The organism is Micromonospora sp. NPDC050397, from assembly GCF_044901685.1.
Taxonomy (GTDB): Bacteria; Actinomycetota; Actinomycetes; order Mycobacteriales; family Micromonosporaceae; genus Micromonospora_G.
The window spans coordinates 170430-223713 of the sequence record NZ_JBJDPS010000010.1 but is presented as its reverse complement, the minus strand read 5'-3'; the positions used below and the strand labels follow the sequence as shown (position 1 = coordinate 223713).

The window sequence follows — 53284 nt, the reverse complement described above, 5'->3', positions numbered from 1 at the left end:
ATGGTACTGCACTCGGGAGGGTGTGGGAGAGTAGGACGCCGCCGGACAACTTTCTGATGTGGGCCACCCCAAAAGGGGTGGCCCACATTTGTTTTACCCGATCGGAAAGGCCGTCGGCTCACTCGGGTGCGCCGGTCACGACTCGGCGCACCCGAGTGAGCGGATCAGTCGCGGGTCTGCATCTCGTTTCGGATCGACAGCATCAGCGGCGCCGCCTCGTCGACCCCTCGACCGGGAAACATCGCCATGGCGACGCTGCCGTGATCGGCCCAGCCGCAGACCGTCAACGCGTCGTCCTGCTGGCTGGTGCCGCACTTGAGCACCCCGCCCAGGTCGCCCGCAGGCTGCTCGCGTAGGCCGGCAAGCTGGCCGGAATCGTCGGCGACAAGCTTGAACAGCCGGTCCAGGTCCTGCTCCGGTTGCCAGATCAGGGTCGTGCCGCCGAAGAGCAGGACGGACCGTTCGGGCTGGGCCGGGTCGGCGTACACCGCCCCGAGGCTCTGTTCGAGCTGGATGTCGGCGGCGAGGCCGCTGCGCAAGTAGTCCGCCGTTTCCCTGGCCCGGGCACTCTCGTCCAGGGTGAGGCCGGCGACCTTCGGCGGTGTGGCGAGGGTGGTGTCCTTCTGCTCGGCGATCCGCCAACCGAAGGTGCCCAGCACGGCGGCTCCGGCGAGGCCGACAAGAAGCGCCGCCCCCAGCACGACCAGCCGCCGACGCGACGGCGGACCGGACGGACGTCCTTCGGAGTCGTCCTCGAAACGGAATCCCGGGGTGATGTCCACCGGTTCCGGGGTGATGTCGACCGGTGCCGGTGTGACGTCGACCGGTGCCGGATCGGCGACCGAGGGGCGATCGGAGAGGTTCGCGTCGGACATGACCGTCACCGTAGTCCAACCGGTGGTGCTGCACGCCGGGCCCGCTGGGGGGCTCCGTAGACTTTCAGGGTGACCGAGACACTGGATACCCAACGTACGGCCGTCCCGTCCCTGCCCGCGCAGTATCAGCCGGGTGAGGTAGAGCAGCGGCGGTACGAGCAGTGGGTAGCCGCCGGCCACTTCAGGGCCTCGGCGGAGAGTGACAAGCCGCCGTTCACGATCGTCATCCCGCCGCCGAACGTCACCGGTTCGCTGCACATGGGGCACGCGCTCGACCACACGGTGCAGGACGCCCTGATCCGGCGGAAGCGGATGCAGGGCTTCGAGGCGCTCTGGCTGCCCGGTATGGACCATGCCGGCATCGCCACCCAGAACGTGGTGGAGCGGCAGCTTGCCGCCCAGGGGTTGTCCCGGCACGACCTCGGTCGGGAGAAGTTCGTCGAGCGGGTCTGGCAGTGGAAGGCCGAGTCGGGCGGGGCGATTCTCGGCCAGATGCGCCGGCTCGGTGACTCGGTCGACTGGGACCGTGAGCGCTTCACCATGGACGAGGGGCTCTCCCGGGCCGTACAGACCATGTTCAAGCGGCTCTACGACGACGGCCTGATCTACCGGGCCGAGCGCATCATCAACTGGTGTCCGCGCTGCCTCACCGCCCTTTCGGACATCGAGGTCGAGCACACCGACGACGACGGCGAGCTGGTCTCGATCCGGTACAGCGACGACGTGGTGGTCGCCACCACCCGGGCCGAGACGATGCTCGGTGACACCGCCGTTGCGGTGCACCCGGACGACGAGCGCTACCGGCACCTGATCGGGACCGAGGTGGAGGTGCCGCTCACCGGCCGCCTGATTCCGATCGTGGGGGACGAGCACGTCGACCCGACGTTCGGCACCGGGATGGTCAAGGTGACCCCGGCACACGACCCGAACGACTTCGAGATCGGCCAGCGGCACAACCTGCCCTCCTTGACGATCATGGACGAGCGCGGCGTGATCACCGCGCCGGGGCCGTTCGAGGGGCTGGACCGGTTCGAGGCCCGTCCGGCGATCGTCGCCGCGCTCCGCGAGGGCGGCCGGATCGTGGCGGAGAAGCGGCCGTACGTGCACGCGGTGGGTCACTGCTCGCGGTGCCGTACGACGGTGGAGCCCCGGCTCTCCTTGCAGTGGTTCGTCAACACCGCCCCGCTGGCCCAGGCCGCCGGAGACGCGGTGCGGGACGGGCGGGTCCGGATCGAGCCGGCCGAGTTGGCCAAGCGTTACTTCGCCTGGGTCGACAACATGCACGACTGGTGCATCTCCCGGCAGCTCTGGTGGGGCCACCGGATCCCGGTCTGGTACGGCCCGGACGGCGAGGTCGTCTGCGTCGGCCCGGACGAGCAGCCCCCGACCGGGCCGGGTTGGCGACAGGACGAGGACGTCCTCGACACCTGGTTCTCCAGCGGCCAGTGGCCGTTCTCCACCCTGGGCTGGCCGGAGCGGACCGCCGACCTGGAGAAGTTCTATCCGACCAGTGTCCTGGTGACCGGGTACGACATCCTCTTCTTCTGGGTCGCCCGGATGATGATGTTCGGCCTGTACGTGATGGACGGCCGCCCGCCGTTCGACGTGATCGCGCTGCACGGCATGGTCCGGGACCAGTACGGCAAGAAGATGTCCAAGTCGTTCGGGAACGTGATCGACCCGCTCGACTGGATCGAGCGGTTCGGCGCCGACGCGACCCGGTTCACCCTGGCCCGGGGCGCGAATCCCGGTGCCGACGTGCCGGTCAGCGAGGACTGGTGCCAGGGCTCCCGCAACTTCTGCAACAAGCTTTGGAACGCCACCCGGTTCGCGCTGATCAACGGCGCGAACGTGACCGGACCGCTGCCCGAGCCGGCCCGGCTGTCGCCGGTGGACCGCTGGATCCTGTCCCGGCTCCAGCACGTGGTGGCCGAGGTCGACGAGCAGTTCGAGACGTACGAGTTCGCCAAGGTCTGTGACACGCTGTACCACTTCGCCTGGGACGACGTCTGCGACTGGTACGTGGAGCTGGCGAAGCCGGTGCTCGCCGCCGGTGGCGAGCCGGCCGAGACCACCCGTCGGGTGCTCGGGCACGTTCTCGACCAGGTGTTGCGCCTGTTGCACCCGATCGCGCCGTTTGTCACCGACGAGCTGTGGAGCGCGTTGACCGGGCGGGAGACGGTGCAGACGGCGAGCTGGCCGGTGGCCGACGCGGGCCTGGTGGACGACGGTGCCGAGGCCGAACTGGCCATGTTGCAGCGGGTGGTGACCGAGATCCGCCGGTTCCGCTCCGACCAGGGACTCCGGCCGGCGCAGCGGGTCGCGGCCCGGCTCGACGGGCTGGACGGTGCCGGTATCGCCGGGCACGAGCCGCTGATCCGTTCGCTGGTCCGGCTGGAGGACGGGGGTGCGGACTTCTCCGCCACCGCGACCCTGGCCGTCGCCGGTGGGGTGAACGTGGCCCTGGACACCCGGGGTTCGATCGACGTCGCGGCGGAACGCGCGCGGTTGGAGAAGGACCGGGCGGCGGCGGAGAAGGAGGCCGCCCAGGCCCGGGCGAAGCTCGGCAATCCGGCCTTCGTCGACAAGGCACCGGAACCGGTGGTCAACAAAATCAAGGATCGGCTGGCGGTCGCCGAGGCGGACCTGGCCCGGATCGCCGCCGCGCTGGAGGCACTCGCGTGACCGACCGTGAGGAGTTCGCCCAGGTCGACGCGGAGCTCAACGCGCGCGGCTTCACCCGGATGGTGTTTGACCTGGGGCGGATCGAGCAGTTGCTCGACCTGCTGGGCAGCCCGCAGCGGGCGTACCCGTCGATCCATTTGACCGGGACCAACGGCAAGACCTCCACCGCGCGCATGATCGATTCGGTGCTGCGGGCGTTCGGGCTGCACACCGGCCGTTACACCAGCCCGCACCTGGAGACGGTGCGGGAGCGGATCAGCCTGGACGGCGAACCGGTCAGCGAGGCGCGCTTCGTCGCCACGTACCGCGAGGTGCAGCCGTTGGCGGAGTTGGTCGACCAGCGGGCGGCCGAACCGTTGACGTACTTCGACGTGACGACGGCGCTGGCGTTCGCGACCTTCGCCGACGCCCCGGTGGACGTGGCGGTGATCGAGGTCGGCCTCGGTGGCGCGGACGACTCCACCAACGTGCTCGGTGCCGGCGTCGCGGTGATCACCCCGATCGGGCTCGACCACACCGAGTTCCTCGGTGACACGATCGAGGACATCGCACTGGCCAAGTCCGGGATCATCCACAAGGGCGCCACGGTGATCTCGGCGGCCCAGACCGAGGAGGCCGCCCGGCCGTTGCTGGAGCGGGTGGCCGAGGTCGGCGCGACCATCGCCCGGGAGGGCAGCGAGTTCGGTGTGGTGCGGCGGGCCGTCGCGGTGGGTGGGCAGGTGTTGACCATCCAGGGGCTCGGCGGGATCTACGACGAGATTTTCATTCCGTTGCACGGCGCCCACCAGGCGCAGAACGCGGCGGTCGCGCTCGCCGCCGTCGAGGCGTTCCTCGGCGCCGGGGCCAACCGGCAGCTCGACATCGAGGCGGTCCGTGAGGGCTTTGCCGGCGCGAGTTCGCCCGGCCGGCTGGAGCGGGTCCGTTCGGCACCGACCATCCTGCTCGACGGCGCGCACAACCCGCACGGCATGGCCGCCACGGTCAACGCGCTCCAGGAGGAGTTCGCGTTCAGCCGGCTGGTCGCGGTGGTCGCCGTACTCGGGGACAAGGACGTGGCGGGGCTGCTGGAGCTGCTGGAGCCGGTGGTCGACCAGGTGGTGGTCACCAGGAACACCTCTCCCCGGGCGATGCCGGTCGCGGAGCTGGCGGCGCTGGCCGAGGAGTTCTTCGGCCCGGAGCGGGTCGAGACGGCGGAGGACATGCCCGACGCGATCGAGGCTGCGGTGGCGCTCGCCGAGTCGGACAGCGACGCGGAGCTGAGCGGGGTCGGCGTCCTGGTCACCGGCTCGGTGGTGACCGTCGCGGACGCCCGCCGGTTGCTGAAGCGATGACACCGGAACGGTTGCTGAAGCGATGACAGCCGAGCAGGGACCGGACCCGTCGGCGGGACGTCCGTCGGGACTGCGCGACCCGGTCCGGGCGGTACGCGGTCTCGGCGCCGGCACCCTGGTCATCGAGATGTTGGTGCTGCTCCTGGCGATCCAACCGATCCGGCTGATCGGCGGGGACCTGAGCGGCGGCGCGATCGGCGTCATCGTCGCGCTGGCGGTGCTCGCACTCCTGCTCTGCGGCCTGCTGTCGCGGCCCTGGGCCTGGCACGCCGCGACGGCACTGCAGGGGCTGCTCCTGCTCGCCAGCTTCCTGCACTGGTCGCTCGGCGTGCTCGGGGTCATCTTCGCGCTCGTCTGGGCCTACGTGTTGCACGTACGCCGGGCGATCCTGGGTTGAGGTCGGCCCGGCGGCCGGCGGATCAGCCGGCCGTGCGGGGACGCCACTGGGTGAGTGCGATGCCGTGCCCGTCCGGGTCGCGGAACGCCGCCGCCCAGAGTTCCAGCTTGGAGCCCCGGTTCACCGCCCTCGGAGCGTAGGTGAAGCGGACGCCCTTGCCGCGCAGCTCCTCGTAGACCGCCTCGACGTCGCCGACCTCGAGATTGAGGTGGACCAGACGGCGGTTGATCGGCGCGACGTCGGCGATGGCCCGCAGCACGATCCGGGTGGCGCCGGAGGCCAGTACGGCGTTGCCGTCCCCGCCGTCGATTTCGAAGAAGCCGAGCATGTCCCGGTAGAACGTCACCGAGCGGTCGAGGTTGGTGACGAGCAGGGTGATACCGACGCCGTGGATCGGGCCCGAGCCGCCGACCTCGGCGCTCGGCGGGGTGGTGACGAGCCCGGCGATCAGGTCCTCGTCGTCCTCGTCCGGTCGGCCGGACACCGGATCGGTCGTCGCCGGTCGGTTGTCGCCCGTGGCGCGGTCGCGGTCGGCCGCCGGTTCGTCGAAGTCGATCAGGAGGTCGATGGGGCCCGGGGAGGGGGCGGGTTCGTCGAGCCGGTCCTCGACCGGGTCCGGCACCCGGTCGTCAAACCGGTCGGTCCGGTCGGTCCGGTCTTCGGTCCGGTCGGTGACCTGGTCCTCGACGCGGTCGCCGTTCCGATCTTCGATCCGGTCATCGATCCGGTCATCGACCCGGTCGGTGTCGTAGCGGTCCGGGTCGGGGCGGTCGGTGTCGGTCCGCAGCGGCGGGGCGTCCGGGTACGGGTCACCGGCGGCCGGCACCCGCGCGCCCCGGGTCGGCCCGGGAGACGGCTTGGCCCGGCGCGGCAGTGGAACCGTGGTCGGCGGTTCGACCAGGGTGCCTTCGAGCACCACCGTCCCGCCCGGGGTGTGGTGTACCACCACGGGTTCCTCGCGCAGGCCGCGCAGGTCGTCGTCGAGGTCCGCGGTGACCGGTTCGGCCGGGGACGGGGTCCGGTAGCCCTCGTCCGAGCCCCGGCGCACCCACGGTGGCACGTCCTCCTCGATCAGCACGTCGTCGCGGAGCCGGTCGAGCTCCTCGTCGAACTCGGGCGGCAGGTCGCCGCGCTCGGCGGCCTCGGCGTGGGTGGGCACCTCGTCCCAGAGGATCCGTACGTGCCGGGGGTCGTCGATCGCCACCATGATCGGCAGCGCGGTGCCGGGGGACGGCCACTTGGTCACCGGCACCCTCGGGTCGCGTACCCGGATCGACCGGGGTGGCAGGCCCGGCGCGTCCAGCACGATCTGCAGCTCGCACCGGCCGAAGACCGACGAGGCGGGGGGCTCGGAAACGCTGTGTACGTGGGCGATGCCGGCGACCCAGGCACGGGCGCCACTGCGTACGGTGGTGACCAGCCCGAGCCCGATGGAGAGCACCAGCAGTGCCACCCCGAGCGCGACGATCGCCCAACTGGGCATGCCGCAGCCGAACAGGATGACAAAGGTGGCGAAGGTGCCCAGCACCCCCGCGACGAGTTTGCGCACGGGTGCGACCGATCGACGGATGCCGTCTGCCACAGTGGACCTCCCTGGTTAAGGCCAGGCTAGGCCCGATCCGCCAGGAATGGAAAGAGCGCAGCCGCCAGACATGGGTGGCGTCGGGGGTCGTGGGCCGGCTCGCTAGGCTGATCCTGCCCAGCCGTACCCACCCCGCCAGGAGGAAACAGCGTGTCCACCAGCAGCCAGGAGGAGCGTACGCTCGTCCTGATCAAGCCCGATGCGGTCCGCCGCCGCCTGGTCGGCGAGATCGTCTCGCGGTTCGAGCGCAAGGGACTCGGCATCGACGCGCTGGAGCTGCGCACGATCGACGGCGAGTTCGCCGACCAGCACTACGCCGAGCACGTCGAGAAGCCGTTCTACCCGCCGCTCAAGGACTTCATGACCGGTGGCCCGCTGGTCGCGCTGGTGCTCTCCGGCGACCAGGTGATCGAGGTGGTCCGGGGGCTGGTCGGGGCGACCGACGGCCGGCGGGCGGTGGCCGGCACGATCCGTGGCGACCTCTCCCTGTCGAACCGGGAGAACCTGGTGCACGCCTCGGACTCGGTGGACAGCGCCAAGCGCGAAATCGGGCTCTGGTTCCCCGAACTGGGCTGATCCGCGTACCGAGCCGGTCGGTCGGACAATCGGCGTGGCGGACACCTCCGGTTGTCATACCGGACGGCTAGCTTCTCCGCCATGGCCACGCTGGCGACGTACTCATATCTGCGCCCGTCCGGACTGACCCCCGAGGACCGGCGACTGACACTGCAGACCTCGGGTGGGCCGACGGCCCACCCGAGGTTCTTCACCGGTTTCCTCACCGCGCCCGAGGCGGCGGCGGTCGGGTTGCTCGCGGTCGCCGAGGTGGCCCGGACCCGTTACTACCAGCCGGTCAGCCCGGCCAGCCTCGACCCGGTGGTCACCGGCGGGCTGGACCGGCTGCGGTTCGAGTCGTTCTCCGGCTGCTGCGGCGTCTACGCCCGCCTCGACGTGCTCCCGGACGGGCTGGACGGTGAGATCACCGCGCACGGGACCACGAACGTGGACGTCAACCCGCCGTTGCGCCAGGCGCTGGCCGGCATCGGTGACACCGACCCGATGCACGTGGCGGTGGGGCCGGACGACCTGACCGTCACCACGGTCGACGACGGTCCGCTGGTCGAACGGAAGGTGCCGCTGCCCGGACGCTGGCTGCGCGGCTTCGCCGAGGCCCAGGTCATCACCGCCCCGTTCGAGCCCCGGATCCAGGTCACCGGGACCGAGGCGACGGCATTCCTGCGACGGCTGCCGAGTGGCTCGGACCGTTCCGTGCTCTGGGCGGTGCCCGCCGGACGTTCGCTGCGGCTGACCTCACGACCGGTGCCGGGCGCGGTCTGCCTGCCGGGTGCCGGCCGGTTGGTCGCGTTGCGGCCGTTCCTGCGCTTCGCCACCGCGCTGCGGGCGTACGGGCCGCCGGTCCGTCCGGGCAGCGGGCCGGTGGCCAGCACCTGGGAGCTGAGCACGCCGTCGCTGCGGCTGTCGCTGACCCTGTCACCCGAACCGCACCGGGGTTTCTCCGGCGAGGGTGCGGTGCTCGCCGCGCTCGTCGGCGACGAGGTCTGCGACGACGCGGACCTGGTCAGCGCGCTGCTCTCCTGGGACCCGACGATCGACGTCGGCGCGCTGGCCGACGACGCCGGGCTGCCCGCCGACCGGGTGCGGGCCGCGCTGGTGCAACTCGGCACCGCCGGACGGGTCGGTTACGACGTGGCCGAGGCGGGTTACTTCCACCGGGTGCTGCCGTACGACGCGGCGGCTGCCGAGCGGATGAATCCTCGGTTGGTCGGGGCGCGGGCGCTGGCCGAGGGTGGCGCGGTCCGCGTCGACGGCGACCTGGCGACCGTACGCAGCGGCGAGGAGAGCTACCAGGTGCGCCGGAGCGGGGACGCCGCCTCCTGCACCTGTCCCTGGTGGGCGAAGTACCGGGGCGGGCGGGGGCCGTGCAAGCACGTACTGGCGGTGCGGCTGGTGACCGGCCGTGACCCGGCCGATCGTGACCCGGCGAGCCATCAGCCGGCCGACGCCGGGCACGGGCAGTCCGAGCCCCTCGGGACGTCGGCATGAGCGCCATCCACCGCGAACCGGAGCTGAACTGGCCCGACCTGCTCCACGCGATCCAACTGGGCAAGGCCGACGTGGTCGGCAAGCTGCTCCGGGGCGGTACCGAGGAGCAGCGCCTGCCGTTCGGCCCGCAACTGGAGGCGTACGTCAAGGGCCGACCCGCCGAACGCGGCTGGACCTGGCAGCCGGTTGTGGCGCTGGCGGTCGCCGCGCTCGGTTGCCTGCCCTCCGCGGCCCGGACCGCCGCGCTGCTCGGTCGACGGGAGGTCCGAGGTTGGTGGGGTGCGATCCCGGTCGACGAGCTGACCGAGATGGCCCGCGCCCGGGAACTGCCCTGGCTGGGTGACCTGGCCCGACGGCTCGCCGGCAAGCTCCGCCAGGACGGCGACGCGGGTGAGTGGGAGCTGGTCGCCGGCCTGCTCGCCGAGGCCGGGGTCGACCCGCCCGCCGACGACGCGTTCGTCCGGGGGTGGCTGGCCCACCGGCAGGGGTGGCGCCGCGACGACGGGCGCCCGCCGCTGCTCGACCGGCTGCGCGACGACCCCTACCTCGACGCCCTGTTGCCGAGACTGTTCGAGGTGGACGGGCTCGGCGTCGAGCTGGCCCGCCGGGACTGGGACCGGCAGGAGCGCCGCTGGAGCGAGCGTCCGGGGGTCCCGCTCGCGCTGGTGGCGCTCGCCGCCGAGGGGCGGGTCGACCGGGCGGTGCTGCTCGACGGCGTACTCGGGCGGTTCCTGCGGGGGGACCGGTTGGCGGCGCTGCGCGCGTACGCGGTGCTGCACGACGAGTTGGCGCCGACCGAGGCGGAGCTGACCGAGCGGGTCGGCCGCTACGTCCGGTTGCTGCCGGACGCGCACTCGACCATCGCCGGGCTCGCCCAGGCGGCCCTGCGCCGGCTGGACGAGGCCGGCGGGTTGGAGCTGGACACCCTGCTGCACGGCAGCTCCCAGCTCCTGGCCCGGCCGGAGAAAATGCTGGTCAAAGCACAGCTCGGCTGGCTCGACCGGGTCGCGAAGCGGGAGCGGGACCGGGCCGGGGAGGTGCTGGAGAGTGTTGCCGTCGCGTTCGGCCACGACGCGCTCGACGTGCAGGAGCGGGCACTGACGATCGTCCTGCGGCACGCCCGTCGGCTCGACCCGCCGACCCGGGGCCGGCTCGCCGAACTCGCCACCGGTCTCGCCGGTGACCTGCCGGCCCGGGCCGCCGCCGCGCTCGGCGTACCGGTGGTGCCCGTGCCGGTGGAGCTACCGGCGCTGGCGCCGCTGCTGCCGGTGCAGCCGGCGGCGTCCATGCCACTGCCGCTGACCGACATCGCCGAGCTGGCCGAGGAGATCAGCGCGCTGGTGCACGACCACGGTTCGATGATCGGTTGGGAGCGGGTCCTCGCCGGGCTGGTTACCTGCCACGGACGCGATCCGGCGTCGTTGCGCGACGCCCTCGTCCCGGTGCTGGAGCGGTACGACATCGCGTTCTCGACCGGGTACGTCTACGACCAGCCCCGGCTGCGCCAACTGCTCGGCGAGGCGATCCGGGCCGCCGTCCGGGTCGGTACCAGGACGTCCGGCTGGGAACGCGGCGTGGCGATGGTCCGGGCGGCCCTCGGCGGCTCGCCGGCCCCGCTGCCGACCATCGGGTACGGCCCGGGACCGCAGCGGGTGCTGGCCCTGCGGGTGGCGGAGATGGCGGTCTACACCCGGTTCCAGCCGGTGCCGGCGCTGGTCGCGACGCCCACCCGGGTGAACGGTCAACTCGAGGCGACGGTGCTGGTCGAGCGGCTCGCCGAGGCCGAGCGGGCGGGTTGGCAGCCGTGGCGGTTCGACCTGGAGCAGGCGTTGCTGCGGGTGCCGCGCGAGGTCGACGGTGACGCGCTGACCCGGGCCGCCGCGTTGCGTTCGCCGGCCGGCGTACGGCTGGCCCGGTGGCTCGCCGACGGTGGTGCCCCGCACCCGGTCTCGGTACGCGAGGAGCAGCGGCGGCCGGCTCGCAACCGGCTCGCCCGGTGGGAGCTGAACCGGCTGCCCGAGCGTCGGGTGGTGGTCGGGCTCCGGCCCGGGGCCGCGACGTACGACACCCTCGGCCAGGAGCTGTTCGAGATCGACCCGCCGGACCGGCCGGTGCTGGAGCAGAGCGACTCGGAACACAAGCTCTGGCCGGCGGTGCTGCCGAACCACCGGGAGGTGGTCGCCGCCTGGGCGTTGCCCGCCCTCGCCGGTCTGGCCGACTCCGACCAGCGCGGGGCCGAACTGTTGCCACTGCTCACCGAGACCGCCGGACCGGTCGGACCGGCGATGACCCTGGCGCTCGCGTACACCCTTGCCGCGCGGCACGAGGCGGACCGGGTTGCCGGGCTGGACACGTTCCTCGCCCTGGCCGGCACCGGGGATCTCGACAGCGCGGCGCTCGGTCGGGAGATCGGCGACCTGGCCGCCGCCGGCATTGTCAAGCTGACCCGGGTGGTGACCGGCTTGGCCGAGGCGGACCGGGCCGGTGCGCGGGCGAGCGTCTGGGCCACGATCGAGGCGGCGCTGCCGGCGGTGCTGGCCGCCGCGCCCCGGGGCGGGCCGGACCTGCTCGCCCTCGGCGCCCGCACGGCGACCGCGGACTCGTCCGCCACCCGGTCGGAGGCGGGGTCCGAGGTCGCGGGTGAGCGGGCCGCGTTGCTGGAGGCCCTGGCCGAGGTCTCCGCGCGGGGCGGCAGCGGCCGGCTGGTGACCGAGGCGCGCCGGCTGGACCGAGTGCTCGGCGGGTAGCGCAAAAGCGGGGCCGTGCAGGCGAACACGGTCGCCCCGTCGTTCACGTCGTCCAGGAGGTGGCACCGGTCGTCCCGTCCCCGTCCAGGAGGTGGCCCCGGTCGTCTCGTCGTCCCCGTCCAGGAGGTCACGCCGGTCATCCCGTCGTTCGCGTCCAGTTCCGGGCCCGGTCACCTGAACCCGGTGGCCGGGCCACGTCGGATCGATAGACAAACCGGGTCACACACCCGATTCGACCCGTGGAGGAACGGATGACCCCGCTCGATCGACGTACCCTGTTGCGCGCCGGACTGGTCAGTGGCGCTGGCGTCGCCGGCGGCGCGCTGCTCGGCGCGGCCGGCGCGAACGCCGCCGGATTCGCCGCACCGGCGTGGCGGCCCAGCGGGCGGCCGGTGCTCACCCACGGTGTGCAGAGCGGCGACGCCACCGCCGACTCGGCCGTGGTCTGGACCCGGGCGGACCGGGCCGGTCGGTTGCACGTCGAGGTCAGCCGCCGGCCCGACTTCCGGGGTGCGCGCCAGGTCCGGGGGCCGCTGCTGAGTCCGTCGGGGGACTTCACCGGCAAGGTACGTCTGCGTGACCTGCCCGCCGGGGAGCGGCTGCACTACCGGGTCCGGGTGGAGAGTCCGGACCGGCCGGGCCTGTTCAGCGAGCCGCTGGTCGGGTCGCTGAGTACCGCTCCCGGTGCCGACCGCCGGTCCGGCCACGGGCACGATTCGCACTCGGACCTGCGGTTCGTCTGGACCGGCGACATCGTCGGCCAGGGCTGGGGCATCTCGCCCGACTTCGGCGGGCTGAAGATCTTCGAGTCGATGCGGAAGGTGCGGCCGGACTTCTACCTGTGCAGCGGTGACACCGTCTACTCCGACGGCCCGTTGACCGAGACGGTGACGCTGCCGGACGGGCGGATCTGGCGCAACCTGGTCACCCCGGAGAAGAGCAAGGTCGCCGAGACGCTGGCCGAGTACCGGGGACAGTTCGCGTACAACCTGCTCGACGAGCACCTGCGGGCGTTCGCGGCGGAGGTGCCGCAGATCAACCAGTGGGACGACCACGAGGTGACCAACAACTGGTACCCGGGCGAGATCCTCGCCGACGACCGCTACACCGAGAAGCGGGTCGACGTGCTCGCCGGCCGGGCCCGGCAGGCGTTCCACGAGTGGCTGCCGACGCCGGGCGACGGGCGGCTCTACCGGCGACTGTCGTACGGGCCGCTGCTGGACGTGTTCGTGCTGGACATGCGGACGTACAAGGACACCAACGACGGCAACACGTACGCCGACCCGAACCGTGGACTGCTCGGCCGGGAACAGCGGGAGTGGCTGATCCGGGAGCTGAAGCGATCCCGGGCGACCTGGAAGGTGATCGCCAACGACCTGCCGATCGGGCTGGTGGTGCCGGACGGCGCGACCGCGCAGGAGGGGGTGGCGCAGGGCGACCACGGCCTGCCCGCCGGGCGGGAACTGGAGTTCGCCGAGGTGTTGCGGGCCGCGCACACCGGCGGCGTACGGGGCATCGTCTTCGTCACCGCCGACGTGCACTACACCGCCGCTCACCACTACGACCCGGCCCGGGCCGCCGTACGGGACTTCACCCCGTTCTGGGAGTTCGTCTCCGGCCCGGCGCACGCGGGCGCGTTCGGCCCCAACGCCCTGGACGGGACGTTCGGCCCGAAGGCGGTCTTCGTCAACGCCCCACCGGCCGCCAACACCTCACCCGCCGAGGGTTTCCAGCACTTCGGCGAGGTCGCCATCGACGGCCACTCCGGCGCCCTGACCGTCCACCTCCGCGACCGCGACGGCCACTCCCTCTGGTCCACCACCCTCCCCGCCCCCCACTAACCCCCCACTACCCCCGGGTAACCCGCCCCCTCCCCGCCCCTCTCCGCCCCGCCCTCTCCCCGCCCCCCGCCCCCGTTGATCTAGGGCAAATCCGCGTGATTGGAGATTAACTAGCGCTGATTTGCCCTAGATCGGCGAGGTGGGGGGAGGGGGTGGGGGTTAGAGGGTGTCTAGGGAGGCGTGGTGGCGGCTTTCGGATTCGAAGAATTTGAGCAGCGCGGCGGCGAGCAGGGCGTACCCGAGGCCAACGGTGAGCTCGGCGGCGAGTGGGCCGGCGGCGGCGCCCAACCCCTCGCCGGCGAGCAGCCGGCGGGCCGCCTCGGCGGCGTGGGTGATCGGCAGCGCGTCGCCGACCAGTCGCATCGCCACCGGCAGCTCGTCGCGGGGCACGTTCACCCCGGTGAGCAGGAGCAGCAACGCCACCGACACGTTCGACACCAGCCACACGTCGCGGAAGCGCAGACCGATCGCGCCCAGGGTCAGCCCGAAGAAGCCGCAGGCCAGCGAGCCGGCGGCGAGGGCCAGGAGCAGGCCGGGCAGCGCCGCCGGCGGCACCCGCAGGCCGAGCAGCACCGCGCCGCCGGTCAGCGTGAACGCCGCGATCAGCAGACCGTTGGCCGCGTACGGCAGCACCCGGCCGAGCCAGACCGCGGTCCGGCTGCGTGGCGAGAGCAGTACGTGGCCGAGCGTGCCGAAGCGCCGTTCGTTGGCCACCGCCATGGTGCCGCCGAAGACGCAGGCGAGCGAGGCGGCCAGGACGGCGTTGCCGACCAGGTAGAACCGGTCGTCGGCGACCCCCAACTGGCGCCCGAGGTAGGCGAAGAAGAGCAGTTGGAACAGCGGGCCGACCAGCAGGGTGCCGATGAACATCGGCGGTGTGGTCCAGTTGAACAGCGCCCGGTAGGAGATGACGCCGCCGACGCCGACGAGGCGGAACAGTGCGGTCACGGGATTCTCCTCGGTACGGTCATCGGTCACCTCAGGCCAGGGCCAGGGTGGCGGCGGTACGGGCCCGGCGCTCCACGTGGGTCATCGCGACGGCGCCCAGGAGCAGGCAGACGGTACTGATCGCCAGGCAGATGGCGAGCGCGGGCCAGACCGGACCGCTGCCGGTGGCCGCCTCGCGTACCGCCCTCGCACCCCAGGTGGTCGGCAGGACGGCGGCCAGCGGTGTGGTCCAGCCGGGCAGCACGGTGATCGGCACGAGCATGCCGGAGAGCAGCCAGATCGGGTATTCGAGCGTGTTGGCGAGCGCGTTGGCGTTGCGCATCAGCACGAACGTGGCGGCCAGCAGCAGCCCGAACATGCCCAGCGAGAGGATGCAGCCGGGGACCGCGACCGCGAACGCCAGTGGGTGGGCGAAGTCCAGCGGGATGCCGTACAGCAGACGGCCCCAGAGCAGGGTGGCGACCATGGCGTACGTGCCGGTGAGCGCGGTGGCGAGGGTGATCGGCAGGATGACCAGCGCGGGCGGACGGGGCGCGAGCATGATCATTTCGAGGGTGCCCTGCCAGCGCTGGTTCTGGATCGCGCCGCCGGAGCCGAACAGCACCGACGACCAGACCCCCATCAGGCCCGCGCCGACCGCCGCCTCCAGCAACCGGTGCGGTTCGCCGCCGGCCCGGAAGAGGTAGACGGCGAGCGTCGCCTGCACCAGCGGCACCAGCATCGCGATGGTGATCTCCAGCGAGGAGCGGCTGAGGTGTTTCGCGTGCAGCAACGAGCCGACCGCGATCATCCGGAGGGTGCTCACACCGGCACCGCCGAACTCTCGGCCGGCTCGTCGGCGACGGCGGCACGGTTGACGATCGTGACGTACGCGTCCTCCAGGGTGGGCTGCCGTGCGGTCACCCGGCCGAGCCGTACCCCCTCCAGCACGCGCAACACCTCGGCCTGCACGTCGTTCGACGCGTCCGACTGCACCGTGAGCACCTGCGCCGCGCCGACCACCGCCAGGCTGGCCTGCCGTACGCCGGGCAGGCGGTGGATCTCGGCGAGCCGGGCGTCGTCCACCCCGTACGCCTCCAGTTCCAGCACCCGGCGCCCGTCGGCGTGGTGCTTGAGCTCGGCGGGGGTGCCGAGCGCCTGAATCCGGCCCGCCGCGATCACCGCGATCCGGTCGCAGAGCTCGTCCGCCTCGGCCATGTAGTGCGTGGTCAGCAGGACGGTCGTGCCGGCCGAGGCGAGATCCGCCACGGTCTGCCGAAGCTCGCGGGCGGCGACCGGGTCGACCCCGATGGAGGGCTCGTCGAGGAAGAGCACCTCGGGCGAGTGCAGCAGGCCACGGGCGATGTGCAACCGCTGGCGCATGCCGCGCGAGTAGCCCTCGACCCGCTCACCCTCCCGTCCGGTGAGGCCGACCAGGTCGATCAGTTCGGCGATGCGACGCCGCTGGTCCCGCCCGGGTACGGCGTACAGTTCGGCGAAGTAGCGCAGGTTGTCCCGGGCGGAGAGCCGGTCGTAGAGTCCCCGGTCGCCGCCGAAGACGTAACCGATCCGGCGGCGTACCTCGCGGGTGTGACGTACCACGTCGTAGCCGCAGATCCGGGCCACCCCGGCGGTCGGGATCAGCAGCGTGTTCAGCAGCTTGATGGTGGTGGTCTTGCCCGCGCCGTTCGGGCCGAGCAGGCCGAACAGCTCGCCGGGACGGACGGTGAGATCCACTCCCCGGACCGCCTCCACCTCTCGGCGTTGTGGGCGCAGCCAGCCGGTACGGCTGCGGTAGGTACGGCGCAGCCCGACCGCCTCGATCGCGTACTCGTTCATGGGCGCAAACGGTAGGAGCCGTACCGGGATCGGGGAAACGAATTCGGTGGGTGCCGAATGTTCGCCGGTTGCCCGGTTGCCCGGTTGCCCGATTGGCAGGTTGGCAGGTTGGCAGGGTGGCAGGGTGCGTCGGTGGTGCCGGCTAGGCCGAGGTGGCGGTGCCGGTCTGTTCCGGGGCGAGCAGGCTGACCAACGCCAGTCCGGCCGGCTCCAGCGCGTACAGCACCCGCCGTCCGGCCCGGCGGCGGTTCACCACCCCGGCGCTGTGCAGCGCGGCCAGGTGCTCGGAGACCGTGCTCGGGGCCAGCCCCAACGAGGCGGCCAGCCCGGCCGTGCTGGCCGGGCGACTCAGCCCGCGCAACACGGTGGCCCGGCCCCGGCCGACCAGGATGGCCAGCCGGTCGGTCCCGCCGCCGGTCACCGACGGGCCGGGCGGGGCGGCCGGCTGGTCGGCCAGGACCGCCGCGCCCCGGGCCTGGTAGGAGACCGCGACCACCTCCGGATGGTCGCTGCTACAGGTCAGCGCCCCGCGCGAGAAGATCAACGGGATCAGCAGCAGCCGCTGGTCGACCGCGCTGAAGCTCTGCTCCAGCGGCTTGACCAGGGTGAGTACGGGCCGTTCCCAGCGCACCCGCTCGTGCAGGTCGGCCAGGAGCGCGTCCGGCCCGTCGGCGGCCAGGGCCCGCGCCCGGTGCAGCACCTCCTCGTCCAGCGCCGCCCGCATCGCCGGCCAGTACGGGGCGATCGCCGCCGACCAGTACGCCTCGATGCCGTCGGCGAGCCGGTTGCAGGCGCCGGCCGGGTCGTCGCGGAAGGGGCGCAGCCACGCCGGCAGGTCGCCGGTGAAGTAGCGGGGGATCTGCTCCTCGATCAACTCGCGCGGGGTGGCGCGGAGCACTTCCAACTCCTCCTCCAGGGAGGGGCAGGGGCTCGGCGGGATCGGGGAGAGGAAGTCCGGTGCCCGCGACCCGCGAACCATGAACAGGCTCACCGGCGCCGTCTCGGGCACCTCCGCCAGCACCCGCCTGGCCCGCCTGGCCCAGTCGGTGTACGGCCACGGCACCTCGCCCGGATTCCGCTGGAGCAGGTAGAGGCTGCAGGTCAGCTCCCAGAGCGGGCTGATCGCGATCCGGGTACGCGCCAGCGTCGGTTCGTCAAGCTCGATCCGGATCACGCCCACCAGGTTAGCCAGTCGAGCGCCGCGCCCGACGTACCGCGCCCCGCCCAAGGCGTTAGGAAGGGCCCCCTATACCTCAGAAAACGATAACAAGGGGCCCTTCCTTGCAGCCGGGGATTTACTCGGCGGCGGGCGGGGTGGCGGGTCGCGTAAGCTTGGTCGGGACAGGCGACGACCCGGCTATCACCGGTGAGCCTCCGGAAGAAACGCCGGCCGACCCGGAGACGGGCGACCGGCGGAGTAGAACCGGACGGGTCCGGCCCGTCACAGCCGGCCAACGAGCGGGCGGTCGATCCTGACCGTCAAGCGGGGTGGTACCGCGGGTCACGCGGCGCGCCGGCTGGCCGGTGTGTCGCCGGCTCGTCCTCGCAGTCCACTGACAGTGAGCTGCACGAGGAGAGCGACCCCCGATGGCGTATCCCAAGCACGCCCCCGACGGCACGGGCGTACCGGCGAGCCCCGACCTGCCCTCGGTCGAGCGCCGGGTGCTGGAGCACTGGACCGCCGACAAGACGTTCGAGGCGAGCGTCGAGCAGCGGCCGGCCGGCGAGAACGGCTCCAACGAGTACGTCTTCTACGACGGCCCGCCATTCGCCAACGGCCTGCCCCACTACGGCCACCTGTTCACCGGCTACGTCAAGGACGTGGTGCCGCGTTACCAGACCATGCGCGGGCGCCGGGTCGAACGGCGGTTCGGCTGGGACACCCACGGCCTGCCCGCCGAGGTGGTCGCCGAACGGCAACTCGGCATCACCACCAAGGCGGAGATCCTCGACCTCGGCGTGGCGAAGTTCAACGACGCCTGCCGTACGTCGGTGCTCCAGTACACCCAGGACTGGGAACGGTACGTCAACCGGCAGGCACGCTGGGTCGACTTCAACAACGACTACAAGACCCTCGACCTGGACTACATGGAAAGCGTCATGTGGGCCTTCCAGACCCTGCACAAGAAGGGCCTGATCTACGAGGGTTTCCGGGTGCTGGCGTACTGCATGCGCTGCGAGACGCCGCTGTCGAACACCGAGACCCGGATGGACGACGTCTACCGGGACCGTCACGACCCGACGCTGACCGTCTGGTTCCAGCTCGACCCGACCGAGGACGGGCAGCCGGGCGAGAAGATCGGTGTCTGGACCACCACCCCGTGGACGCTGCCGTCGAACCTGGCCCTCGCGGTCGGCCCGGACATCGAGTACGCGGTGCTGGAGCGGGACGGCGAGCGGTTCATCCTCGGCGCCGCCCGGCTGGGCGCGTACGCCAAGGAGTTGGAGGGGTTCACCCGGGTCGGCACGGTGTACGGCCGGGACCTGGTCGGACGTCGCTACACCCCGCTCTACGACTTCCTGGCCGAGGCCGGCGGGCCGAACGCCTTCCAGGTGCTCGGCGCGGACTTCGTCACCACCGAGGACGGCACCGGCGTGGTGCACCTCGCGCCCGCGTTCGGCGAGGACGACCAGAACACCTGCAACGCGGCCGGCATCCCGACCGTGGTGACGGTCGACGACCACGCCCGGTTCACCGCGCTCGTTCCGCGTTACCAGGGCGAGCAGGTCTTCGACGTGAACAAGCCGGTGATCCGCGAGCTGAAGGAGCGGGGGGTGGTGCTGCGGCAGGATACCTACACCCACTCCTACCCGCACTGCTGGCGCTGTGACACCCCGCTGATCTACAAGGCGGTGTCGTCCTGGTTCGTCGAGGTGACCCGGTTCCGGGACCGGATGGTCGAACTGAACCAGGAGATCAACTGGACGCCGGGGCACGTACGGGACGGTTCGTTCGGCAAGTGGCTGGCGAACGCCCGGGACTGGTCGATCAGCCGGAACCGGTTCTGGGGCTCGCCGATCCCGGTCTGGAAGTCCGACGACCCGAACTACCCCCGGGTCGACGTGTACGGCTCGCTCGACGAGATCGAGCGCGACTTCGGCGTACGCCCGGCCGACCTGCACCGGCCGGTGGTGGACGACCTGGTCCGGCCGAACCCGGACGACCCGACTGGCCGGTCCGTGATGCGCCGGGTGCCGGAGGTGCTGGACTGCTGGTTCGAGTCCGGTTCGATGCCGTTCGCCCAGGTGCACTACCCGTTCGAGAACCGGGACTGGTTCGAGGACCACTACCCGGGCGACTTCATCGTCGAGTACATCGGGCAGACCCGGGGCTGGTTCTACACCATGCACGTGCTCGCCACGGCGCTGTTCGACCGGCCCGCGTTCCGTAACTGCCTGGCCCACGGCATCCTCCAGGGCGGCGACGGGCGCAAGATGTCCAAGAGCCTGAACAACTACCCCGACGTGTACGGCGTCTTCGACTCGTACGGGTCGGACGCGATGCGCTGGATGCTGATGTCGTCGCCGGTGCTGCGCGGCGGCGACATGCCGGTCACCGAGGTGGGCATCCGGGACGCGGTACGTCAGGTGCTGCTCCCGCTCTGGAACGTCTGGTACTTCTTCTCCCTCTACGCCAACGCCGACGGCTACGAGGCGCGGCGGGTGGAGGCGGAGTCGGCCGGGACCGGGGCCGGCGGACTGCTCGACCGGTACGTACTGGCCAAAACCGGCGAACTGGTCAGCACGGTGCAGACCCAGCTCGACGAGTACGACATCTCGGGCGCCTGCGCCACCGTACGGTCGTTCCTCGACGCGCTCACCAACTGGTACGTCCGCCGGTCCCGGGATCGCTTCTGGTCCGGTGACCGGCAGGCGTTCGACACCCTCTACACCGTGCTGGAGACACTCTGCCGGGTGGTCGCGCCGCTCGCGCCGCTGACCGCGGAGGAGATCTGGCGCGGGCTGACCGGTGAGCGTTCGGTGCACCTGACCGACTGGCCGGTAGCGGCCGAGTTCCCGGCCGACCACCACCTGGTCGCGGCGATGGACAACGCCCGTACGGTCTGCTCGGTGGCGCTGTCGCTGCGCAAGGCGAAGGGGCTGCGGGTCCGGCTGCCGCTGTCGTCGCTCACCGTGGCCAGCTCGAACGCGGCCGACCTGGAGCCGTTCGCCGACCTGATCGCCGACGAGGTCAACGTCAAGACGGTGCTCTTCACCACCGAACTGGCCGGCTACTGCGAGCAGGTGCTCACGGTGGTGCCCCGGGCGCTCGGCCCGCGCCTCGGGGGTCAGGTGCAGACCGTGATCAAGGCGGTCAAGGCGGGAGACTGGTCGCTGGTCGACGGCGTACCGGTCGCCGCCGGGGTCGCCCTCCAGGAGGGCGAGTACGAACTGCGCCTGGTCGCCGCCGACGTGGAACACTCGGCCCCGCTGCCCGGCGGCGAGGGGGTGGTGGTGCTGGACACCAGCGTCACCGCCGAACTCGCCGCCGAGGGGCTGGCCCGTGACGTCGTACGGGTGGTGCAGCAGGCACGCCGCGCCGCCGACCTCGACGTCGCCGACCGGATCACGGTCACGCTCCACGCCGTACCGGCGGTGGTGGCCGCGGTCGAGGCGTACCGGGACTTCGTCGCGGCCGAGGTGCTGGCCGACACGATCACGCTGACCGCGACCGCCGACGAGCTGCCGGCCGTCGACGGACTCCCGGCCGACGTGTTCACCGGCGAGGTCGGCGACGGCATCGCGGTGGCCGTCACCGTCGCCCGCCGCTGAGGTGTAAGGAAGGGCCCCTTATTAACGCATAGCGTTAATAAGGGGCCCTTCCTTACTCGCGAGCGCTAGCGGCGGCGCCCGGAGGAGATAGAGGGGACACGTTTGTCTGCCGCTGGGTGAGATGGAGCGCTGGCGATGCTGAAGTCGGGGCGGGTCTGGCCTACCATCGGTGCGGCGGCGAGGGCCGCCGCGACCGGTGGGCCGCCCCGGCGCTGACCAGGGGAGGCCGCGTGCCGCTGCTCTACACCGTCGGCAAAATCACCGTCGGCACGGCGATGAACGTGGTCTGGCGGCCCACCGTCGAGGGGCTGGAGAACGTACCCACGACTGGCGGTGCGATCATCGCCGGCAATCATCTCTCGGTCGCCGACGAGCTCTTCCTCGGTTCGGTGGTGCCCCGGCACATCTCGTTCTGGGCCAAGGCGGAGTACTTCACCGGGACGGGGTTCCGGGGCTGGTTGAGCCGGTCGGTGATCGGTGGGCTGGGCGCGATCCGGGTCGAGCGTGGCGGCGGTCGGGCCGCGCTCTCCGCGTTCGACGGGGCGATCCCGGTGCTGCGCGCCGGTGAGCTGGTCGCGGTCTACCCGGAGGGGACCAGGTCGCCCGACGGGCGGCTCTACCGGGGGCGTACGGGTGCGGCCCGGTTGGCGATGGCGGCCGGTGTGCCGATCATCCCGGTCGGGATGATCGGCACCGACAGGGTGCAGCCGATCGGCGTCCGGATCCCGCGTCCGCACGTGCGCGGCGTGGTGGTGCGTTTCGGCAAGCCGATCGACGTCAGCGGCCGAGGCGACGACCGTAGCTCGCTCCGCGAGATCACCGACGAGGTGATGGTGGAGATCCAGCGGCTCACCGGCCAGGAGTACGTGCCGCGCTACTCCCCGGCGCGGACCAGCCCCACCGCCGACCCCACCGCGGAGTAGCCCCGCGACTACCGGCCCGCCCCGCGATTACCGGCCCGCCCCGCGATTACCGGCCCGCCCCGCGATTACCGGCCTGCCCCGCGACTACGGGGCCGATCGTGAACGTGGGCCCCGCTCGTGACTACGGGGCCTGGGAGCCGCGCTGCCGCTCCTGGGCCCGGACCTCCGGCAGGTCGTCGAGCTGGTCGAGTTGCCGCAGGCTGCGGCTGAGCCGAGCGTTGACGGGCAGGCGTTCCCGGGTGCGGTCCAGCCAGACCCAGTAACCGGCGGTGTACGGGCACGCGTCCTCACCGAGGCGACGTTTGGGCTCGTACCGGCAGCCGCCGCAGTAGTCGCTCATCTTGTTGACGTACGAACCGGCGGCCGCGTACGGCTTGGTGGTCAACTGGCCCGGGTCGGCGAACTGGCTCATGCCGACCACGTTGGCTGCCATCACCCACTCGTAGCCGTCGACAAAGGAGCGGTGGAACCAGTCGACCAGCTCCGACGGGCGCCAGCCGCGTTGCAGCGCGTAGTTGCCGAGCACCATCAGTCGGGGGATGTGGTGCACCCAGCCTCGGTCCCGTACCCCGGCCAGCACGTCGGCGAGGCAGCGCGCCTGCACCGCGTCCGCGTCCAGGTTGGCGAACCAGGCGGGCACCGACTTGCGGGCGCCGAGCCGGTCGGAGCGGCGGTAGCCGGCGTCGAAGTACCAGTAGAGGTGCCAGACGAAGTCCCGCCAACCAAGCAGTTGCCGGACGAATCCCTCCACGCTGGACAACGGTGCGCTGCCGTCGCGGTACGTCGCCTCGGCACCCCGGATCGCCTCCATCGGGTCCAGCAGCCCGAGGTTGAACGAGGAGGAGAGCAGGCTGTGCGCCATCAGTGGATCGCCCGCGAGCATCGCGTCCTCGTACGGCCCGAACGTCGGCAGCCGGTGGCGGAGGAAGTGCTCCAGTCGGGTGACCGCCTCGGCCCGGGTGGCCGGGAACAGCCGAGGACCGTCACGGCCGACGAACCGGATTCCCTCCGCCTCCCAGCGGTCCAGATCGCGCCGGACCTCGGCGTCGATCTCGTCCTCCTGGGGCACCGGCGGAGGCGGTACGTCGAGCCGTGGCGACTCCTTCGGTGGAGGCTGCCGGTTGTCGACGTCCAGACTCCACCGGCCACCGGCCGGCTCGTTCCCGTCGAGCAGTACCCGGTGGTGGCGGCGCGCGTACCGGTAGAAGTCGTCCATTCGCATCGCACCGCGCCGGTCGTCCGCCCAGCCGGTGAAGTCCTCCGGGCTGGTGACAAAACCTCGCGGTGGCAGCACGGTGACCTGGCCCAGTGAGCGGACCAGGTCACGGGCACGCCGCGAGGTCGGGTGGATGACCTCGATCGGCTCGCGGACCTGGTCCAACCCCTCCCGGTAGGTCTCGGTCCGTAGGTGTAGGGCCCGGTCGCCGAGTTCGGCGACCCGGTGGCGAAGTGCGGAGAGGACCAGGTGGGCCTTCTGCCGGTGGAAGGCACGACGACGGAAGACCGCTTTCGACTCGACCAGGAGGAGTTGCTGGTGAGGATCGTCGAGGAAGTGCGGCCCGAGTTGATCAGCGAAGAGCCAGCGCCGCCGCATCACCCGATTGTGCGCCGTCTGACTACTTCATCCCGTATCTGAACCATGAGTCGACTGTGTCTCCGGTCACATAAAGTATGGTCAGGTCTTGGTGATGATCTCGGAGCGTAGCCGGCTCAGCAGGTTTGCGCTGTCCTCGACGGAGAGTCGGGTGAACAGGGCGGTGCCGAGGCTGCCGTGGTCGGCCCAGGAGCAGAGCACGACGTTCGTACCGCGCGTCTCGCCGATCGCACAACGCTGGAACTCGCCCCGCACCCCGGTGTCGATCGGCACGATCTCGCCCAGCGCGTACTCGTCGCCGAGCCGGGCCATCTCGGCGTCGAGATCCTGCTCCGGATTCCAGCGGAAGCCGGTGGTGCCAAAAATGGTGACCACCTTGCCGCTCGGGTCGGTGTAGACCCCGGCGAAGGTGTCGCCAAGCACGCTGTTGGTGACCATCTTCTGCCGGAGTTGGTCGGTGACCTGCTCGCTCGCCCGGTCCTCCCGCTTGCGCAGGTCGATCAGTTCGGTCGGCAGGGTCGCGGTCACCGGGTACTGCTCCCACATCGGCTTGGCGAACCAGGCCGGGCCGCCGCAGCAGCAGACGACGGTCAGCAGGGAGAGCACCAGCATCACCCGGGGCCAGCGACGCCGTCGCCGGTTCGTCACCGCCACATAACCGGGCGGTGGCCGCCAGCCGGCCGGTGGGGCCGCGGTGGGACCGCGCCCCGGGTCCACCCTGTCCCGGCGTCCGCGCCGGTCCGGCTCCGGCACCTTCACCGTCGGGGCCGACGGAGGGGCGGCCGGCGGAGGAGACCCGGAGGCGGCCCGTCGCGCCGACGCCGGGTCCGCCGGGAGCGGGCGGGTCGTCGGGTACGCCCGCACCGGCGGATGCGGCGACCCCGACCGGTACGGCCCGGCAGGCGAATCCGGCTGGTACGGCGGCGCCGGTGACACGGGCTGGTACGGCGGTGCGGGCGACACCGGCTGGTAGGGCTCGGGGGACGCGATCGAGGCCACGTGCGCCGCCCATGGCTCCGGGTCTGCGGCGGCCCACGGGTCGACCGGCGTGTCGTGGTCCGATCGGTGGTCCTGGTCGCGTCCGGCCTGATCCGGTCCGGCCTGGTCGCGTCCGGCGTGGTCCGGTCCGGCGCGCTCCGCGGTCGGTCCGGTACCGGTCCGGTCGGCCTGTTCCGCCTCGGGCTTCGGGTGCGGCGTCGTGGCGCTCGCCTGTTCCGGTTCTGCGGGTCGGGACTGGCCCGCCGGTGGGGTGGGTTCCGGCTGCGGCTCCGGCATCAGGGCGTTCTCCTCTCACACGCCCGTACGAGGTTAGTACCGGCTTGCCACTACGGCACCGATGGTCACAGGCGTACCGGTGGGACGGCGTGCGGTGGCTGGCGGCCCGACACGCGACCGGCGGCCCAGGTGCGCCGCGTACCCTTGGCGGTCATGAGCGACCCGACCACCGTCACCGGCCACGGCAACAGCATCTGGCCGCAGCTCGAACCGCTGCTGCCCCAGGTCAGCAAGCCCATCCAGTACGTGGGCGGAGAGCTGGGCGCGGTGGTCAAGGAGTGGGAGTCGGCCACGGTCCGCTGGGCGTTGATGTACCCGGACGCGTACGAGGTGGGCCTGCCCAACCAGGGCGTACAGATTTTGTACGAGGTGCTCAACGAGCAGCCCGACGTGCTCGCCGAGCGGACCTACGCGGTCTGGCCGGACCTGGAACGGCTGATGCGCGAGCACCGGGTGCCGCAGTTCACCGTCGAGGCGCACCGCCCGGTCGGCAGTTTCGACCTGTTCGGCATCTCGTTCAGCACCGAGCTTGGTTACACCAACCTGCTCACCGCGATCGACCTGGCCGGCATGCCGATGCTCGCGGCCGACCGGACCGACGCCGACCCGGTGATCGTGGCCGGTGGGCACGCCGCGTTCAACCCGGAGCCGATCGCCGACTTCATCGACGCCGCGGTGCTCGGTGACGGCGAGGAAGCCGTACTCGAGATCACCGCGATCGTCCGGCAGTGGAAGAACGAGGGCTCGCCCGGTGGGCGTAACGAGCTGCTGCTGCGCCTGGCGCGTACGGAGAGCGTCTACGTACCCCGGTTCTACGACGTCGACTACCTGCCGGACGGCCGGATCCAGCGGGTCGTGCCGAACCGGGCGGACGTGCCGTTCCGGGTGCACAAGCGCACGACGATGGACCTCGACGCCTGGCCGTACCCGAAGAAGCCGCTGGTCCCGCTCGCCGAGACGGTGCACGAGCGGTACGCGGTGGAGATCTTCCGGGGTTGCACCCGGGGGTGCCGGTTCTGCCAGGCCGGCATGATCACCCGACCGGTCCGGGAGCGGTCGATCACCACCGTGGGCCAGATGGTCAAGGAGGGGCTGGAGTTCTCCGGCTTCCACGAGGTCGGCCTGCTCTCGCTCTCCTCGGCCGACCACTCCGAGATCGGCGACATGTGCTCCGGCCTGGCCGAGCAGTACGCCGGCACCAACGTCTCGCTCTCCCTGCCGTCCACCCGGGTCGACGCGTTCAACATCGACCTGGCCCAGGAGTTGTCCCGCAACGGCCGGCGGACCGGTCTGACCTTCGCGCCCGAGGGTGGCTCGGAGCGGATCCGCAAGGTGATCAACAAGATGGTGTCCGAGGAGGACCTCATCCGTACGGTGGTCACCGCCTACAGCAACGGCTGGCGGCAGGTGAAGCTCTACTTCATGTGTGGCCTGCCCACCGAGACCGACGAGGACGTGCTCCAGATCGCCCGCCTCGCGCACGAGGTGATCAAGGCCGGGCGGGCGGCCACCGGGTCGAAGGACATCCGCTGCACCGTCTCCATCGGCGGTTTTGTGCCGAAGCCGCACACCCCGTTCCAGTGGGCGAAGATGGAGACGCCGGAGGTGATCGACAACCGGCTCCGGCTGCTCAAGCAGGCGATCAACTCCGACCGGTCGCTCGGTCGCGCGATCGGCTACCGCTACCACGACGGCGAGCCGTCGCTGATCGAAGGGCTGCTCTCCCGGGGTGACCGTCGGGTCGGCGCGGTGATCCGCCGGGTCTGGGAGGACGGTGGCCGGTTCGACGGCTGGAGCGAGCACTTCTCCTACCAGCGCTGGGTCACCGCGGCGGCCGAGGTGCTGCCGACCTTCGGCGTCGACCTCGACTGGTACACCACCCGGGAGCGGGAGGAGCAGGAGGTTCTCCCGTGGGACCACCTCGACTCCGGCCTGGACAAGGACTGGCTCTGGCAGGACTGGCAGGACTCGATGTCCGAGTTCGAGCAGGATGACTGCCGGTGGACCCCGTGTTTCGACTGCGGCGTCTGCCCCTCCATGGACACGGAGATCCAGATCGGGCCGACCGGCAAGAAGTTGCTGCCGCTCACCCCGGTCAACACCGGGCTGCGGGTGCCGACCGGCGCCTGACCCGGCCGCCGCCGGCCGCCGTCCGGCCGTACCCATCCGCACCGGCCGGTTGACAGTGCCTCCGGCCGCACACCGAGGAGCACCACGATCAGCAAGAAAAACCAACCCGAGGGCGGTCAGGCGCCGGTCGTACAGCGAATCAGGATCAGGTACGCCAAGCGGGGACCGCTCCGGTTCACCTCGCACCGCGACTTCGCCCGTGCCTTCGAGCGGGCCCTGCGGCGGTCCGGCGTACCGGTGGCCTTCTCCCAGGGTTTCACCCCGCACCCCAAGATCTCCTATGCCAGCGCGGCACCGACCGGTACGGCGAGCGAGGCGGAGTACCTGGAGGTCGGGCTCCAGGCCGAGGTGGACCCGGACCTGCTCCGGGTCGCGTTGGACGCGGCCCTGTCGCCCGGTCTCGACGTGCTGGAGGTGGTGGTCGCCCGGGGCGGGAGTCTCGCCGACCGGATCGACGCCTCGCACTGGCGGGTCGAACTGCCCGGTGTCGACCCGGACCTGGCCCAGCAGGCGGTGGAGAAGTTCCGGGCCGCTCCGGAGGTGCTGGTCGAGCGGTTGACCAAGCAGGGTCGGCGTACCTTCGACGCCCGGGAAGCAGTCAGTCGGGTCGATGTGATCGACCAGACTGGGGCACCTTCCGAGGTCGCGGGCGTACCGTGTGCGATACTCGACCTAGTCATACGGCAGGTCACTCCGTCCGTACGACCCGATGACGTCCTTTCCGGCCTCCGCGTGGTGGCCGACCTGGAGCCGCCGGTGCCGCCAAGGGCGACCCGGCTGGCGCAGGGCACGTTGACCGCGCAGGGGGCGATCGCGGATCCGTTGGAGGCGGACCGCGACGGAGCGAACCATCGGTGAACGCGGGCCGGCTTCCGGCAAGCGCTCAGTCAGCCAGACTTCGGTAGCCCGTGCATCCGGACGCGTTACCGGAAACACCTTTGCGGCAACCCTGCGTGGCAGCGCTCACCCGCGCCCGGGGCAGCCAGAACTGGAGAACGTCCAATGCTCGACAACGAGCCCGAGGGCGGCGAACGGGCCGGCGCGCAGCCGGCCGGCGACACCGCCGAGACCACTGACAGCACGCCCGCCCGGCGTACCCGTTCCACCCGGCGGCGGACCCCGGCGGCCACCGCCGAACCGGCCGAGACCGGGGCCCCGGTAGAGGCTCCGGCGGACGCGCGGACCGGTGCCGACGAGGCGCCGCAGGCCGAGGTCCTGGCCCCGGTCGCCGGTGACACCGAGCCGGCGCCGAAGGTCACCCGACGCAGGCGCAAGGCCACCACGGCCGACAAACGGGACGAAGCAGCCACACCGGTCGGTGAAATCGGGACGACCGGAACGGCCGACCCCGAACTGACCGCCTCCGGCGGCGACTCCACCCAGGTCACCGGCGCCGCGCCGATGGAACCCGGGCCGGACGAGCAGGCCGAGCCGGCCCCGCCGGTCAAGGTCACCCGGACCCGGCGCCGCAAGGCGGTGCCACCGGCCGCCGAGGCCGAGCCGGAGAGCCTCGCGGCCGTCGAACCCGCCGCGGCGGCGGCCGAGGAATCCGACCAGCCCGGTACGGCGAGCGCCGCGCTGACCGGTGACTCCGTGTCGCCGGGCGTTGCCGCGCCGCCGACCTCCGGAACCGCACCGAGCGCTCCGGACGAGGTCGAACCGACCGAGGAGGCTCCCCGCAGCCGGCGCCGCCGGGCCGCCCTCTCCGCCCCGACCGTGCTCTTCATGGCCCCCGAACCGGAGATCCCGCCGGCCCGGCCGACCAGTCCGCCAGCCGCGGCGCTGGTCGAGCCCGTTCCGGTGGAGTCCGACGCCGAGGCGGACGAGGTCGACACCGAGCCGGCCGAGCCGGCCCGGCGCAGGCGCCGTGGTCGCCGTACCGCCGAAGCGGCCGAACTGGCCGAGCCGGTCGAGACCATGACCGACGCCGTCACCGCCGAACCGGAACCGGTCGAGCTGGAGGACGAGGACGACGAGGAGGACGACGAGGCCGGTGGCCGTCGTCGTCGCCGCCGGGGGCGTCGGGGTCGGGGTCGGGGCAAGGGCCCGACCGACGAACTCGACGAGGAGGACGCCGAGGAGCCGGCGCAGGCCGAGGCCGAGGCGGAAGAGGACGAGGAAGACGAGGCCGAGGGGGGCGACGGGCTGACCCGTCGGCGTCGCCGCCGTCGGCGCAAGGGCTCCGGGGACGGCGCCGAGGGGGGCGCGGACGACGGCGTACACACCGTTGTCAAGATCCGCGAACCGCGCCGTACCGCCGACGAGGTGCAGGGCGTTTCCGGGTCGACCCGGCTGGAGGCCAAGCGGCAGCGCCGCCGGGACGGGCGGGAGCAGCGGCGTACCCGCCCGCCGATCCTGAGCGAGTCGGAGTTCCTGGCCCGCCGCGAGGCGGTCGACCGGGTGATGGTGGTCCGCGAGCGCGGTGACCGTACCCAGATCGCGGTGCTCGAGGACGGGGTGCTGGTCGAGCACTACGTCACCCGGGCCACCTCCGGCACCATGGCCGGCAACGTCTACCTGGGCAAGGTGCAGAACGTCCTGCCGAGCATGGAGGCGGCGTTCGTCGATGTCGGCCGGGGCCGTAACGCCGTGCTCTACGCCGGTGAGGTCAACTGGGACATGAGCGGCCTGGAGGGGCGCGCCCGCTCGATCGAGCACGCGCTGCGCTCCGGCGACTCCGTCCTGGTCCAGGTCACCAAGGACCCGATCGGGCACAAGGGGGCGAGGCTGACCAGCCACATCGCCCTCTCCGGCCGGCACCTGGTGTACGTGCCGCACGGCAACGCGTCCGGGATCAGCCGCAAGCTGCCGGACACCGAGCGCAAGCGGCTGCGCGACGTACTCAAGAAGCTGGTGCCGGACGGCGCGGGCGTGATCGTCCGGACCGCCGCCGAGGGGGCCAGCGAGGACGAACTGGCCCGGGACGTCAAGCGACTGCAGGCGCAGTGGGAGGACATCCAGGCACGGGCCGCCGAGGGCAACGCCCCGGCGCTGCTCTACGAGGAGCCCGACCTGGTCATCCGGGTGGTTCGGGACCTGTTCAACGAGGACTTCCGCGAGCTGGTCGTGCAGGGCGACGAGGCGTACGGGATGGTCGAGTCCTACCTCACGCACGTCTCGCCCGACCTGGTGTCCCGACTGCACCGGCACACCGGGGCCTCGGACGTCTTCGTCGAGCAGCGGATCGACGAGCAGATCCTCAAGGGCCTGGACCGGAAGGTCTACCTGCCCTCCGGGGGTCACCTGGTGATCGACCGGACCGAGGCGATGACCGTGGTCGACGTCAACACCGGTAAGTACACCGGTGCCGGCGGCAACCTGGAGGAGACCGTCACCCGGAACAACCTGGAGGCGGCCGAGGAGATCGTCCGGCAGCTCCGGCTCCGGGACCTCGGTGGCATTGTGGTGATCGACTTCATCGACATGGTGCTGGAGTCCAACCGTGAGCTGGTGTTGCGCCGGCTCACCGAGTGCCTCGGCCGGGACCGGACCAAGCACCAGGTCACCGAGATCACCTCGCTCGGTCTGGTGCAGATGACCCGCAAGCGGATCGGCGCCGGGCTGCTGGAGGCGTTCAGCGAGACCTGCGACTGCTGCAAGGGCCGGGGCGTGATCATCCACACCGAGCCGGTGCCGGAGAAGCGCGCGGCGGCCAACGCGAACGCCTCGGGTGCCGCCGACCGGGTCAAGGCGGTCGCCTCGGCCTCCGCCCCGACCAGCGGCGCGCCGACCACGGCCACGGCGGAGACCCCGACGGTCAGCCGGCGCAGCCGGACCCGGAAGAGCGCCGCACCGGAGCGGGCCGTGGCCGAGGTCGACCTCGACGACACCATGGGCTACGACCTGTCCCGGTACGAGGTCGACACGGCCGACACGGCCGAGCCGGCCGAGAACCCGCCGGTCGGATCCGGCCGGTTGGCCGGGGCGGACGACCCGGACGCGCTGACCGACGAGGGTGACCTGGACGGCGAGGGCGACCAGGAGGGTGGCGTCGGTGGACGGCGTCGCTCCCGCCGGGGCGGCACCCGTCGGCGTACCCGCCCCTGAGCCACGGCGGGGCGCCGGAGGGCCGGCGAATTCGATCGATCTTGTGCCCCGCACCGGTTGCGCGTCGCGCGCCGGTGCGGTGCACTGGGGGCCGAGCGTTGGGCCGGGCCCCTTCCGCGTACCGCGACCTTGTCGCGTACCGCGCCGGAAGGGGCTCTCTCACCATCCGTACCCCCACGAGGAGATCAGATGCGACGCCCGCTGCCGGCCGCCGTCGTCACCGCCGCCCTGTTCACCGCCGTCCTGCTGGTCGGCGCCGGTTGTGCCGCCGACCGTCCCCGTACGGAGGGGCAGGCGCCGTCCGCCACCTCCTCCGCCGAGCCGAGCGCGTCCGTTCCGGGTCAGCCGGGGGCGTCCGGCGTACCCGGGGGTGCGACACCGGCACCGGGCGGGACGCCCGCGCCGGGCGGTGCGCCAGGTCAGCCGCTGCCCTCGGTCACCGGTCCGGCCGGCGGCAACGCCAAGCAGGTCTGCGAGTCGGCGCTGAAGACCAACACCGACTCGGGTACGGCGTTCGTGACCGACCTGACGGCGATGTTGCAGGCCACCGGTGAGGGGAACACCGCCGCCGCCACGGCAGCCCGGACCAGGGCCGAGAAGAGCGTGGCGAACTGGGCCAGCGCGCTGCGCGAGCACTCGTCCACGGCGACCGACCCGGCGCTGAAGGCCGTCCTCGGCGAACTCGCCGGCCAGGTGGCGACCATGAAACCCGAGCTGAACTCGATCAACGAGATCAAGCTGGAGGATCTGAACCAGCGGATCGAGAAGCTCTGCTCGGTCTGATCCGGCGGCCCGGTTTGGGTGCTGGACCGGGCATGGCGTACGCTTGCCTGCGGCGCACATTTGGCGCCAAGCTGTCGCGTGCCTGCCCCCGCACCCTGTGCGGTTGTGGCGGGCAGCCGTGAACAGCATCCCAGTAGCCTCAACGACAGGGAGTCCGCCTCCGATGTACGCGATCGTCAAGACCGGCGGCAAGCAGTACAAGGTCGCCGAGGGCGACGTGATCGAGGTCGAGAAGCTCGTCGGTGAGCCTGGCGACTCGGTGACGCTCTCCGCCGTGCTTCTCGTCGACGGTACCGACCTGGTGACCGACGCGGCCCAGCTCGCCAACGTCGCGGTGTCCGGCGAGATCGCCGCCCACACCAAGGGCCCGAAGATCCGGATCCACAAGTTCAAGAACAAGACCGGCTACCACAAGCGTCAGGGGCACCGTCAGCCGCTGACCCAGGTCAAGGTGACCGGAATCTCCAGCGGTAAGTAAGTTCGGCGGTAAGAACCCAGCGGAAAGTAAGGTCGTCCTCAGATGGCTCACAAAAAGGGTGCGTCCAGCTCGCGGAACGGTCGCGACTCCGCGGCGCAGCGGCTCGGCGTCAAGCGGTTCGGCGGCCAGGTCGTCGGCGCCGGCGAGATCCTGATCCGGCAGCGTGGCACCAAGTTCCACCCGGGGGACCTGGTCGGGCGTGGCGGTGACGACACGCTCTTCGCGCTGGCCCCGGGTGCGGTCCAGTTCGGCACCAAGCGTGGCCGCAAGGTCATCAGCATCGTGCCGGTGGCGCAGTAGTTAGCTTCTCCATTCGGCGAAGCGGGCCGCGGACCTGAGTGTCCCGGCCCGCTTCGCCGTTTGCGTGGCAGGCTTGTTGACGCGGGGATGGACCTCGCGGAGAGGATTGGCGTCGTGATTACCTTCGTTGACCGGGTCGTCCTGCACCTGCGGGCCGGCGACGGCGGGCACGGCTGCGTCTCGATCCACCGGGAGAAGTTCAAGCCGTTCGGCGGCCCCGACGGCGGCAACGGCGGTCACGGCGGCAGCGTCTCGCTGGTCGTCGACCCGCAGGTGCACACCCTGCTCGACTTCCACTTCCGGCCGCACATCAAGGCCGAGAACGGCAAGGGGGGCGCCGGCTCCAACCGGGACGGCGCCAACGGTGGGAACCTGGTGCTCAAGGTGCCCGCCGGCACCGTGGTGCTCAGCACCGACGGCGAGGTGCTGGCCGACCTGACCGGCGCCGGCACCACCTTCGACGTGGCCCGTGGCGGGCGTGGCGGGCGGGGCAACGCGTCGCTGGCGAGCGCCCGGCGCAAGGCTCCGGGCTTCGCCGAGCTGGGTGAACCGGGCGACGAGATGGACGTCGTACTGGAGCTCAAGAGCGTGGCCGACGTCGGCCTGGTCGGCTTCCCGTCGGCCGGCAAGTCGTCACTGATCTCGGTGATCTCGGCCGCCAAGCCGAAGATCGCCGACTACCCGTTCACCACCCTGGTGCCGAACCTCGGCGTGGTACGGGTGGAGAACCACACCTTCACCGTCGCCGACGTACCGGGTCTGATTCCCGGGGCGGCCAGCGGCAAGGGGCTCGGGCTGGAGTTCCTGCGGCACATCGAGCGCTGCTCGGTGCTGGCGCACGTGGTGGACACCGCGACCCTGGAACCGGGGCGGGACCCGCTCGCCGACATCGACGCCATCGAGGCCGAGCTGGCCGAGTACGGGGGACTGGCCAACAAGCCCCGGATCGTCGTCCTGAACAAGGTCGACGTGCCCGACGGGCAGGACCTCGCCGACATCACCCGGGCCGACATCGAGGCCCGTGGGCTGCCGGTGTTCGAGGTGTCCGCGGCTACCCGGGCCGGGCTGCGTGAGCTGACCTTCGCGATGGCCGAGCTGGTCGAGCGGCACCGGGCCGCCACCCCGATCCTGGAGCCGACCCGGATCGTGATCCGCCCGACCGCGGTCGACGACGCCGGCTTCACCATCGAGGTGGCCGACGACGGCGCGTTTGTGGTGCGCGGCCCGCGACCGGAGCGCTGGGTCCGGCAGACGAACTTCGACAACGACGAGGCGGTCGGCTTCCTCGCCGACCGGCTGGCCCGGTTGGGTGTGGAGGAGAAGCTCGCCAAGGCGGGAGCCGAGCCGGGCAGCCTGGTCCGGATCGGCGTACGCGAGTTCGACTGGCAGCCGACCCTCTACGCCGGGGTGGAGTTCACCCCCGGTAACCGGGGGACCGACGTACGGCTCGAAGAGCGTTCGACGCGTCCGTCGGCGGCACAGCGGCTCGCCGCCCGTAAGGCCCGGCGCCAGCGTCCGGCCGACGAGTTGGAACCGTCGGTCGAGGCGACCGAGTCCGGCGAGGTGGTGGCGATCATCGGCGGTCGGGACGGCGGCGCCGAATAGGTCACCGGTGACGAAGTGGCGCAGCCGATTGGACGGCATCCCTCTCTATTCGCGCCACTTTTGAGAAACCTGGGCGAAATGGCGTTTGATTACCCTGAGTGGATGCTGATCGAGTCTCGTCCATGCTCCGACCCGGAGCTCGCCGCCCTGGTTACCGCCCAGCAGCGGGAGCTACGGGAGGCGAACCAGCCGGTCGGCTCGGTGGGCGGCTCGTTCCCGACCCAGGACGACGTCCGCTACCTGGTTGGCGTGCTCAGCGGGCGGGTGGTCGCGTGTGGCGCACTCCGGACCATCGATCGGGCGACGGCCGAGATCACCCGGATGTACGTCCGACCGGCGTACCGCAGGCGCGGGATCGGACGCCAGTTGCTCGATGCGCTGGAGGAACTGGCCTATGTGGCCGGTCACTCCGTGTTGCGGCTGGAGACCCGCACCTACCTGCCGTCGGCGATCGCGCTATACCGCTCGGCCGATTACACCGACATCCCCGCCTACGGCGAGTACGTCGGCAATCCGCACAGCGCCTGCTTCGGCAAACGGATCTTAGTTTCGGCCTGAACCCAGCCCGGTCCCGCCGGCCGGCATTCTGTCCCGCCAGCGGGCCGGGTTCCGGCGTGGTGTGTGGGAACAGGCGGGCCGCCGGTCCCCGCACACCGCTGCCGGTCCTTCTCTTCGGGTGAGCGGGATCTTCGGATGAGCGGGCTCTTCAGGTGAGCAGGCCGATGGCGCGTTTGGCCCGGTGAACCGTGTCGGTCGCGTTGTCGCGGGCTCGTTCGGCACCCTCGGCCAGCACCCGCCGGACGAAGCCAGGATCACGGGTCAGCTCCGCGTGCCGGAGCTGGATCGGACGCAACAGCCCTTCGACCGCCTCGGCCACCGCGCGCTTGAGTTTGCTGTACGAGGAGTATTCGGCGGCGAGCACCTCCGGCGGGGCGTCCACGCAGGCGGAGAGGATCTCCAGCAGGTTCGCCGGACCGGGGCGGGTCTGCGGGTCGTAGACGACGGTACGGCCGGAGTCGGTGACCGCGCGCATCACCTTGCGCCGGATCACGTCGGGCGGGTCGAGCAGGAAGATGGTGCCCGCGTCGGAGCTGGTGGTCTTGCCCATCTTCGAGGTCGGGTCGCTCAGCTCCATCACCCGGGTGGCGACCTCGGGATGCACCGCGCGTGGCACGGTGAACGTCTCGCCGTACCGGGCGTTGAACCGGGTCGCCACGTCGCGGGCGAGTTCGAGGTGCTGACTCTGGTCCTCGCCGACCGGCACCTCCTCGGCGTCGTGCAGCAGGATGTCGGCCGTCATCAGCACCGGGTACGTCAGCAGGCTGAGCCGTACGTGCTGCTGCGCGGTCGACTGCTCGCGGAACTGGATCATGCGCTGGGCCTCGCCCACGCCGGTCGCGCACTCGAGCAGGAAGTGCAGCTCGGTGTGCTCGGGCAACTGGGACTGCACGTAGAGCATGGCCCGGTCCGGGTCGAGCCCGGCGGCCAGCAGCATGGTCGCCTGTTCCAGGGTGAGTTCGCGTACCCGGGCCGGCTCGTGGGCGACGGTCAGCGCGTGCAGGTCGGCCAGGAAGACGATCGTCTCGGCCTGGTACTGGGCGTCGACCACCGGGCGGATCGCACCCAGCAGGTTGCCCAGGTGCAGGTGACCGGTGGGTTTGAGGCCGGTGAGCCGGCGTTTCGGGAGGGTCCGGGTGAGGGTCGGGGTCGCGGTCATCGGTGGCTCCTTCGCCGTACGCGGACCGCCCGTCCCGGAAGCGCGAAAGAAAACGGCCGCCCGGGTCGGGCGGCCGTTTCTGCAGTCTCGGGGTGCGCGGATGCGTGGCCGCCCGTTAGGGGGCCCGCCAACCGTTCGTGGTCATCCGCACCCGGACAGCTTAACCCACCGCCGCGCGGAGGCGAATCGCTCGCCCCGTCTGGGCGGGTGACCCGGGAGCAGGACCGTAACGCGACCGTACTGGTGATCGTTTTTCGAGGTGGCGAGGAGCTGATCGGGGTCGGCGAGCATCGGAGGGATGCGTGAGCAGCCGCGGCGCCGTGGTCTGGCTGGCCCGGCGTGACCCGGGCTACCAGATCATCCGCAGTGCCCTGCGGCTGGCGCTGGTCGGCGTCACCGTTTTCTACGGCAGCATCTACCTGCTGCACAGCACCACCATGGCGGTCTACTCGGTGTTCACCGTCTTTGCCGTCGGCGTGCTGGCCCGGCTGCCGGTCACCCCGCGCGAACGGGCCCGTGTGCTGCTCGCCGCGTTGCCGGTCACCTGGCTGCTGGTCGCCTTCGGCTCCGTGCTGGCCGGCATGACCTGGATGGCGGCCGGAGGCATGGTGGTGATCGGCTTCGGGGTGGCCTTCATCGGGGTGAGCGGGCCACGGTTGGCCGGGGTCGGGGCCGGACTGCAACTCTTCTACATCCTCGCCTCCTTCGGCCCGTACGCGCCCGGCACCCTGGAGGAGCGCCTGGCCGGGGTGACCGTGAGCACGGTACTGCTGATCCTGGCGGACTTCCTGCTCTGGCCGGACCGGGTCACGCTGGTCCGCTACCCGCAGCGGCTCGCCGAGGCGGCCGGTGCGGTGGCGAGCTATCTGGACCTGCTCGCCGACGCGCTCGCCGGCACGGTCGCCCCGCTGTCGGAGACGGCCCGCCGACAGGCCGAGCTGAACGAGACGGTCGACCGGCTGGCCTTCGAGCGCCTGCCGGCGACGGAACGGCCGACGTCGGCGAATGCCCGGGACCGGGCGATGCGCGACATCGCGGTGGCGTTGCGCGAGGCGTTGGACTACGCCGAGCGGTTGGCCGTCGACACCGCCCTGCCCGGGGCGGAGGCGTCGACCGGCTCGCCCATGCCGCCCGGCGGGCCGGGCCGACCCGAGGCCGGACTGGACCAGCTACTGCGACAGTCCGCCGACGTGGCCCGGGCGGTCGGCGTGACCGTCACCCGGCAGGGCCCGCCGGTCGAGCTCGAGCAGCTCGGTCGGCTCCGTACGATGATCGAGGGGGTGCGTGAGCGCGCCGGGGACGAGCGTGCCAGGGGACCGGGTCTGAAGCCGTTGTGGCTGGACTCCCTCGTGCTGCGGGTGGCGGAGCAGGGACTTGTCATGGGTACGGCCGCCCGGATCGCCGTACACCTGCCCATCGGCGCCCCGGCGGCACGGCGGTCGGGACTACGGCACCAACCCTTCGACTACGCGTACCAACCGGCGCTCAAGCTCTACTGGCAGCGGCTGCGGGTGCACCTCACCCCCAGGTCGGTGCATTTCCAGGGAGCGGCCCGGATCGCCCTGGCCCTGGCCGCCGCCCGGGTGGTGGCCGGCTACCTGAACCTCGAACACGGGTTCTGGGTGCTGCTGGCCACGCTGACCCTGTTGCGTACCTCCGCCGCCGACACCCGGACCACGCTGCGGCCGGCGGTGGTCGGCACGGTCCTCGGTGCCGCCGTCGGGGCCGGGCTGCTGATGGTCGTCGACCGGCCGGAGATCTACGAGGCGCTGCTGCCGATCGCCATGGTGCTGGCGTTCGCGGTCGGCCCGATCCTGGGGCTCGCCTGGGGGCAGGGTTTCATCACCCTGCTGCTCACCGTCCTGTTCGCCCAGATCGGTCCGGCGGACCTGCACATCGTCCAGGCGCGGTTCCTGGACGTGGTGGTCGGCGCCGTGGTCGGTGTGCTGGCGGGTCTGCTGCTCTGGCCGCACGGTGGCGGCGGCGAGGTGCGCCGGTCGCTGGCCGACTATCTCGACGCGGCGGCGGCCTCGACCGAGGAGACGGTCGACCTGGTCACCGGGCGGAGACCGGACGAGGGCGCGCTGGTACGGGCACGTCGGGCGATGGTGCTCGCCGAGGCGTCGTTGATCCAGTACCAGTCGGAGAAGCCGGTCCGGCGCAACGAGGGGGTCGACTGGAGCGAGGTGCTGGTCGCCGGACACCGGATGGTGCGGGGCGGCCAGTACCGGCGGGAGTTCCGCCCGGCGCCGTACCCGCTGATGGCGCGGGAGGTGAGCGGCTCCCTGGCCGACTACGCGCACCGGCTGCGGTCCGCGTACGGCGACGTCGCCGGGCAGTTGACCCGGGGAGAGCTGAAGCACCGGGTTCCCGTACCGGCGTCGACCGACGACCTGATCGCCCGGTTGCGGGTCCTGGCGGAGCGGGGTGGCACCCGGAACGCGGCGCTGCAACTGATCGACCTCGAGGTGTGGTTGCTCTGCCTCAGCGCCCACCTGAAGCGGGTGCAGGTGCCGGCCGACGGCTCGGCGACCGACCTGCCCCTGCGCTAGCCGCCTGCCCGGGACCGGTTCGACCGGGCGGGGTCGGCCGTCCGGGCAGGTCCGGTCGATGATCGATCAGTTCCGGTGCACCGCCGCCCGCCGGACCGCGCCGCCCCGCAGCCTGGATGGTGGCCCACCGCCACCGACGGCGATCCGGGCCGGTGAGGGGGAATCCATGACCGCCGGGCGGGAGACGGTGGCCTTTCTCGGCCTCGGCGGCATGGGCCGTGGCATGGCCACCAACGCGGTACGCGCCGGCCTGCCGACGGTGGTGTGGAACCGTACGCCCGGGGTCGCCGAGGCGTTGGCCGATCTCGGCGTACGGGTCGCCGGCAGCGTGGCCGAGGCGGCGGCGCAGGCGGCGATCGCGGTGACGATGGTCTCCGACGCCGACGCGGTCAGCGCGGTAGCGCTCGACCAGGGCATGCTCGCCGCGTTGCCACCCGGTGCGATCTGGGCGCAGATGAGCACGATCGGCCTGGCCGGCACCGAGCGGCTCGCCGCCACGGTCGAGCGGGAGCGGCCGGACGTCGTCTTCCTCGACGCCCCGGTGGCGGGCAGTCGGGGGCCGGCGCAGGCCGGGCAGTTGGCGATCTACGCGTCCGGGCCGACCACCGCGCGGGAGCGGGTGCGGCCCCTGTTCGACGCGATCGGTCAGCGGACCATCTGGGTCGGCCCGGCGGGTCAGGGCTCCCGGCTGAAACTCGCCAACAACGTCCTGCTCGCCTTCCTCGCCGAGGGGGTCGCCGAGTCGGTCGCGCTGGCCCGGGCGCTCGGGATCGGGACGGAGACGTTGCTGACCGCGCTGGTCGGTAACCCGATCCTGCCGCCGTGGGGTGAGGCCAAGCTGCACCGGATGGCACGGGACGACTATTCCCCGGAGTTTCCGCTCGCCCTGGCGCTCAAGGACATCCGACTGGCGCTCGACGCCGTCGACCCGGCCCAGTTCACCGTCGCGGGCTGCCTCGTCGCGCAGTGGCAGCGGGCGCTCGACCGAGGGTTCGGCGACGACGACCTGACCGTCATCGCCCGCGCGATGACACCGGGGTCCGGTTGACGTGCCGATCCGGTTGACGCCCAGGTCCGTACGAGGGCAGGCCCGGATGACGCCCCGGCGGCGTGACCGGGGGTCATCCGGCCAGCCCAGCGGGTGGCTCGCCGGATGACCCCCGGTCGGACTAGTCGAGGTCGAACTCGCCGTCCTGGGCACCGGCCACGAACGCGTCCCACTCGGCCTGGGTGAACACCAGGACCGGGCCGTCCGGCTCGGCCGAGTTACGCATGCCGATCAGGTCGTCCACGAACGCGACCTCGACCGCCGCCTCGGACGTGTCGCCCTCGGCGCGCTGCCACACCGCGCGGGACAGGTCGAAATCGCCCTTCGGATGCTGCGCCATCGTCGGTTCCTCCACTGCGCGATCCGTCATGGGAAAGCCTTTCCACTGTCAATGTTGCAGGATATGCGGATGCCGAGCCTTACCCGGGTCGAGGCGGCCGAGCGCGCCGCGCTGCTGACCGTCGAGTCGTACCACATTGATCTTGACCTGACCGTCGGTGACGACCGGTTCCGGTCCGTCACCCTGATTCGCTTCCGGGCCACCCCCGGCGCCACCACCTTCGTCGACGTCAAGCCGGCCCGACTGACCAGCGTACGGCTCAACGACACGACCATCGATCCGGCGACGCTCGCCGACGGTCGTCTTCCGTTGACCGGTCTGCGCGCCGAGAACACGCTCACCGTCGAGGCGGAGATGGCGTACTCGAACACCGGCGAGGGGCTGCACCGCTTCGTCGACCCGGCCGACGGTGAGACGTACCTCTACGCCATGGCCTTTCTCGACCAGGGCCCCGCCATCTACGCCAGTTTCGACCAGCCCGACCTCAAGGCGCCGGTCACGCTCACCGTGACCGCGCCCGAGCAGTGGCTGGTCGCCGCGAACGCCGCGCCGGTCGGGGCGCCGGTCGGCGGCCGGTGGGAGTTCGCCCCGACCGTGCCACTGGCCACCTACTACACCTCGTTGATCGCCGGTCCCTACCACGCCCGGTACGACGAACACGACGGCGTGCCGCTCGGCATCTACTGCCGCCGCTCGATGGCCGAGTACCTCGACCAGGACGCCGAGGAGATCTTCACGGTCACCAGGCAGTGCCTGGACCGGTTCCACGAGCTGTTCGAGATCCGCTACCCGTTCGGCAAGTACGACCAGGCGTTCGTGCCGGAGTTCAACGCCGGGGCGATGGAGAACCCCGGCCTGGTGACGATCCGCGACGACTACGTCTTCCGGTCCGCCGTCACCGACAGCGAGCGGGAACTGCGCGCCACCACCATCGCCCACGAGATGGCGCACATGTGGTTCGGCGACCTGGTCACCATGCGCTGGTGGGACGACCTCTGGCTGAACGAGTCCTTCGCCGAGTACCTGGGCACCCGGGTGACCGCCGACGCGACCCGCTTCACCGGCGCGTGGACCACCTTCGGCCTGCGGCGCAAGGGCTGGGGGTACGCGGCCGACCAGCGCCCGTCGACCCACCCGGTCGCCCCGGCCGAGGTGGTGGACGCCGCGGCCGGTCTGCTCAACTTCGACGGCATCTCGTACGCCAAGGGCGCCTCGGTGCTGCGGCAACTCGTCGCCTGGCTCGGCGACGACGCCTTCCTGGCCGGGCTCAACGCGCACTTCGTGGCGCACCGGTACGGCAACGCCACCCTCGCCGACCTGCTCGCCGCGATGAGCACGGCCAGCGGGCGGGACCTGTCCGAGTGGGCGGAGCTGTGGCTGCGGCGCCCGCAGGTGAACACCCTGCGGGCCGAGGTGAGCGTGGCCGACGACGGCACGTACGACGAGGTGGCGGTGGTGCAGACCGCGGCACCGGAGCACCCGGTGCTGCGTCCGCACCGGATCGGGGTGGGGCGCTACGACCTCGACGACTCGGCCGGCGTCGACCGGCCGGTGGCGGCACTGCGGGACCGGATCGAGGTCGACCTCGACCCGGCCGTCGACAAGGGACGGACCGTGCTCACCGCGCTGGCCGGCGAGCCGGCCGCCGAGGTGCTGCTGCTCAACCACAGTGACCTCACCTTCGCCAAGGTGCGCCTCGACGACGCCTCGGCGGCTGCCGTACCCCGGGTGCTGCCCGCTCTGGTCGACCCGCTGGCACGTGCGGTGCTCTGGACCGCGACCATCGACGCGGTGACCGACGGGGAACGGCCGGTTGCCGACCTGGTGGCGCTGATCCTCGCCGCGCTGCCCGCCGAGACCGAGGTCATCGTCGTCGAGGACGTGCTGAAACTGAGCCGTACGCTGATCGACCGTTACCTGGACCCGGAGCGTCGCCTGACCGCCCTCGGACACGTCGCCCAGGCGTGCGACCGGCTCCTCGCCGGCGCACCGGCCGGCGGATCGGTGCAGCTCGCCGCCGCCCGGGGGTTGATCGGGGCGAGCGTCGACGCCGCCCGGTTGGCCGGCTGGCTGGCCGGCGAGGCGGTGCCGGACGGCCTCGCCGTCGACACCGACCTGCGCTGGGCGCTGGTCGGGCGCCTGGTCGTGCTCGGCGCGGCCGGCGAGCCGGAGATCGCCGCCGAGTTGGCCTCGGACCCCAGCGCCACCGGTGCGGAGCGGGCTGCCCGCTGCCGGGCCGCCCTGCCCGACCCGGCCGCGAAGGAGCGGGCGTGGCAGATCGTGATCAACGACACCTCGCTCTCCAACCGGCTGGTCGAGGCGAACGCGGCCGGCTTCTGGCAGCCGGAGCAGGCCGAACTGACCGCACCCTATGTGGAGCGCTACTTCGACGAGATGCCGGCGGCGGCGCGTAGACGTACCGCCTGGACCGCCGACCAGGTGGCCAAGCTGGCCTTCCCCCAGTACGCCGTGGAGCAGCGGACCCGGGATCTGGCCGGGGCGCTGCTGGCCCGCGACGACCTGACGCCGGGACTGCGCCGGGTGGTCACCGACGCCGACGACGACCTGCGCCGGGCGCGGGTGGCGAGGTCCGGCGCGCTCGCCTGACCGCCCGCTCGCTCGCCCGCCCGACCGACCGACCGGGGTTTGGCCGGGCGGCGGCACCGCCACCCGATGCCGCCTGGGCGGTGTCGGGTGGCGGATCGACCGGGTGCGATCTGCGTCATGCCGGGGCGGCTGGACGGCCGCCCCGGCTTACGATCAAGAGGTGGAGGAAGATACCCGACGAATCGGGATCATGGGTGGCACCTTCGATCCGATTCATCACGGTCACCTGGTCGCGGCGAGTGAGGTCGCCGACCGGTTCGGGCTCGACGAGGTCATCTTCGTGCCCACCGGCCACCCGTGGCAGAAGGCCGACGAGCCGGTCTCCTCGCCGGAGGACCGCTACCTGATGACCGTGATCGCCACCGCCTCCAACCCGCGTTTCCAGGTCAGCCGGGTCGACATCGACCGGAACGGCCCGACCTACACCGTCGACACCCTCCGCGACCTGCACGAGCAGTACGGTCCGAAGGCGCAGCTCTTCTTCATCACCGGCGCGGACGCCCTGGAGAAGATCCTCTCCTGGAAGGACGCCGACCAGGTGTTCGAGCTGGCGCACTTCATCGGGGTGACCCGGCCGGGCTTCGAACTCTCCGCCGGGCACCTGCCGGCCGACTCGGTGAGCCTGGTGCAGGTGCCGGCGATGGCGATCTCGTCCACCGACTGCCGCGCCCGGGTGGCCGCCGGGGAGCCGGTCTGGTACCTCGTGCCCGACGGTGTGGTCCAGTACATTGCCAAACGCCGGCTCTATCAGTAGTGGTTTGGGCTGTTTGCGACCCGTTGTTCGTTAACTGCCAAGTCGTAACTCGGCCACGTGTGAGAGGCTAGACAGGTCTCATGGTCGACCCAAAGGAGTACGGTGACAGCTTCCGATCGCGCTCTCGAGCTGGCATTGGCCGCCGCGCAGGCGGCCGCTGACAAGAAGGCCGAGGACATCGTCCTGATCGACGTGGGCGACCAGTTGGCCATCACCGACGTCTTCCTGGTCGCGTCCGCGCCGAGTGAACGTCAGGTGCAGGCGATCGTCGACGCGATCGAGGAGCGGCTGCTCACCCTCCCGGAGAAGGCGAAGCCGGTGCGGCGCGAGGGCGAGCGGGCCGGACGCTGGGTGCTGCTCGACTACGTCGACATCGTGGTGCACATCCAGCACACCGAGGAGCGGGAGTTCTACGCTCTCGACCGGTTGTGGAAGGACTGCCCGGTCATTCCGTTCGTCGACCGCGACCTCGTGGACGCCGACGCCGGCCGCGCTGAATGACCCGACTGATCGTCTGGCGGCACGGCAACACCGACTGGAACGCGGGCAACCGGGTGCAGGGGCAGACCGACACCGTGCTCAACGCACTCGGCGTCGAGCAGGCCGAGGCCGCCGCCGTACTGCTGGCCGCCCTGAAGCCGGATGCCATCGTCTCCAGTGACCTGCAACGCGCGGCGCGCACCGCGCAGGCCCTGGCCGCGCTGACCGGCCTGCCGGTGCGGACCGACCCGCGCCTGCGCGAGCGTCACTACGGCAAGTGGCAGGGGCTCACCATGTCCGAGGTGAAGACCCGCTTCCCGGCCGAACACGCCCGCTGGCGGGCCGGCGACCAGAGCCCCGGCTGCGACGTGGAGGCCCTCGGCGACCTGGGCAGCCGGGTCGGCGACGCGCTCCGGGCGGCGGCGGATGCCACCCCCGGTGGGACCACCGTGATCGCCACCCACGGCGGTGGTGCCCGCCAGGGCTGCGGCCACCTGCTCGGTTGGTCGCCGTCGGTGCTGCGTCAACTCGGTTCGTTGCAGAACTGCCACTGGACCGAGCTGCGCCACGACGACGTACGCGGCTGGCAGTTGCGCGCGCACAACGTCGGCCCGGCGGCCAAGGACCCGATTCCCGCCGCGATCTGAGTCACCGGCCGGCTCCGCCGGGCCGTTCGGTTCGGCTCCGGACCCATTCGCGGCTGTTTACCCGATTGGCGCGCATTCCGGCATCGGCGCCCACCAGGCAGATCGGCTAACGTGCCGGGATGCCCGTCGCGGTTGTCACCGACTCCACCGCCTACCTGCCGGACGACGCCGTCGACCCGGTCGTCACCACCGGCCCCGACCCGCGCTCGTCGGGTGTGGTCCGGTCCGACTCCGACCCGCGTCCGGCGGGTGTGGTCCGGTCCGACTCCGACCCGAGCTTCACCGGCTGCCCGCAGCTCACCGTCGTGCCGCTGATCGTGGTCGTCGGTGGGGTGCAGGGGCTGGAGGGGATCGAGGTGTCGCCGGCCGACGTGACCCGGGCGATGACCGGCCATCGGGTGCCGGTGAGCACCTCCCGGCCGGCACCGGAGCAGTTCGCGGCGACGTACCGCCGGCTGCTCGACCAGGGCGCGACCGGCATCGTGTCGGTGCACCTCTCCGCCGAACTCTCCGGCACGGTCGAGGCCGCCGAGATCGCCTCGGCCGGGTTCGGCGACCGGGTGACCGTGATCGACTCCCGGTCCACCGGCATGGGCCTCGGGTTCCCGGCACTCGCCGCGGTGCGGGCCGCCGCCGACGGGGCCGAGTTGGCCGAGGTCGGGCGGGCCACCCGGGACGCGATCGGGCGTACGTCCACCTTCTTCTACGTCGACACCCTCGAATTCCTGCGCCGGGGCGGCCGGATCAACGCCGCCGAGGCGCTGCTCGGTACCGCCCTCTCGGTCAAGCCGATCCTGCACGTACGCGACGGCACCATCGCGGTACGGGAGAAGGTCCGTACCGCCAGTCGCGGGCTGGCCCGGCTGGTCGACCTGGCGCTGGGCGCGGCGGGCGAGTCGAGGGTGGACGTCGCCGTACACCATCTGGCCGCACCACAGCGGGCCCAGGCGCTGGCCGAGGCCCTTGCCGTACGCCTCGGCGACCGGTTGTGCGACCGGCACGTCACCGAGGCCGGCGCGGCGGTCGGCGCACACGCCGGACCGGGACTCGCCTGCGTGGTGGTGCACCGCCGCCCCTGACCCGGCCGGGGTGGGCCAGGTCCGGCCGGGCCCGGTCAGCGCAGCGTCAACCAGCGCAGGGTCAACCAGCGCGGCGTCAACCAGCGTCCGGTCAGCGCAGCGTCAACCAGCGCAGGCCGAGGCGGTTGATCCGTTCGGACTCGGCGTCGTCGATCGGCGCCCGTCCGGTGGCCTTGCGCAGGAACGTCACCCGGTCCCAGCCGAGGTCCCCTAGCGGCGCGAGGCCATTCGGCCCGACCAGCAGCTCCGTCACCAGTTCGGCGGCCGGTCCGGTCAGCCACGGCCGGCGGTCGAGGGCCGAGGCCAGGTCCAGGCCGTGCACCGCGACCTCGACCACCCGGGTACGCAGGAACTCCGTCAGCAACATCAAATCCCCGTGCCGGGTGCGTACGACCCGGTCCGGCGGCTCGGCCCGGCAGAGTTGGTCCACCCGTTGCCAGGTCGCGGTGAAGTCCTCGACCAGCGCGTCCCCGCTCACCCGTGCCGCCGCGTGATCCTGCGCCAGCTTGATCCGCCTGGCGTTGGTCTCCGGGGCGAATCGGTCGTCCGGCCGGTAGTACGCCGTCGCCGAGACCTCGGCGTGCTCCGGAGCCTCGGCCGCCAGCATCTCCGGCAGCCAGGCGAGCACCACCCGGACGTGCGCCAGCAGGTCACGTACGCGCCACGGGGTGCAGGCGGTCGGTCGGTCCCAGTCGGGTTCGGGCAGCCCGCTCATCGCCCCGGCGAGTTGCTCCGTCTCGCCCTGGAGGACGTCCAGCACCCGCTCCCGCCGCATGTCGGTCAACGTACCAACACCGCCGCCGCCGGCCGCCTGGCCCGGACGCTTCGTGATCACGAAGAGTTCGGCTCGCCAGAGCCGGCCGAACTCTTCACCATGTTCGCCGGTCACCGGTTGGCTTGACGGGGGCGTAGCAGAGAGGAGCAAGATCAGGGCGTTCTCCACAGGTGGGTCGGCCGTCCACAGGAGAGTGCGACGTGGCGGTACGGCGTGCGGATTCCGCCTACCGTCCGGCGGGTGTCTGACGACGAGACGAGGGTGCGGGAGCGGCTGGCCCGGCTGGCGGGCGGCGGGGCGAGCCCGGTCGCCGTACCGGTGGGGACCGATCCGGTGGCGGACGAGCCGGCGCCGGCCGTCGGGCACCGGCTGGGCGGACCCGGGGCCTTCGACCCCGGCCGGCGTGGGGTGCGCGCGCTGGCGGCGGTGGCGGTCGTGGTGGTGCTCGGGGCGGCCGGCTGGGCCTGGCAGGCCCGCCCGAGGGCCGAGCCGGTGCCGGTCGCCTCGTCGGCGCCGACGATGGAGGGAACCGGTTCGGCAGACCGGCCGGCGAGCATCGGGACCGACCCGAGCCCGGTCGCGGCTACGGGCGCCGAGGTGGTGGTCGCCGTCGCCGGCAAGGTACAAAAACCGGGGCTGGTCCGGCTCCCGGCGGGGGCCAGGGTCGCCGACGCGCTCGCCGCCGCCGGGGGCGTCCTGCCCGGCGTCGACGTCGCGTTGCTCAACCTGGCCCGCAAGGTCACCGACGGGGAGCTGATCCTGGTCGGGGTGAGCGCCCCACCCGGGATGGCCGCTGCGGGCGGTGTCCCGGGGCAGCCCGGCGAGCCGGCCGCCGGTGGCGGCAAGGTCAACCTGAACACCGCCACCCTGGCCCAACTCGACACGCTGCCCGGGGTCGGGCCGGTGCTCGCCCAGCGCATTCTCGACCACCGCGACCAGCGCGGCGGGTTCCGCTCGGTAGGGGACCTGCGGCAGGTCAGCGGCATCGGCGACGCCCGGTACGAGCAGCTCAAGGAACTGGTGACGGTATGAGCGCGCCGGTCCGCCGCCGGGGTGGGGCGGTGGATCGCACCGACACGCTCACGCCGGTCGCAGCCGACGAGCGGTCGACCGGACCCGGCGGGCAGCCGGTCGGCTCCGGTAAGCGGTCGGCCGAACCCGGGCGGCTGCGGGTGGGCGGGGAGGCAGCACCGGACCTGCGGCTCGCCGGGATGGCGGTGGCCACCTGGCTCTCCGCCCTCGGCGTACTCCACCTCTCGGTCCGGATCGGTGTTCTCATCGCGACCGTGGCCGGCATCGGTGCCCTGGCCGGCGCCGCCCAGCTCGGCCGGAGGCGTCGCGTCCCGCTGGCGCGACCAGGTGCCGAACCTGCGGGCGCCCGGTACGGCTGGATCGTCGTCGCGGCCCTGCTCGGCGTGGTCTGCGGCAGTGCCGCGACCGCGGCCCGGCTCGGCGTACGCGACGCGCCGTCGCTGGCCGAACTGGCCCGCACCCGGGCCCCGGTCACGGTCGAACTGGTGGTACGTGACGACCCGCGCGCCGTGGCGGGTGCGCCCGGTCGGCCGGCGATGCTGCTGCTCTCGGCCGAGCTGTCCCGGCTGCGCGGGCCGGACCAGCGGCGGATCGAGCTTCCCGCCCGGATCCTCGTCCTCGCCACCGACCCGGGCTGGCGTGACCTGCTGCCGGGGCAGCGGCTGAGCGCGTCCGGCCGGTTGACCCGGGCCCGTGGCGGCGACCTGACGGCGGCCGTACTGTCGGCCGGCGGCGCGCCGGTCCGACTCGGTACGCCGTCGTGGACCCAACGGGCAGCCGGCAAACTTCGCGCCGGGCTGCAACGGGCCTGTCAGCCGTTGGCCGACGAGCCGGGCGGACTGCTGCCGGGGCTGGTGGTGGGTGACACCAGTCGGCTGCTGCCCGCCGTCGAGGAGGATTTCCGCACCACCGGGATGACCCACCTCAATGCCGTCTCCGGTGCCAACGTGGCCATCGTGGTCGGCCTGGTGCTGCTCTGTTGTCGCTGGTCCCGTGCCGGTCCGTGGCTCACCGCGATCGTCTGCGCCGTCGCCCTGGTCGGCTTCGTCATCCTGGCCCGGCCGTCGCCGAGCGTCGTCCGGGCCGCCACCATGGGAGCGGTCGGCCTGCTGGCCCTCGCTGTCGGCCGTCCCCGGGCGGCACTGCCCGCGCTCGGTGCCGCGATCACCGTGCTGGTGGTGGTCGACCCGGAGTTGGCCGGCGACGCCGGGTTCGCGCTCTCCGTACTGGCCACCGGCGGGCTGCTGCTGGTCGCGCCGAGGTGGCGGGACCGGTTGCGGGAACGGGGTGTGCCGGCCGGGCTGGCCGAGGCGCTGTCCATCCCGGCGGCGGCCCAACTGGCCTGCTCCCCGGTCGTGGCCGGGTTGTCCGGCACGGTCAGTTTGGTTGCCGTACCGGCGAACCTGTTGGCGGTCCCGGCGATCGCGCCGGCCACCGTGCTCGGCGTGGCGGCGGCCACGCTTTCGCCGTTCTGGCCGGCGGGTGCGGAGTTCGCCGCCTGGCTCGGGAGCTGGCCGGCCTGGTGGCTGGTGCTGGTGGCCCGCTACGGCGCCCGGCTCCCGGCCGGCACCCTGCCGTGGCTCGACGGGGTCGCGGGTGGACTGCTGCTCGCCGCGCTGACCGTGGCGCTGCTGGTCGCCGCCCGGCATCCACTGGTCCGCCGGCTGGTCGCGGTGGTCGTGGCGGCCGTGGTCGTCGGAGCGCTGCCGGTGCGCCTGGTCGCCTCCGGTTGGCCACCCGAGGGCTGGGTCTTCGCGGTCTGCGCGGTCGGGCAGGGGGACACCGCCGTGCTGCGGGTCGGGGACGGGCGGGCGGTGGTGGTCGACGCGGGGCCGGACCCGTCGTCGGCCGACCGCTGCCTGCGCCGGCTCGGCGTACGGGCGGTGCCGCTGCTCGTGGTCAGCCACTTCCACGCCGACCACGTGGGCGGACTGGACGGGGTGCTGCGCGGTCGGCGGGTCGGGGAGGTGGCGGTTCCACAGTGGCCCGAGCCGGCCGGTGGGCGTACGGCGGTCGAACGCTCGGCCGCCGCCGCCCGGGTCCCGGTGCTCCCGGTCGGCCCCGGTTGGCGGTACGTCGCCGGCCCGGTGGAGTTGCGCCTGCTCGGCCCGCCGTACCCGATGCGGGGCACCAGGTCGGACCCGAACAACAACTCCCTGGTGCTGCTCGCCCGGGTGGGCGGCGTCCGGATCATGCTCGCCGGTGATGCCGAGGAGGAGGAGCAGCGGGCGCTGGTCGACACCCTGCCCGGTGCCGACCTGCGGGCGGAACTGCTCAAGGTGGCGCACCACGGTAGCGCGTACCAGGATGCCGGGTTCCTGGACACGGTCGACCCGGCGGTGGCGCTGGTCCCGGTCGGGGCCGGTAACGACTACGGCCACCCGAGTCCGGCGGTGCTCGGCCGGCTGACCCGTAACGGGGCCCGGGTGTGGCGTACCGACACCGACGGTGATCTGGCGGCGGTGGTCCGGGACGGCCGGCTGGCGGTTGCCGTACGCGGCCTCGGTCCGACGGACGACCGACCGGAGTAACCAAAAGTATTGGCATCATCACCAAGGGTGCGAATGAAGTCGGACCATCGAGGTGACCGGGGTGAAGGAGTGGAGGAGGCTGAGGCGTGCGCCGAACGCCAGGATTAAGATAAATGTCTTGATTTGCGCTAAGTGCGGGGTCAACTACGGGTACCCGGGTGACCAGGCCCGACGCGTCCACCCGACGTGCGACGATGACCACGTGACCCCTGTTAGCCTCCCCCCGGTAACGCTCGTCCTCGGCGACGAGGAACTGCTGGTCAACCGAGCACTGACCGGGGCCGCCGAGTCGGCTCGGGCAGTTGATCCCGACTCCGACGTCCGCGAGTACGAGGCCGGTTCGGTCAACCCCGGCGAGGTTGCCGAGATGCTCAGTCCGTCCCTGTTCGGCGGTCGCCGGGTGATCCTGCTCCGCGCCGGCCAGGACGCCCGCAAGGATCTGGTCGCCACGCTGCTGACGTACGCGAAGAATCCCGACCCCGACGTGCACCTGGTGGTGGCGCACGCCGGAGGCGCCAAGGGCAAGGCGTTCGCCGACGGGCTGCGCGCGGCCGGGGCGATCGTGGTCTCGGCGGCCAAGCTCAAGGGGGACCGGGAGCGGATCGCCTTCGTCAAGGACGAGTTCCGGCGGGGAGGCGGCAAGGCCAGTGAGGACGCCGCCGCCGCCCTGGTCGCAGCGGTCGGCAACGACCTGCGCGAACTCGCCTCCGCCTGCGCGCAGTTGATCGCCGACACCGACGGGCGGATCGGGGCCGACACGGTCGCCCGCTACTACCGGGGCCGGGCCGAGGTGAGCGGCTTCACCGTCGCGGACGCGGCGATGGTCGGTGACGTCCCGGCCGCGCTGGAGGCGTTGCGCTGGGCACTGCACGTCGGCGTCGACCCGGTGCCGATCGCCGACGCGCTCGCCGACGGCGTACGGACCGTCGCCCGGGTGAGCTCCGCCGGACGGGGCAGCGCCTACCAACTCGCGAGCACGCTCGGCATGCCCGCGTGGAAGATCGAGCGGGCCCAGCGTCAGGGTCGTGGTTGGACGCCCGAAGGGCTGGTGGACGCGATGCGGGCCGCGGCCGACTGCAACGCCGCCGTCAAGGGCGGCGCCGACGACCGGGGGTACGCGTTGGAACGCGCGGTCTTCGCGGTCGCCGCCGCCCGCTCGGGAGGTGGCACACGATGAGCGGACCGCCTCACCTCCGGTTACCGGGACAGCTCCGGGCCATCCGGCGAGCCGGCGCCACCGGGGACCTCGGTTACCCCGACCTGTCCGAGTCGCTCGACGATGCCGGGCCGGTGATGGCCGGGGACGTCGCTGCGAGCTATCCCGGCCTGGTCGCCGAGGTCTGCGCCGACCTCGACGGGGCCGCGCGGGCCGAACACCCCACGGTACGGGTCTACCCCCGGCTGCTCGAACCGGTCCACGAGAGCCCGACGGTCGACGACGAGCGGGTCCAACCGCTCTACTCGCGGGTGCTCCGACTGCACCATGTCGACCCCGGCGGCCTGCTCTGCTTCCTCTTCTTCGAGGGCACGGTCGCCCTCGGCCTGCTGCTCGCACTCGCCGAGTTGGTCAACTGGTGGGGCGTGCTGGTCCTGCCGATGACCGTCGCCGTCATGGTCAAGGTCAACGACCTGGTGGCGGCGGCGGTGGTCCGCGCCGCGGCCAGGGTGCCGGACCTCGAACAGGAGCGGTTCCGGCGGGAGATGCTGCCGGCGGTCGGCCGGGCCCGGGTGCCGGACGAGTGGAAGATCAGTCCGGATTCCCGACCCGACGCGGCCGCTTCGGCGCGACCGGTGGGGCACGCTCGACCTCGCGCGGGCGGCGCCAACCGGTCACTGCCCGCCGGCACGAGGCCGGAGCCGGTCGCCGGCTCGGCCGAGGCCCTGCCCGCGGCGGCGCGGCTGGTGCTGGGACGGGCTGCGGCGAGTCGGATCCGGGCCAACTCCGGCCAGGCCGGCACGCGTCGTACCGCGATTGACCGGCCGACGAACGGTCAGCCGGCGGCGGGTGAGCGTACCGAACAGTGGCCCGGCCAGCAGGGTGGTCACTGGTCCGAGCGGTCGGACAGCCCGCAGCAGCGGGCCAGTCAGTCGGGCAGCCGGCACTACGAGTAGGCAGAGCCCTACGGGGGTAGGCAGAGCCGGTCACGAGGAAGAGGGCCGACGGGTCAGGACCAGACGACAGCTACGCCCCGAGCCGGAAAGGCTCGGGGCGTACTGGTGAAGTCTGGGGTCGGACCCGCTCAGGCAGCGGAGAGCGACTGCAGCCGCTTCGCGATCGCCGACTTGCGGTTCGCCGCCTGGTTCTGGTGGATGACGCCCTTGCTGACCGCCTTGTCCAGCTTCCGCGAGGCGTCCCGCATCAACGCGGTGGCCTGCTCGGTGTCACCGGCAACGGTCGCCTCGTTGAACTTGCGGATGGCGGTCTTCAGCGACGACTTGACCGACTTGTTACGCAGCCGGCGCTTCTCGTTCTGCCGGTTGCGCTTGATCTGGGACTTAATGTTCGCCACGCGACAGCCTCGTCTTGATAGCTCGGGTTGGTCAGCTTGATGCAGGGGCGACGATCTGCGGGAGCCTCTGGGGCGCCAACACACGGTCACATCGCCACATGCGAAAAGTCAGGTTACCAGGTCCCCCGGGTGGGGCCAAAACCGGCTCAGCGCCACCCGCGCCGCGAGGCCAGCCAGGCCAGCGCCGTCTCACCGCTCCAGCGCTGGTGCGCCCGCAGGTGCGGAGACTCCGCGGCGGGTTCGGTGGTGGCCCGTACCAACCAGTATCCGGCGAGCGCGGCCAGTGCGGCGTCCAGCCCGTCGGCCGGTGCGTCCCGGGTGGCCGGGTGGGTGGCGAAGGCGCGGTCGGCGTCGAGCCCGCTGGCGTACGCGGTGACGAGCAGGCCGGCCAGGTCGAACCAGGCGGGGCCGAAGCAGAGCCAGTTCCAGTCGCAGATCCAGGCGGCGCCGGACCGGTCGATCAGTACGTTGTCCAGCCGCAGGTCGCAGTGGATCAACCCGGTGCCGTGCGCGTAGCCGGGCAGCAGACCCTCCAGCGAGGCCAGCTCGGGCAACCGTCCCCGCAGGCTCGCCGGCACCCCGGCCGGCACCGGCTCGTACCCGTCGACGATCTCCCGCCACCAGGACAGGTCGGCCCGGAGCAGGTCGGCGAGCTGCGGCGGACCGAGCGCGACGAGTGCCTCCGGCGGCTCACGCAGCGCCCGCGCCACCCGCGCGTACGCGTCCAGGGTCGCGCTCAGCTCGGCCGGGTGCCAGGGCAGGGCCGGCGTCCGGCCGTCGATGGCGTCCAGGCAGATGACGAAGTGACCGGCGGTGGTGAGGGTCCAGCGCGGGCGGGCCACCGGCAGTCCGGGCGGGAGGGCGGCGACGATCGCGGTCTCCCGGGCGTACCAGTCGCTCAGATGCCGTTGGTCGGCGAGCGACGCGGCCTTGACGAAGACCCGGTCCCCGGCGGTGGTGCCGAGCACCCCGGCAAAACCGTTGGTGAACCCGCCACCGGCGGTGGTGGCCCAGCT

At 72.1% G+C, this 53284-nt stretch carries 41 protein-coding genes (1 of these 41 running past the window's edge); 28 read left to right on the top strand and 13 right to left on the bottom strand.

The genetic code is table 11. The features are described from left to right. Positions 1-164: 164 nt before the first annotated feature. A complete protein-coding gene (locus tag ACI2K4_RS27235; protein WP_404515386.1) occupies positions 165-875 on the bottom strand; it encodes a hypothetical protein in 711 nt (236 codons plus the stop codon). 69 nt (positions 876-944) lie between these two features. Here ACI2K4_RS27235 and ACI2K4_RS27230 point away from each other — a divergent pair, with 69 nt between their 5' ends. The 3 genes from ACI2K4_RS27230 to ACI2K4_RS27220 are packed head-to-tail and all read left to right on the top strand — an operon-like array spanning position 945 to position 5288. Beyond that, positions 945-3560, top strand: coding sequence for a valine--tRNA ligase (locus ACI2K4_RS27230; protein ID WP_404515385.1), 2616 nt, complete (start codon positions 945-947; stop codon positions 3558-3560). Between the two features lie 59 nt (positions 3561-3619). After that, positions 3620-4891 carry a bifunctional folylpolyglutamate synthase/dihydrofolate synthase gene (locus tag ACI2K4_RS27225; protein WP_404515403.1) on the top strand — a complete coding sequence of 424 codons (1272 nt, stop codon included), beginning with the start codon at positions 3620-3622 and terminating at the stop codon, positions 4889-4891. A gap of 22 nt (positions 4892-4913) precedes the next feature. Continuing rightward, a complete protein-coding gene (locus ACI2K4_RS27220) occupies positions 4914-5288 on the top strand; it encodes a DUF4233 domain-containing protein (protein ID WP_404515384.1) in 375 nt (124 codons plus the stop codon). 22 nt (positions 5289-5310) lie between these two features. On the opposite strand, the gene ACI2K4_RS27215 is transcribed toward ACI2K4_RS27220, so the two are convergent. Then, complete coding sequence (locus ACI2K4_RS27215) at positions 5311-6870, bottom strand: VOC family protein (protein WP_404515383.1); 1560 nt, start codon at positions 6868-6870, stop codon at positions 5311-5313. Between the two features lie 150 nt (positions 6871-7020). On the opposite strand from ACI2K4_RS27215, the gene ndk reads away from it, so the two are divergent. The 4 genes from ndk (at position 7021) to ACI2K4_RS27195 (ending at position 13522) form a co-directional block, all read left to right on the top strand. After that, positions 7021-7446 carry a nucleoside-diphosphate kinase gene (ndk, locus tag ACI2K4_RS27210; RefSeq protein WP_404515382.1) on the top strand — a complete coding sequence of 142 codons (426 nt, stop codon included), beginning with the start codon at positions 7021-7023 and terminating at the stop codon, positions 7444-7446. 81 nt (positions 7447-7527) lie between these two features. After that, on the top strand, positions 7528-8934 hold the full coding sequence (locus tag ACI2K4_RS27205; protein WP_404515381.1) for an SWIM zinc finger family protein: 1407 nt from the start codon (positions 7528-7530) through the stop codon (positions 8932-8934). Then, positions 8931-11681 (top strand): DUF6493 family protein, encoded by a 2751-nt coding sequence (locus tag ACI2K4_RS27200; protein WP_404515380.1) that lies wholly within the window; start codon positions 8931-8933, stop codon positions 11679-11681. The genes ACI2K4_RS27205 and ACI2K4_RS27200 overlap by 4 nt, the downstream gene beginning before the upstream one ends. Before the next feature lie 251 nt (positions 11682-11932). Continuing rightward, on the top strand, positions 11933-13522 hold the full coding sequence (locus tag ACI2K4_RS27195) for an alkaline phosphatase D family protein (RefSeq protein ID WP_404515379.1): 1590 nt from the start codon (positions 11933-11935) through the stop codon (positions 13520-13522). Positions 13523-13681: 159 nt separating this feature from the next. Here the strand turns inward: ACI2K4_RS27195 and ACI2K4_RS27190 are convergent, their stop codons facing one another. From ACI2K4_RS27190 to ACI2K4_RS27175, 4 genes are all read right to left on the bottom strand, one after another. Beyond that, positions 13682-14470 (bottom strand): ABC transporter permease, encoded by a 789-nt coding sequence (locus ACI2K4_RS27190; protein ID WP_404515378.1) that lies wholly within the window; start codon positions 14468-14470, stop codon positions 13682-13684. A 31-nt stretch (positions 14471-14501) separates the two neighbouring features. Then, complete coding sequence (locus tag ACI2K4_RS27185) at positions 14502-15275, bottom strand: ABC transporter permease (RefSeq protein WP_404515377.1); 774 nt, start codon at positions 15273-15275, stop codon at positions 14502-14504. Further along, positions 15272-16288 (bottom strand): ABC transporter ATP-binding protein, encoded by a 1017-nt coding sequence (locus ACI2K4_RS27180; protein WP_404515376.1) that lies wholly within the window; start codon positions 16286-16288, stop codon positions 15272-15274. The genes ACI2K4_RS27185 and ACI2K4_RS27180 overlap by 4 nt, the downstream gene beginning before the upstream one ends. Positions 16289-16430: 142 nt before the next feature. After that, complete coding sequence (locus ACI2K4_RS27175; protein WP_404515374.1) at positions 16431-17462, bottom strand: ArsR/SmtB family transcription factor; 1032 nt, start codon at positions 17460-17462, stop codon at positions 16431-16433. Between the two features lie 413 nt (positions 17463-17875). On the opposite strand from ACI2K4_RS27175, the gene ileS reads away from it, so the two are divergent. Beyond that, the gene (gene ileS / locus ACI2K4_RS27170; RefSeq protein ID WP_404515373.1) at positions 17876-21061 is read left to right on the top strand and encodes an isoleucine--tRNA ligase; all 3186 of its coding nucleotides are present in this window, start codon (positions 17876-17878) and stop codon (positions 21059-21061) included. A 230-nt stretch (positions 21062-21291) separates the two neighbouring features. Next, positions 21292-21984 carry a lysophospholipid acyltransferase family protein gene (locus ACI2K4_RS27165; RefSeq protein WP_404515371.1) on the top strand — a complete coding sequence of 231 codons (693 nt, stop codon included), beginning with the start codon at positions 21292-21294 and terminating at the stop codon, positions 21982-21984. 121 nt (positions 21985-22105) lie between these two features. Here the strand turns inward: ACI2K4_RS27165 and ACI2K4_RS27160 are convergent, their stop codons facing one another. Then, positions 22106-23578: a cryptochrome/photolyase family protein gene (locus tag ACI2K4_RS27160; protein WP_404515369.1), complete on the bottom strand. Its 1473-nt coding sequence runs from the start codon at positions 23576-23578 to the stop codon at positions 22106-22108. Positions 23579-23659: 81 nt separating this feature from the next. Then, entirely contained in the window at positions 23660-24853 is a 1194-nt protein-coding gene (locus ACI2K4_RS27155; protein WP_404515367.1) for a hypothetical protein, read from the bottom strand. Positions 24854-25006: 153 nt separating this feature from the next. Here ACI2K4_RS27155 and ACI2K4_RS27150 point away from each other — a divergent pair, with 153 nt between their 5' ends. From ACI2K4_RS27150 to ACI2K4_RS27115, 8 genes are all read left to right on the top strand, one after another. Beyond that, positions 25007-26983, top strand: coding sequence for a TIGR03960 family B12-binding radical SAM protein (locus ACI2K4_RS27150; protein ID WP_404515365.1), 1977 nt, complete (start codon positions 25007-25009; stop codon positions 26981-26983). 144 nt (positions 26984-27127) lie between these two features. Continuing rightward, on the top strand, positions 27128-27841 hold the full coding sequence (locus ACI2K4_RS27145) for a TIGR03936 family radical SAM-associated protein (RefSeq protein WP_404515402.1): 714 nt from the start codon (positions 27128-27130) through the stop codon (positions 27839-27841). 144 nt (positions 27842-27985) lie between these two features. Next, the gene (locus tag ACI2K4_RS27140) at positions 27986-31030 is read left to right on the top strand and encodes an Rne/Rng family ribonuclease (RefSeq protein WP_404515363.1); all 3045 of its coding nucleotides are present in this window, start codon (positions 27986-27988) and stop codon (positions 31028-31030) included. Positions 31031-31219: 189 nt separating this feature from the next. Then, a complete protein-coding gene (locus ACI2K4_RS27135) occupies positions 31220-31813 on the top strand; it encodes a hypothetical protein (RefSeq protein ID WP_404515361.1) in 594 nt (197 codons plus the stop codon). 163 nt (positions 31814-31976) lie between these two features. Further along, positions 31977-32291: a 50S ribosomal protein L21 gene (rplU, locus tag ACI2K4_RS27130; protein WP_404515359.1), complete on the top strand. Its 315-nt coding sequence runs from the start codon at positions 31977-31979 to the stop codon at positions 32289-32291. Positions 32292-32333: 42 nt separating this feature from the next. Next, the gene (rpmA, locus tag ACI2K4_RS27125) at positions 32334-32591 is read left to right on the top strand and encodes a 50S ribosomal protein L27 (RefSeq protein ID WP_404515357.1); all 258 of its coding nucleotides are present in this window, start codon (positions 32334-32336) and stop codon (positions 32589-32591) included. 114 nt (positions 32592-32705) lie between these two features. Beyond that, positions 32706-34196, top strand: a complete 1491-nt coding sequence (gene obgE / locus ACI2K4_RS27120) for a GTPase ObgE (protein ID WP_404515354.1) — start codon at positions 32706-32708, stop codon at positions 34194-34196. A gap of 102 nt (positions 34197-34298) precedes the next feature. After that, the gene (locus ACI2K4_RS27115; protein WP_404515352.1) at positions 34299-34754 is read left to right on the top strand and encodes a GNAT family N-acetyltransferase; all 456 of its coding nucleotides are present in this window, start codon (positions 34299-34301) and stop codon (positions 34752-34754) included. Positions 34755-34902: 148 nt separating this feature from the next. Here ACI2K4_RS27115 and trpS read toward each other — a convergent pair whose 3' ends face one another. After that, positions 34903-35913 (bottom strand): tryptophan--tRNA ligase, encoded by a 1011-nt coding sequence (trpS, locus tag ACI2K4_RS27110; RefSeq protein ID WP_404515350.1) that lies wholly within the window; start codon positions 35911-35913, stop codon positions 34903-34905. 302 nt (positions 35914-36215) lie between these two features. Between trpS and ACI2K4_RS27105 the strand changes: the two genes are divergently transcribed. Both ACI2K4_RS27105 and ACI2K4_RS27100 read left to right on the top strand, forming a co-directional pair. Then, positions 36216-38465, top strand: coding sequence for an FUSC family protein (locus ACI2K4_RS27105; RefSeq protein WP_404515348.1), 2250 nt, complete (start codon positions 36216-36218; stop codon positions 38463-38465). Between the two features lie 58 nt (positions 38466-38523). Then, a complete protein-coding gene (locus ACI2K4_RS27100; RefSeq protein WP_404515346.1) occupies positions 38524-39513 on the top strand; it encodes an NAD(P)-dependent oxidoreductase in 990 nt (329 codons plus the stop codon). Positions 39514-39634: 121 nt separating this feature from the next. On the opposite strand, the gene ACI2K4_RS27095 is transcribed toward ACI2K4_RS27100, so the two are convergent. Further along, positions 39635-39853, bottom strand: coding sequence for a DUF397 domain-containing protein (locus ACI2K4_RS27095; RefSeq protein WP_404515344.1), 219 nt, complete (start codon positions 39851-39853; stop codon positions 39635-39637). Positions 39854-39922: 69 nt separating this feature from the next. On the opposite strand from ACI2K4_RS27095, the gene pepN reads away from it, so the two are divergent. From pepN to ACI2K4_RS27070, 5 genes are all read left to right on the top strand, one after another. After that, entirely contained in the window at positions 39923-42460 is a 2538-nt protein-coding gene (gene pepN / locus ACI2K4_RS27090; RefSeq protein ID WP_404515342.1) for an aminopeptidase N, read from the top strand. Positions 42461-42620: 160 nt separating this feature from the next. After that, a complete protein-coding gene (gene nadD, locus ACI2K4_RS27085; protein ID WP_404515340.1) occupies positions 42621-43214 on the top strand; it encodes a nicotinate-nucleotide adenylyltransferase in 594 nt (197 codons plus the stop codon). 102 nt (positions 43215-43316) lie between these two features. Next, positions 43317-43715, top strand: a complete 399-nt coding sequence (gene rsfS, locus ACI2K4_RS27080) for a ribosome silencing factor (protein ID WP_404515338.1) — start codon at positions 43317-43319, stop codon at positions 43713-43715. Then, positions 43712-44341, top strand: coding sequence for a histidine phosphatase family protein (locus ACI2K4_RS27075; protein WP_404515336.1), 630 nt, complete (start codon positions 43712-43714; stop codon positions 44339-44341). Before rsfS ends, ACI2K4_RS27075 begins: the two co-directional genes overlap by 4 nt. Before the next feature lie 119 nt (positions 44342-44460). Beyond that, on the top strand, positions 44461-45420 hold the full coding sequence (locus tag ACI2K4_RS27070; protein ID WP_404515334.1) for a DegV family protein: 960 nt from the start codon (positions 44461-44463) through the stop codon (positions 45418-45420). Positions 45421-45511: 91 nt separating this feature from the next. Here the strand turns inward: ACI2K4_RS27070 and ACI2K4_RS27065 are convergent, their stop codons facing one another. Next, complete coding sequence (locus ACI2K4_RS27065; RefSeq protein WP_404515332.1) at positions 45512-46309, bottom strand: maleylpyruvate isomerase N-terminal domain-containing protein; 798 nt, start codon at positions 46307-46309, stop codon at positions 45512-45514. Positions 46310-46435: 126 nt separating this feature from the next. Here ACI2K4_RS27065 and ACI2K4_RS27060 point away from each other — a divergent pair, with 126 nt between their 5' ends. From ACI2K4_RS27060 to ACI2K4_RS27045, 4 genes are all read left to right on the top strand, one after another. After that, on the top strand, positions 46436-47227 hold the full coding sequence (locus ACI2K4_RS27060; protein ID WP_404515330.1) for a ComEA family DNA-binding protein: 792 nt from the start codon (positions 46436-46438) through the stop codon (positions 47225-47227). Positions 47228-47406: 179 nt separating this feature from the next. Further along, positions 47407-49758 (top strand): ComEC/Rec2 family competence protein, encoded by a 2352-nt coding sequence (locus ACI2K4_RS27055; protein ID WP_404515401.1) that lies wholly within the window; start codon positions 47407-47409, stop codon positions 49756-49758. 202 nt (positions 49759-49960) lie between these two features. Next, positions 49961-50935, top strand: coding sequence for a DNA polymerase III subunit delta (holA, locus tag ACI2K4_RS27050; RefSeq protein ID WP_404515328.1), 975 nt, complete (start codon positions 49961-49963; stop codon positions 50933-50935). Beyond that, on the top strand, positions 50932-51870 hold the full coding sequence (locus ACI2K4_RS27045; RefSeq protein ID WP_404515326.1) for a hypothetical protein: 939 nt from the start codon (positions 50932-50934) through the stop codon (positions 51868-51870). Before holA ends, ACI2K4_RS27045 begins: the two co-directional genes overlap by 4 nt. Positions 51871-51998: 128 nt before the next feature. On the opposite strand, the gene rpsT is transcribed toward ACI2K4_RS27045, so the two are convergent. Then, complete coding sequence (rpsT, locus tag ACI2K4_RS27040) at positions 51999-52268, bottom strand: 30S ribosomal protein S20 (protein WP_404515324.1); 270 nt, start codon at positions 52266-52268, stop codon at positions 51999-52001. Positions 52269-52414: 146 nt separating this feature from the next. Next, a protein-coding gene (locus ACI2K4_RS27035) for a phosphotransferase (protein ID WP_404515322.1) crosses the window boundary here: on the bottom strand, positions 52415-53284 show its 3' portion. 117 nt of this gene lie beyond the right edge of the window; 870 of the gene's 987 nt are visible here — the last part of the coding sequence; the start codon falls outside the window, past its right edge; its stop codon occupies positions 52415-52417.

Coding starts and splice junctions, on each gene's coding strand:
- ACI2K4_RS27135 (WP_404515361.1), top strand. CDS start 31,220: ATGCGACGCCCGCTGCCGGCCGCCGTCGTCACCGCCGCCCTGTTCACC.
- ACI2K4_RS27100 (WP_404515346.1), top strand. CDS start 38,524: ATGATCGATCAGTTCCGGTGCACCGCCGCCCGCCGGACCGCGCCGCCC.
- trpS (WP_404515350.1), bottom strand. CDS start 35,913: ATGACCGCGACCCCGACCCTCACCCGGACCCTCCCGAAACGCCGGCTC.
- ACI2K4_RS27150 (WP_404515365.1), top strand. CDS start 25,007: ATGAGCGACCCGACCACCGTCACCGGCCACGGCAACAGCATCTGGCCG.
- ACI2K4_RS27055 (WP_404515401.1), top strand. CDS start 47,407: ATGGCGGTGGCCACCTGGCTCTCCGCCCTCGGCGTACTCCACCTCTCG.
- ACI2K4_RS27075 (WP_404515336.1), top strand. CDS start 43,712: ATGACCCGACTGATCGTCTGGCGGCACGGCAACACCGACTGGAACGCG.
- ACI2K4_RS27200 (WP_404515380.1), top strand. CDS start 8,931: ATGAGCGCCATCCACCGCGAACCGGAGCTGAACTGGCCCGACCTGCTC.
- ACI2K4_RS27070 (WP_404515334.1), top strand. CDS start 44,461: ATGCCCGTCGCGGTTGTCACCGACTCCACCGCCTACCTGCCGGACGAC.
- pepN (WP_404515342.1), top strand. CDS start 39,923: ATGCCGAGCCTTACCCGGGTCGAGGCGGCCGAGCGCGCCGCGCTGCTG.
- ACI2K4_RS27095 (WP_404515344.1), bottom strand. CDS start 39,853: ATGGCGCAGCATCCGAAGGGCGATTTCGACCTGTCCCGCGCGGTGTGG.
- ACI2K4_RS27220 (WP_404515384.1), top strand. CDS start 4,914: ATGACAGCCGAGCAGGGACCGGACCCGTCGGCGGGACGTCCGTCGGGA.
- rplU (WP_404515359.1), top strand. CDS start 31,977: ATGTACGCGATCGTCAAGACCGGCGGCAAGCAGTACAAGGTCGCCGAG.
- ileS (WP_404515373.1), top strand. CDS start 17,876: ATGGCGTATCCCAAGCACGCCCCCGACGGCACGGGCGTACCGGCGAGC.
- ACI2K4_RS27155 (WP_404515367.1), bottom strand. CDS start 24,853: ATGCCGGAGCCGCAGCCGGAACCCACCCCACCGGCGGGCCAGTCCCGA.
- ACI2K4_RS27235 (WP_404515386.1), bottom strand. CDS start 875: ATGTCCGACGCGAACCTCTCCGATCGCCCCTCGGTCGCCGATCCGGCA.
- ACI2K4_RS27160 (WP_404515369.1), bottom strand. CDS start 23,578: ATGCGGCGGCGCTGGCTCTTCGCTGATCAACTCGGGCCGCACTTCCTC.
- ACI2K4_RS27205 (WP_404515381.1), top strand. CDS start 7,528: ATGGCCACGCTGGCGACGTACTCATATCTGCGCCCGTCCGGACTGACC.
- ACI2K4_RS27140 (WP_404515363.1), top strand. CDS start 27,986: ATGCTCGACAACGAGCCCGAGGGCGGCGAACGGGCCGGCGCGCAGCCG.
- ACI2K4_RS27195 (WP_404515379.1), top strand. CDS start 11,933: ATGACCCCGCTCGATCGACGTACCCTGTTGCGCGCCGGACTGGTCAGT.
- rpmA (WP_404515357.1), top strand. CDS start 32,334: ATGGCTCACAAAAAGGGTGCGTCCAGCTCGCGGAACGGTCGCGACTCC.
- ACI2K4_RS27225 (WP_404515403.1), top strand. CDS start 3,620: ATGGTGTTTGACCTGGGGCGGATCGAGCAGTTGCTCGACCTGCTGGGC.
- ACI2K4_RS27180 (WP_404515376.1), bottom strand. CDS start 16,288: ATGAACGAGTACGCGATCGAGGCGGTCGGGCTGCGCCGTACCTACCGC.
- ACI2K4_RS27045 (WP_404515326.1), top strand. CDS start 50,932: ATGAGCGGACCGCCTCACCTCCGGTTACCGGGACAGCTCCGGGCCATC.
- ACI2K4_RS27115 (WP_404515352.1), top strand. CDS start 34,299: ATGCTGATCGAGTCTCGTCCATGCTCCGACCCGGAGCTCGCCGCCCTG.